Source organism: Yinghuangia aomiensis, assembly GCF_039542225.1.
Taxonomy (GTDB): domain Bacteria; phylum Actinomycetota; class Actinomycetes; order Streptomycetales; family Streptomycetaceae; genus Yinghuangia; species Yinghuangia aomiensis.
Genome location: NZ_BAABHS010000018.1, coordinates 57,672 through 114,806 on the forward strand (window position 1 = coordinate 57,672; position 57,135 = coordinate 114,806).

The following is a 57,135-nucleotide window of genomic DNA, read 5'->3' on the forward strand; positions in this document are numbered from 1 at the left end:
CCGCCGACGCGCGCACTCCCGTCGTGATCAACCCCGGCGCGTTCACGCACTACTCGTACGGCCTGCGCGACGCCATCGCGCAACGCACCGCGCCGCTCATCGAGGTGCACATCTCCAACCCGTACGCCCGCGAGGAGTTCCGGCACACCAGCGTCGTCGCCGCCGTCGCCACCGGCACGATCGCCGGCTTCGGTATCGGCTCGTACCAACTGGCGTTGCGCGCCCTCGCCGACCAACTCGCGCAATCCTGAGGCAACTTCCGTCGCCGCACCGGTAGGGGGGCGTCGGGCCGCATGTCGTCGAGCACGCGCTGTTATTGACGACATGTAGCCCGAACCCCTACGGTGCGAACGACATCGCGATGCTGTGGGGAAGCCGGTGGGAATCCGGCGCGGACGCGCCACTGTGATCGGTATGGCACGAGCCCCGGCAACGCGGGCACCGTGACCAGCCGTCAGTCAGACCCTCCACGTCGCGCACCACCAGCGGGCGCGTGCCCCGAAGGAGGAACCATGGCCACGGCTGCCATCCCCACTCCCCATGCCGAACCCGTCCCCGTGCGCATTCCGGTGCGCGAAGTGCTGCCCTGGGCGGCCTTCATGGGGGCTGTGATGCTCTTCCTCATCTACTTCGTCGGCGCCGAGCAGGGCGCACTGGCGATCTTCTCCGGAAACGGCGTGCACGAGTTCGTGCACGACGGCCGGCACCTGCTCGCGTTCCCCTGCCACTGACGGCCCCGGGGAACCGCCTGATGATGCGCAACCTGCTGGTCCGCGGCATGCTCACCGGTGTCGCGGCCGGCCTCCTCGCCTGGGTGTTCGCGTGGGTCTTCGGAGAACCCGAAGTCCGCCACGCCATCGCTTTCGAAGAGCACCAGTCCGCCCACGACCACGCCGCCCAGGGGCATGCGGGCGGACACGACGAATCCGAACCGGTCAGCCGCGCCGTGCAAAGCACCGCCGGCCTGCTCACCGGGGTCACCGTGTACGGGATCGCGATCGGCGGGCTCTTCGCCCTCGTGTTCGCGCTCGCCTACGGCCGACTCGGACCCTACGGCGCCCGCGCCACCGCCGGGATCGTCGCCGCCGTCGGCTTCGTCGCCGTCGTCCTCGTGCCCTTCCTGAAGTACCCCGCGCAACCGCCCGCGGTCGGCGACCCCGACACGCTCACGGAACGCACGGTCTCCTACTTCGGGATCATCGCGATCAGCATCGCCGTCGCCGTCGGCGCGGCTTATCTGGCACGGCAGTTCGCGCCGCGGTGGGGGACGGGCAACGCCGTCCTCGCGGCGATCGCGGCCTACGTCGTCGCCATGGCGTTGATCGCCCTCGCCCTGCCCGCCGCGGACGCCGTCCCGGAGGGCTTCTCCGCCAGTGTGCTGTGGCGGTTCCGCATGGCCGCCCTGGGCGTCCAGGCGGTGCTGTGGACCACGTTCGGCGTCCTGTTCGGCGTTCTCGCGGGCAAGGTCGTCGAACGGCCGCGGGTGGCGCTGGCTGCCTGACAGCGGTCGTGCGAGGGGCGCCAGGCAGCCGGCCTGGCGCCCCTCGGGCGTTCAGTGAACGCTCCGTGGGCCTTCAACGGGGTGTGAGCCCCAGCAACGCGGCGATGGCACCCGCGACTTCGGGCTGCGACAAGTAGGCGTCGATGTCGTGCGCCCGGTCGCGGGGATTGTCCACCGAGCATTCCGTGCTCAGCCCGGTCCACGTGCCGCGTAACGGGCAGCCGATCGCGACGCCGTCGGCGGGCGCCCAACCGTTGAACCACCGCGGCACACGGGACGGCAGGTGCGGCCCCGCGGTCGCCAGCCGCGCGTACACGGTGTCCAGGCCCAGCGGCGCGCCCACCGTCACCAGGCCGGTCACCGTCGGTCCGCCGCCGAGGCCCGCGAGGAGGTCCATGCCGACCACGGTGCCCAGGCTGTGCGCCACCAGGACGATGCCGCCGGAGGCGGGCACGGTGTCGCGTACGCAGGCCAGGACTTCGTCGCGGACGCGGGCGTCGTCCAGGAACACCGCGACGTCGCGGAACGCGGCGGCGACCACCAGGCGGTCGACGCCGGAGTGGCGGGCCAGCCAGTCCAGGGGCTTGCGGGTCACCCGGACGACCGTGCCGAGCGCGAAGCCCTCGTCCTCCTGGGCGGCGCTCTCCACGGGCATGCCCGCCTGCTCGGCGGCCTGGCCGAGCATGCGCTCGTAGAGGTCGCGCGCCGACGGCGACGCGGGGGCGGCCGCGGCCGCGGGGTCGTCGGCGACCAGGTCGAAACCGGCCGGGACCGACTCCTGCGTGCGCAGCGCGGCGGCCAGGAGGTCGCCGTAGAAGGGGAAGAAGACGTCGGCCGGGTCGACGGTGGGGAAGCCGAGGCGCGTCAGCCCGGCATTCAGGCCCGCGGTCCACTCGCGGCGCAGGTCTTCCGGCCGGTGGCCTTGCTGGCTGCGGCCATGCAGGAACACCAGTTGCCGGTCGGGGCCGAACGCGGCGGGGCGGCCGGGGATGCCGGAGAGGACCGGGGCGGCTTCGGAGGCACGGGGCGAGGGGAGCGTGGGCGGCGCGAGCGGCGGCGGGACCGCCGGCGCGGACGGGGCGGCCGGGGGCGCGCCGTCGGGGGGTGTGCCGGGGTCGGCCGCCGGAGCCGCCGGAGCCGCCGGAGCCGCCGGAGCCGGCGGGGGAGCGGCCGCGGCCGGGCCCAGTTCGGCGAGGATCGCGCGGGCGGCGTCGGTGGACGCCTGGGCGGCCAGATGGCGGACCACGACGCTGATGCGGGCGCCTTCGTTCGCGACCCAGGAGACCGCGGCGTCGCCCTGCGCCGCCGTCCAGACGCCGCCGTCGACGTTGAGCGTGCGGCCCTGGTCGTCACTGTTCGGTACGCCGCGGTGGTGCAGCGCGACGACCTCCCACTGGTCGTTGAACACCGGGGATCCGGAGTTCCCCGGCTCGGTGTCGGTCTGGTACTGCAGGAACTCGTCGAGGCGCAGCAGCAGCCGGTTGTCGCGGATGGCGATTTCCTTCAGCCGCCCGGACGGGTGGCCGACGATGTTCACCGGGTCGCCGACGACGAGCTTGCCTTCGGACGCGTCGAGCCGGTTCCAGCCGAACACGTCGCCGGCCGCGCGGCCGTCCGGGCCGGGGGCGACCGCGACCAGCGCGTAGTCGAGGTTCTCGTCCGCGGTGAAGAACACGTCGGCGGCGAAGGAGAACCGGGTGCCGGCCAGCGGCATGCCGTCCAGGCCGGTGTCGGCACCGAATTCGACGAACGCTTCGCGGGCCGTGGCGGCGTCCGGGAAGACGTGGTGGTTGGTGAGGAGGAGCCGTGGGGCGACCAGGAACCCGGTCGCGCAGGCTTGGGTGCGCCCGTCCGCGGTGGACCAGATCCGGCCCACGGTGGCGGCGGCACGCACCCCGCGCGGCAGGAACGCCGAGGACTGCAGGTCGTTGGACGCACCGATGATGCGCTCGTCGGCGACCGTCGGATTCGGTTCGGCCGCTATGGCCGAGAGGCTCTCGTCGGGCACCGCGCCCGCTTGGACCAGCCGCCGGGCGCGCCGGGCGAGGCGGTCCGGATCGTCCGGAAACCGCATGCCGTCGCGGCGGCGCTGCTCGATGCGTTCGAGCAGGCCCTGCGCCGCGCGGTAGCGCGCTCCGGCGGCGGCGGTCTGTCGTGCCAGGCGCTCGGACCAGCCTGCGCCCGCGTCGTCGTCGATGTGCATGCCGGCCACCCCCGACGTTGTCCGGATTCGGTGCTTCGCTGGGCAGTTTAGAACCGCGAGTGCCCGAAATGCCCTCGGTGAGCTGGGATTTCATTCGGACGAGTGTGGGGTCTGTGGACAGGCGCCGGGTTGTCCACAGGCCGGGCTTTTTGCGCTCGACGAGGGAAGTCGAGAGTCGCAAGACTCACGGCGTCGGAGTGATCCGACGGCGGCGGGGGTGGGGGAGGGCACCCGCAAGCTCCGGCCACGAGGCGGCGGGAGAGGGAGGGCCCGACAAGGGTGGCTGAAACTCGGCGAAGTCTCCTGCCCCCAGCGCCTGTTGCTTGACTTCTCACCCCCCACCCCAGAACCTATGCCCGACCGGTCGGTCATTCATCAACGCACGCGCACATCCCTTGAGGCCCGCCAACCCCGGGCCGACGACCACGAGGAATCCGCCTGTGAAACGCACCCTCGCCGCGTCCGCCGCCGCGATAGCCATGGCGGTCGGCGCCATTGCGACCGCGCTCGTCGGATCGCCCGCCGCCTTCGCCGACGACAACCCGCCCGCCGCCAAGCCGGTGCTGGCGAACGGCTTCGGGCTGACGCAGCTCCCGACCGCCCCGCGGCCGAACGAAGTCGCCGACACACCCTTCGACTTCACGATCACGGTGTCGACCTCCGAGGTCGCCGGCACGGCCATGAACGACGGCGGCCACCACATCCGCATCGTGCTGCCGTCCGACTACTACAGCAACCCGACCAAGCACTATCCGACGCTGTATCTCCTCAACGGCGCCAGCACCACGTCCGACCCCGCCACGTACTTCAACTACTACTCGTCGACGATCAACAGCAACGCCGGGATGATCTTCGTGATGCCCGACGGCGGCACCCGCGGCTGGTACACCAACTGGCTGAACCAGAACAGCGCGGCCGGTGCCCAGCGCTGGGAGAACTTCCACATCAACCAGGTCATCCCGTTCATCGACGCGAACCTGCGCACCACCGCCGACAAGGCGCACCGCGCGATCGCCGGGATCTCCATGGGCGGCTTCGGCGCCGTCCGCTACGCCGAGCGCCACCCCGAGCTGTTCTCCCAGACCGCGTCGTTCTCCGGCGACCTGGACCTGTCGCGCATGTCGATGGACCTGCGCATGGTCGCGGTCGTCGGCTCCGAGCTGACCTTCCCGCCCGCGGTCGGCAGCGACGACATCTTCGGCACGCCGTACCCGTTCTCGGTCAACTACCCGTTCTCCGACGTGCTGTGGAACGACGCGAGCCCGGGCGCGCACGCCGACCAGCTCAGCGGTATCGGCGTCTCGTTCTACGTCGGCAACGGCGGCGGCGGCGCGACCCCGCCGGTTCCGGGCGTCAACGACCCGTACAACCTGGCTCTCGAATGGTGGCTGCCCGGCGCCGCCGAGCACTTCAAGAACGCCCTCAACGCGGCCGGCGTGCCCTACCACTACGTGAACTACGGCGACGGCACCGGCACCGCCTGGGAAAGCTGCAAGGGCGGCCACAACGGCCTGTGCTGGAACCAAGACCTCATCGACTACATCCCGCGCCTCCAGCAGTCCTTCGGCATCTAGCGCATCCAGCGCGGCAAGAGCGTCCGGCCCCGGCCTCCCCGGCCCGGGGCCGGACGCGTCCGGTCCGACACCCCCGACCCGTCGCCTCCGCTCCTCCCCCCACGCCCGGGGTTACCCTGACGTCATGCCCGAGGCCCACGCCGTCCGTCGTGATCGGCTGCGTGCCCGTGTGGCCGCTGCCGGGGCGGACGCCGCACTGATCACGAACCTCGTCAACGTGCGGTACCTGACCGGCTTCACCGGTTCCAACGCCGCCCTCCTCGTCCACGCCCCCGTCGCCGACGGGGCCCAAGGCCGCCCCGGCACGGTCCTGTGCACGGACGGCCGCTACACCACGCAGGCGGCCGAGGAAGCCCCGGACGTCGAGGTCCTCGTCGACCGCCAAGCCGCCCCCGCGCTCGCGAAGCGGGCGGTGCGGGACGGCGCCCGGCGGCTCGCACTCGAAGAGCACGCGGTCACCGTCGAGCTGTACCGGACGCTCGGCGAGGCCGCGGAAGGCGCCGAGCGCGTCACCCTGGGCCGCGCCGTCGAAGAGCTTCGCCGGGTCAAGGACGCCGACGAGATCGCCACGCTGCGTATCGCGTGTGAGATCGGCGACCAGGCGATCGCCGAGATGATCGAGTCGATCCTGGTCGGCCGCACCGAGCGGCACATCGCGCTCGAGCTGGAACGCCGCATGGCCGACCACGGCGCCGACTCTCCCGCGTTCCCGACGATCGTCGCGTCCGGCCCGCATTCCGCGATCCCGCACCACAGCCCGGGGGACCGGCGGGTCGAGGACGGCGACTTCCTGAAGATCGACTTCGGGGCGTGCTACCGCGGCTACCACGCGGACATGACGCGCACTTTCGTGATCGGCAACGAGCCCGCCGACTGGCAGGTGGAGATCTACGACATCGTCTTCGCCGCGCAGAAAGCCGGGCGGGAAGCCCTTGCCCCGGGGGCCGAGACGTCCGCGGTGCACCGGGCCGCGCAGGCCGTCATCGAGGCCTCCGGTTACGGAGAGTACTTCCCTCATGGCGTAGGGCACGGGGTCGGGCTGGAGATCCACGAGGACCCGCGCATGGGGCCGACGACGGACGGTAAGCTGGACGCTTGCATGCCGGTCACCGTCGAGCCGGGGATCTACCTCCCGGGGCGCGGCGGTGTCCGCATCGAAGACACTCTCGTGGTCCGTCCGCCCGAGGACGGCGGGCCAGAGCTACTCACCATCACGACCAAGGAGCTGCTCGTCCTGTAGCGCTGTGCGCGATCAGGGTGGGGAGCCGGTCCGAAGCAACGCAGGAGATCCCGCACCCGTGGCCACGACCAACGACCTGAAGAACGGCATGGTGCTCAAGCTCGACGGTGGACAGCTGTGGTCCGTCGTGGAGTTCCAGCACGTCAAGCCGGGCAAGGGCCCCGCCTTCGTCCGTACCAAGCTCAAGAACGTGCTCTCCGGCAAGGTCGTGGACAAGACCTTCAACGCGGGCATCAAGGTCGACACGGCCAACGTGGACCGGCGCGGCATGCAGTTCTCGTACAAGGACGGCGAGGACTTCGTGTTCATGGACACGGAGACCTACGAGCAGCTGCCGGTCACCCCGGCCGTCGTCGGCGACGCCGCGCGCTTCCTGCTCGAGGGCTTCGAGGCCACCGTCGCGATGTACGAGGGTTCGGCGCTGTACGTCGAGCTTCCGGCGTCCGTCGAGCTGGTCATCGAGTACACCGAGCCGGGCGTGCAGGGCGACCGCTCCACCGGCGGCACCAAGCCGGCGAAGCTGGAGACCGGCTACGAGATCGGCGTCCCGCTGTTCATCACGACGGGTGAGAAGGTCAAGGTCGACACCCGTTCCGGCGACTACCTGGGCCGCGTGAACAACTAGTGGCCGGTGCCCGTACCAAGACCCGCCGCCGGGCGCTGCAGATCCTCTTCGAGGCGGATCAGCGCGGCGGCGACCCGGTCACGGTTCTGGCCGACTGGGTGGGCCGTTCGCGGACCGACCCGGACATGCCGCCGGTCGCCGAGTACACGATGCAGCTCGTCGAGGGCGTGCAGGGGCACCGGGCGCGGATCGACGACCTGATCGCGACGTACGCGGTCGGGTGGACGATGGACCGCATGCCGACGGTGGACCGCAACGTGCTGCGCCTCGGCGTGTACGAGCTGCTGTGGGAAGACGACGTGCCGGACGCGGTCGCGATCGACGAGGCCGTCGAACTCGCCAAGGAGTTCTCGACCGACGATTCGCCGCAGTTCGTGAACGGTCTGCTGGCGCGGCTGAAGGACCTCAAGCCGACCCTGCACCGCTGACCTCCGGGTCACCCGGACCGCCCCGAAGGGCGGAGACGGCTTCCGGCGCCCGCCGGGCTTCGTGCCCGGCGGGCGCCGCCGTGTTTCCGGGGCTGCAAAACGTAGTGGCAGGCGTGCCGAGGCAATACGTTCGGGGCATGGTTCCCGCCGAGGGCACCGGCGCGACGACGTCGGCCCCCGACTCCTCCGACACATCCGGCCAAACGGTCCGAATATCCGCCGATGCGCAGCCCGAGGCGCCCCCCGACGGCGCGCCGTCCGCGCTGCCCGGCGTGGTGCGGATCGGCTACGGGCTCGGTTCGTTCGGCACCGGGATCTTCGGTGCGGTGCCGGGGCTGCTGCTCCTGTACTACCTGACCGATGTGCTCGGCGTGACGCCGCTTGTCGCGGGTGTCGTGGTGTTCCTGCCGAAGGCGTGGGACGCGGTGGCCAACCCGTACACGGGCAGCCTGTCCGACCGCACCGACCACCGCTGGGGGCCGCGCCGTCCGTGGATGCTCGGCGGCGCGCTCACGCTGCCGTTCTTCTTCGCGGCGATGTTCGCGGGGCCGCCGCTGACGGGCAACTGGGCGGCGCTGTACGTGGGGTGCATGTACCTGCTGGCGGCGACCGCGTTCGCCGCGTTCCAGGTGCCGTACATCGCGATGCCCGCGGAGATCACCACCGACCACCACGAGCGGACCCGCATGATGGCGTGGCGGGTCGCGTTCCTCAGCTTCGCGATCATGCTGTCCGGCGGGATCGCGCCGCTCATCGCCGGGCACTCCGGGGACGACGACCCGGGCACCCTCGACGGGTACCGCGTCATGGGCGTCGCGCTCGGCGTGCTGCTGATGGCGGGGATGCTCGCCGCGTTCTTCACCACCGCGCGCGCCCGCACCGTCGTGCGGGCGGAAGCGGGAGAGCGTTCGATCCTCAAGCAGCTTGCGGTGGCCCGGACGAACCGTTCCTTCATGAACCTGTTCGGCATGTACGTGATCCAGGCCGTCGGCGCCGGCTCGATGCTCGCGGGCGTGCAGTACTTCTCCACCTACGTCCTCGACGACCCTTCCGCGACCACCTGGCTCTTCGCCGCGCTCGTCCTGCCGTCGATCGTCGTCATGCCGCTGTGGTCGCGTGCCGCGCTGCGGTTCGGCAAGCGCGCCGCCGCGTTCGCCGCCTCCTGCTGCTTCCTGGTCGCCGCCCTGCTGATGACGTCCGCGGACCACGTGCCCGCGGGCGTCGTCTACGGCATCACCGGCATCGCCGGAATCGGCTACGCGGGCATGCAGATGCTGCCCATGTCGATGATCGGCGACGCCGTCGCCGCCGACGCGATGGTCACCGGCAAACGCCGCGCGGGCGTCTTCACCGGCGTGTGGACGGCCGGCGAAATGCTCGGCCTGGCCCTCGGCGCCGGGATCTTCGCGCTCGTCCTGCAGGTCACCGGCTTCGTCTCGTCGGACGCCGACCACCGCGTGCCCCAGCCCGACGCGGCCCTGTCCGGCGTCCTGTTCGGCTTCACCCTGCTGCCCGCGGTCCTGCTCGTGCTGAGCATGCCGTTCATCCTGCGCTACGACCTGACCGAGGAGAAGCTCGCCGAACTGCGCGAGCGCCACACGCCCGTGCCCGCCCCGCGGGCCACCGGGGAGGACACGCCGTGACCGCACCGCCCCCCGAGACCCGCTCGGACAACGACGCCGACGCCAAGGCCTCCGCCGCCGGGATCCTCGCCGACCTCGACGCGCTGCGCGGCGCCGACCTGCCGGTCTACGGCGGCCGCACGCTCGCGTACGTCTACGACGCCGGCCTCGGCCCGGAGACCGCCGACCTCGCCGAACGCGCCTACGCCGCCATGGCCGGCGTCAACGGCCTCGACATGACCGCGTTCCCGAGCGTCGTCGCCTTGGAGAACGACGTCGTCGGGACCACCGCCCGCCTCCTCGGCGGCGGCCCGGACACCGCGGGCACATTCACCTCCGGCGGCACCGAGAGCTGCCTCCTCGCCGTCCTCACCGCCCGCGAACACGCCCGCGCCACCCGCGGGGTGACGGACCCTCAGCTGGTCCTGCCGGTCACCGCGCACGCCGCGTTCCGCAAGGCCGCGCACCTCTTCGGCCTGGACGTCGTCGACATCCCCGTCGACCCGGAGACCTTCACCCCCGACCCGGACGCGATGGCCGCCGCGATCACCGACCGCACCGCGCTGGTCGTCGTCTCCGCGCCGTCCTACCCGCACGGCGTCCTCGACCCGGTCGCCGCCGTCGCCGGGCACGCCGCCGCGCGCGGCGTCCTGTGCCACGTCGACGCGTGCATCGGCGGCTGGCTCCTCGGCCACGCCCGCCGGCTGCCCGGCAGCGCGATCCCGGACTTCGGGCTCGCGGTGCCCGGCGTGACGTCGCTGTCCGTCGACCTGCACAAGTACGCGTACACCCCGAAGGGCGCCTCCGTCGTGCTGTTCCGCGACGCCGAGCTGCGCCGCCACGGCTACTTCGCCTCCGCGTCCTGGCCCGGCTACCCCGTCGTCAACGCGACCCTGCAAGGCACCAAGTCCGCCGGGCCGCTGGCCGCCGCCTGGGCGGTCCTGCGGCACATCGGCGACGCGGGCTACGCCGACCTCGCCGACCGCACCCTGCGCACCGCGGCCGAACTCCGCGCCGGCATCGCCGCGATCCCGGGACTGCGCATCCTCGGGGAACCCGTCGGCTCGCTCCTCGCGGTGGCGAGCGCCGATCCGGCCGTGGACGTGTTCGTCGTCGCCGACTGCCTGCGCGCGCACGGCTGGTACATCCAGCCGCAGCCCGGCGTCGGCGGCCTCCCGCGCACCGTCCACCTGACGGTCACCGCGGCCGCCGCGGGCAAGACCGCCGGACTGCTCGACGCCCTCGCCGCGGCCGTCGCCGAAGCCCGCACCCTGGGCCCCGCCGAGGCCGACCCGGGCCTGGTCGAAGCGGCCGCGCTGATCGACCCGGCGGCGCTCACCGCGGCCGAGTCCGCGGCGATCCTCGAACTCGCCGGACTCGGCGGGGGAGGGGCGATGCCGGAGCGCATGGCCCCGGTCCTCGCCCTCCTCGAACAACTGCCCGCGGCCCTGGCCGAACGGCTCCTCCCGGACGTGATCGGCGGCCTGTTCCGGCTGCCCTGACGCCCCGAACGGGCGCCGCGCGTCCGACGCGCCCACCCGGGAGGAGCGCACCCGCACCCCACCCGGCACAATCGTGACCATGACCTCGGATCGGCGCCGTCCCCGGCTCAAGGACATCGGGGACGAGCCCGATTACCGCTTCACCCTGGCCAACGAACGCACGTTCCTGGCCTGGATCCGCACCGCGCTGTCGCTCCTCGCGGGCGGCGTCGCGGTCGTGCAGTTCCTGTCCGACCTCGGCTCGCGCGCGCACCGCATGGTGCTCGGCTTCGTCCTGGTCGGGATTGCGCTCGTGCTGGCCGCGACCGCGTACCGGCGCTGGTTCCAGGTCGAGCGGGCGATGCGCCTCGGGCAGCCGCTGCCGGGCACGCCCATGCCGCTGGTGCTGTCCGCGGGGCTGACCGCGGTGATCGTCATCAGCATCGTCCTGCTGGCGCTGGGATGACCTCATCCGCCGAGACCGCGTCCGGGCCGCCGCGCGACCCGGGGCTGCAGCCCGAGCGGACCCGGCTCGCGTGGTCGCGCACGTCCATGGCGTTCTTCGCCAACGGTGCCCTGATGCTGCACGCCGGACACCAACTCGACCACTGGGCCTGGACGATTCCCGGTGTGCTGATCCTGGTGGTGGGGGCCGGGGTCTATGCCACGGGGATCCTGCGGCACCGCCGGGTCGAGGCGGCACTGCGCGCCGGGGCACCCGTGGCCGGGACGGTGCCGATCCAGGTCACCGCGGCGGCGTCGATCGTGGTCGGGATCGCCGGCGTCGTGATCATGCTGTTCCACCCGTGACCGCCGCCCGCCCTGCGCACCGGGCGGGGGCCCGTCAGGCGTACCACCACCAGGCCTGCCGCATGCCGTCCGGGATCTGCCCGCCGTCGCGCAGTGTGCGGAGTCCTTCGCGCAGGCCGGCGACCAGGTCGCCGAGGCCGTCGGGGCCGACGGCGCCTTCCCAGGCGCCCTGGATGTCGGCGAGTTCGGTCCAGATGATCTCCACGCATTCGCGGCCGCGGGTGGTGAGGGTGATGCGGCGGGCGCGGCGGTCTTCCGGGTCGGGCTTGCGCTCGACGTAGCCCTGGCGGGCGAGGTGGGTGACGACCTCGCCGGCGGACTGCTTGGTCATGCCGAGGCGGCGGCCCAGCTCGGTCGCGGTGGTGCCGTTCTCGGCCACCAGGGTGAGCGCGAAGCCGTGGGTGGGCCGGATGTCCTCGAAGCCGGCGGCCGTCATCCGGTCGGTGAAGACCTGACTGATGCCGCGCACCGCGCCGACGAGCAGGGTGACGAGTTCCGAGCCAGGGCGGATGCCGCCGAGCGAGTCCTGATACACGCGGTAAGAGTACCTGTCTATCTTGTCCGGGAAAGGCGGAGGGGCCGACTGCTTCACCAATCGGCCCCTCCAGGTTCCCCCGTCCGCCGGGTACGCGCCGTGGTTGCGGCGGCGCGGGCCCGGCGGCGTTCCGGACTAGACGTGTACGGGCACCGCGCCCTCGCGGCGCTCGCCTGTCCGGACGAGCAAGGCCAGCGAGATCGCGCAGGTGAACGCGATCGCGCCGATCAGGAACGACAGGTGCATGCCGTCCAGGAACGAGGCGTGTGCGGCCTCGGAGATCTTCGATGCGACATCGGGAGCCGTGCCCTGCGGGATCGGCGCGATGCCTTGCGAGACCGGGTCCTTCAGGGTGTCGACCTGGGAGCCGGACAGCGTGCCGAGGCCCGCGTCCGACCAGTGGCCGGGCAGCGTCGAGTTGACCTTCGCGGCCATCACGGCGCCGAGGATCGCGGTGCCGAGCGCGCCGCCGACCTGCATGGCGGCCTGCTGGATGCCGGACGCGACACCGGCCAGCTCGACGGGCGCGCTGCCGACGATGACGTCGGTGGCGCCGATCATGATCGGGCTGATGCCGAGGCCCAGGAGGGCGAAGCACGGCGCGGTGGCGGCGAGCGACGCGTCCGCGTCGAACTGCGTCATCCAGAACATCGCACCCGCGCTGACCACCAGGCCCCCGACCATCGGCATGCGCGGCCCGAACCGGCCGACCAGCGCGCCCGCCAGCGCGGAGCCGACGACCATCATCACGGTCAGCGGCAGCATCCGGACCCCGGCCTGCACGGGGCTGAGCCCGCCGACGCCGATGAGGTAGAAGGTCAGGAAGAACAGCGACCCGAACATGCCGAACGCCATGAAGATCATGAGCACGACACCGGACGAGAACGACCGGTTGCGGAACAGCCGCAGCGGCATGAGCGGTTCGGCGGCGCGTGCCTGCCACGCCACGAACAGCAGCAGGAGGACGGCGAACGCGGCCAGGAAGCCGAGCGTGTAGGCGCTGCCCCAGCCGTGCTCGGACGACTTGATGACGCCCCACACCAGGCAGAACATCGCCGCGGACAGCAGCGCGACGCCGGGGATGTCGATCCGGCCGCCGACGCCCGGGGTGCGGGTGTCGGCGAGCACGAGCAGGCCGACGACGATCGCGATCACGCCGAGCGGCGCGTTGACGAAGAAGACCGACTCCCAGCCGATGTGCTGGACCAGCAGGCCGCCGACGATCGGGCCGGCCGCGGACGCCGCCGAGATGGCCGCGCCCCAGATGCCGATGGCCATGTTGAGCTTGCCGGGCGGGAAGCTGGCGCGCAGCAGGCCCAGCGCGGTCGGCTGCAGCATTGCGCCGAACAGGCCCTGCAGCACCCGGAATCCGATGAGCGCGGTGATGTTGCCGGCCACGCCGATGGCCACCGACGTGGCGACGAAGCCGACCGCGCCGGTGAGGAAGATCGTGCGGTGCCCGAACTTGTCGCCGAGCTTGCCCGCCGGGATGAGGAACACCGCGAGTGCGAGCAGGTAGCCGTTGGTGACCCACTGCAGGTCGCCCAGCGAGGCGCCGAGGTCGTCGGCGATCTCCGGGTTGGCGATGGCGACCACGGTGCCGTCGAGCGACACCATCATGACGCCGAGCGCGACCGCGATCAGCGTGAGCCAAGGGTTGCCGCGCAGTCCGGCGCGTGTGCCGGATCGTGGCGAGGAATCGGAGGAGCCGGGCGGTCGTGCGCCCTTCTCCAGGGTCGTGGCGTTCGGCATGGGGAGACCCCCCGGGTGGGACTTGAAAATTCGTGGAACGCTCGTAGATTAGTGGCACTGGGTGACATTTGGCAAAGAGAGACAAATTACACCGGGGGCCAGGTGGCATACTCGCGCCCAATTCGGCAGGCCCATTCGGCAGGAGGGAGTCGATCGTGGAGCACGGCGCACCGGCAACGGGGCTGCGCGAACGCAAGAAGGAGCGCACCCGGGAAGCGCTCATCGACGCGGCGCTCGACCTGTTCTGGCGCAAGGGGTACGACGCCACGACGATCGACGAGATCGCCGCGGCCGTGGACGTGTCGCGCCGGACGTTCTTCCGCTACTTCGCGGGCAAGGAGGACGTCGCGCTCGCCCGGGCCTCCGAAGTCGAGCGCGCCTTCGTGGACGCGGTCGCCGAGCGCCCCGCCGGTGAGCCGCCGGTCGTCGCGATGCGCACCGCGACCTTCACGGTCATGGCCGCGCTGGCCGACGACCCCAAGCGCGGCTCCTCCGAGGCGTTCGTGCGCACCCGCCGCCTCATCGAGGAGAACCCGCACCTGATGGCCGCGAGCCTGCGGCACGCGATGGAGACCGAGCGGCTCATGACCGCGGTCATCGCCCGCCGCCAAGGCGTCGACCTGCACGCCGACCTGCGTGCGGCCCTCACGGTGGCCTGCTTCAACGCGGTGAGCCGGGTGGCGATGGACGAGTGGAACGAGCGCGGCGCCCTCGGCACCCCCGAACTGGCCGCGGTGCTGGAGGACGCCTGGGGGGCGATGGGCGATCTTGTGGACTCCGGGTGGCTCGACACCGGATGGAAGTCCGAATAATCCCGGTAAATCCCTGGGCGAGAACCCCCTGATCGAGTCAAAGAAACAGTAGGGTTTCTTCGGCATACCGAAAGGTGGCGCAGATCACGCCGCGACCCGCGGCGGACCTCCGGCACGCACGGCATGCCGAGCACCATCGAGCGCCACCCGTACCGCCTGCACTGCCCGCACTGCTTGCACCACGCGCACCACCCGCACCACGCATGCCGTCCTGCCCCGGCAGGACTCGTGTCCGCGGCACCAGCGCGGCAAGACAAGACCCGCACAGGACCCAACTGCACAACGGGGGTGTTCGCCATGGGGTTCCGCCCGACCCCGCAGGACACGCCGCGACCGGCCCGCCCGACGGGCCGCACCGAGGGGAGTCGGCGATGAACATGTCCGAGTCCGCGGCCAAGCCGCCGACCAGCGCCGACGTCGCCCGGCTCGCCGGCGTATCCCGCTCCACCGTCTCCTATGTCCTCAACTCGCCGCCCGGCGCCCGGGTCAGTGCCGAGACCCGCGAACGCGTCCTCAAGGCGGTCCGCGAACTCGGCTACGCGCCCAGCGCCCCCGCACGGTCGCTGCGCTCCGGCAACAGCGACGTCGTGCTGTTCCCGCTGCCCCTCCAGCCGATGGGCCAGCTCCTCGAGACCTTCATCGACGAACTCACCGAAGCGCTCCGCCGCCAGGAGCTGAGCCTCCTGATCCACGCGGACCGCTACGCCCGCGGCGCCGACGCCGCCCGCGCCTGGGCGGCCCTCCGCCCGCTAGCGGTCCTCGCCGAATCCGCCCGCCTCACCGACGGCGCCGTGCAGGTGCTCCGCCGGGCCGGCGTCCGCGCGATCTTCGCGTGGGGCCGCGAGGAGCACCCGGGCGTGCCGACGGCGATCTTCGACAACCGGGACAGCGGCGCGGTCGCCATCCGGCACCTCATCGGCAACGGGCACCGCCGCATCGCCTGCCTGGTGCCCGCCGGACCGCTCGCCGCGCTCGGCGCCGACCGCTGGGAAGGCGCCAAGGGCGCCGCCGACGAGGCCGGCATCCAGCTGCGCCGCGTCGACGTCGGCTATGTGCGCGAGGACATCCTCCAGGTCGTGCGCGGCTGGCAGCGCGAAACGGACCCGCCCACCGCGGTGTTCGCCAACAACGACGACTTCGCCCTGATGATCATCTCGGCGCTGCGCGAATGCGGCTGGTCGGTACCGGACGACATGGCCGTCGTCGGCGCCGACGACCTGCCGTTCTGCGACCTGGTCTGGCCGCGCCTGACCAGTGTCGCCATGCACACCCGCACCATGGGCGGCGGCGCGGCGGACGCGCTGACCGCCCTCATGGAGAACAAGCCGTACAAGCACCGCGACCACATGGTGGTGCACCCGCGGGTCGTCGTCCGCGAATCCGGCTGAGCCGGCGGAACGAACCGCGCCGATGAGCGGGGCCGGCCGAGTCAGGCCGGCGCGCCCAGGCGGCCCGCCGCGCGGCGGGCCGCCCGCAGCGCTTCCTCGCGTCCGGTTCCGGCGAGACCGAGCACCACGCGCGTGCTGAGTCCCTCCAGCAGCGCCAGCAGGTCCGACGCGGCGGTGGCGACATCCTCGGCCGCCCAGGCCCCGCGCTCCGCGCCCGACCGCAGGACCGTCTCCAGGTCGGCCTGCCAGCCGCGGTCGATCTCCTCCTGCGCATGCCGCAGTTCGTCGTTGCCCGCGGTCCGGGCCCACAGTTCCAGCCACAGCATCCAGCGCGGGTCGCGCGGGCCGTCGGGGAGATAGAGGGCGAAGAACAGATCGAGCTTGCGCGGCGCGCGCACGCGGCGGGCGAGCAGCTCCGCGCGTTCCGCGGCGAGGCGCTCCTCGCTCCAGCGCAGGGCGGCCAGCAGCAGCTGGTCCTTGCTGCCGAAGTAGTACAGGATGTGCCCGCCGCTGGTGCCGAGCCGCTCGGCCAGTCCGGCCATGGTGAGTGCGGCGAGGCCGTCCTCGGCGATCGCCGCGACCGCCTCCGCGAGCATGCGGTCCTGCGCGATCCGGCCGTCCTTGCGCCGTGCTGCCACCGGTTCTCCCCGCCTTCCGCGGCCTTCTGCCGTCCTGTGCGGACCCTATCGCGGCGGCAGGATTTCTTGAACGCCGATCAAATTTCCGGCGAACCCTTGACAGCGGTGCCGTGCGTCGACGACCTTGAGTGCCGTTCAAGATTCTTGAGCGTCATTCAAACTCTGCGCAAGCGGCCACCCTCCGGTCGCCCGCTTCCGCCCTGCGAGAGGGGAGGCCCGGTGACCCTGCCCAACGTGGACTCCGCGCCCGTACCAGCGGCCGGCGCCGCACCGGCCGGCCCGGCGAGCGACGAGTTGTTCCAGGTCGAGGCCCACGGCATCGACCCGATCCCGGACGCCGAACGGCACGGCGGCGCCAAAGACCTGTTCTGGCTCTGGTTCGGCTCCAACCTGACCTTCACCTACGTCATCAACGGCACCCTCGCCGTCGCCTTCGGCCTGTCCTTCTGGGCCGCCACCGCCGTGGTCGTCCTCGGCGGCCTGGCCTTCTTCGTGGTCAGCGCTCTCGGCCTGGCCGGAATCCGCACCGGCACCGCGACGCTCGTCATCTCCCGCGCGGCCTTCGGCATCCACGGCAACTTCCCGGCCGGACTCCTCAACTGGATCGTCGGCATCGGCTACACGATCCTCAACACCGTCGTCGGTACCATGGCGCTCGACGCGCTGTTCGCCGAACTCGGCTGGCACGGCGGAGACTTCGCCCGGGCCGTGGCGCTCGCCGGGACACTCGCGATGACGTTCGCCGTCGCCATGTGGGGGCACGCGACCGTCCAGGCCGCCGAGCGGTGGTCCGCGTACATCCTCGCCGTCGGCTTCGCGATCCTCATCGTGCTGGTCCTGCCCGACACCGACACCTCGGCCGGCTCCGGCGGCACCACCTTCCACGCCTGGACGCTCGCCCTCGTCGTCATGATCGCCGGCCCGGTCTCGTACCTGCCGATGCCGTCGGACTACACCCGCTACCTCCCGCGCACTACGACGCTGCGCTCGATCACCTGGTGGGGCGCGATCGGCGGCATGCTGTCGTCCGTCCTCCTGGGCGTCGTCGGCGTCGCCGCGGCCACCCAAGCCGACATGACCGACCCCGTCGCCGGCGTCGCCGACCTGCTGCCCGGCTGGTTCCAAGGCCTGTTCCTGTTCCTCGTGGTCGGCGGCTCGGTCACCAACTCGATCCTCACGCTCTACTCGTCGAGCCTGAACCTCCAGGTCCTCGGCATCCCGTGGTCCCGCGCCCGCGGCATCGTCGTCAGCACCGCCGTCATCGCCGCCGGGTCCCTCGCCACCCTGTTCTGGGTCGACTTCACCGAGTCCCTCACGAGCTTCCTGTCCGTGCTGCTGGTGGTCTTCGCCCCTTGGGGCGGCGTGTTCGTCGCCGACACCCTCATGCGCCGCTGCCGCTACGACGCCGACGCCCTCCACGACGCCACCCCCGGCAGCACCTACTGGTACACCCGCGGCGTCCACGCCGCCGGGCTCGCCGCCCTCGCCGCGGGCATCGCCGTCGCCGCGCTCTGCGCCGAATCCGCGCTGTGGACCGGCCCCCTCGTCGCCCCGCTCGACGGCGACTACACCCTCGCCGGAGCCGTCGTCGCCGGCCTCCTGTACTGGGTGCTCGCCCGCCGCGAACCCCAATTCCGCCGGCCGCGGCCGCGCGGCTGACCCGCCACGCCGCACGGCCCGACCGCACCGCACCCCGCACCACCACCGGAGTACACCGTGTCCCAGACCGCCGACCTGGTCCTGCGCAACGCCCGCATCCACACCGTCGACCCCGACCTGCCCGCGGCGGAAGCGCTCGCCGTCGTCGCCGGACGCCTCGCCTGGCTCGGACCCGACACCGGCGCCGACGCCTGGATCGGGCCCGGCACCCGCGTCCTCGACGGTGCCGGACGCCGCGTCCTGCCGGGCTTCGTCGACGCCCACAACCACGTCCGCCTGGGCTCCGACAGCGCATGCGTGCAACTCGCCGGCGCCCGCACCCTCGACGCGATCCACGCCCGCATCCGCACCTGGCACGCCGCGAACCCGGGCGCGGCGTGGATCGAAGCCGAAGCCTTCGACTACTCCGCGATCCCCGGCGGCCGCATGCCCACCGCCGCCGACCTCGACCCGGCCACCGGCGACGTCCCCGCCATCGTGTTCTCCTACGACGTGCACACGGCGTGGCTCAACACCGCGGCGATGCGCACCCTCGGCATCACCCGGGACAGCGACGAACTCCCGTACGGACGCGTCCACAAAGACGAGGCCACAGGCGAACCCACGGGCTTCGTCAGAGACTTCGCGGTCCGCGGCCTGTCCCGCGACGGCCATCGGGCACTGCAGGCCCTCGGCGTGCCGTGGGCGAGCGCCGACCGCCAGTACGGCCGTCTCGCGCGCAGCCTCGACGACGCGATCCGCTTCGGCATCACCACGGTCGTCGAACCGCAGAACTCCCTCGACGACCTGGCCTTGTTCACCCGCGCCCGCGCGGAAGGCCGGCTCCGCTCCCGCATCGTCGCAGCGCTGTTCCACCCGCGCGGCACCACCGACGCGGACCTCGACGACTTCGCCGCCGCCGCCCGCGAATTCGCCGACGACCGGCTGACCGTCGGCCCGCTGAAGCTCTACATCGACGACGTCGTCGAACCGCGCACCGCCGCCCTGCTGGAGCCTTACCACGGCTGCGCGCACCACCGCGGCGACACCTTCTACCCGGCCGACGAATTCGCCGGCCTGCTCGCCAAGCTCGACGCGCGCGGATTCCAGTGCTTCGTCCACGCGACCGGCGACCGCGGCATCCGCACCGTCCTCGATGCCGTGGCGCACGCCCGCACCGCCAACGGGCCGCGCGACGCCCGCCACCAGGTCGTGCACGTCGAATGCCTCGACCCCGACGACGTCCCCCGCTTCCGCGACCTCGGCGTCGTCGCCTGCATGCAGCCGCGGCACTGCGCCCCGGAGATCGCCGGCCCCGGCCAGGACTGGGCGGAGAACGTCGGCGAAGGCCGCTGGCACAAGGCGTGGCCGATGCGCTCCCTGGACGAGGCGGGCGCGGTGCTGGCGTTCTCCAGCGACTGGAACGTCGCCGAAATGGACCCGATGATCGGGATCTACACGGCGGTCACCCGCAAACCGCTCGGCGGCGGCGAAGCGTGGATGCCCAGCGAGACGGTGGACGTCACGACCGCCGTGCACGGCTACACGATGGGCTCGGCCTATGCCAACTTCCTCGAACACGAACGCGGTTCGCTGACCGTGGGGAAGGCCGCGGACTTCGTCGTGCTGTCGCGCGACATCTTCGCGGTCGAGCCGGAGGAGATCCCCGGCACGGTGTGCGAACTGGTGGCGGTGGCGGGGGAGATCGTGCACGAAGCGTCGTGATGGCGTGTGAGGGGCGTGAGGAGGCGTGACGACGGCGGCGCATATGCCGGTCCGATCATCAGCGCCGGGGGATCCCCTAAACACCAGCATGGCACCGCCGCGGGGTGGGACGGCTCCGGCCGTCCACAGCCCGCAACCCGTCCCCACCACGTCAAGGCCCCGCCCGCACCACCCGGTGCGGACGGGGCCTTCCGTGCTGACCGTGCCCGAAGGCGCGCCGCTCACACGCTCTTCAGCGCCTCCGTGACCGCCCCGGACAGCGTCGTGGTCGGACGCCCGATCAGCGACCGCAGGTCCGCGCTCACCAGCGCCAGCGCGCCGCCGCGGGTGTGCACCTCGGCGTCCGTCAGCATGTCCACCAGCCCGGCGGGCAGGCCCGCGCCGGTGAGGACCGCGGCGTAGTCCTCGGCCGGCAGGTCGGTGTAGGCGAACGGCTTGCCGGTCTGCTTCGCGACCTCCGCGGCGAGCTCGCCGAGCGTCCACGAGGCGTCCCCGGTCAGCTCGTACGCCTTCCCATCGTGCCCGGTGCCCGCCGCCACGACCGCCGCGGCCTCCGCGAAGTCCGCGATCGACGCGGCCGCGATCCGGCCCTCCGCCGCCGTGCCGACCAGGCCGCCGCGGCCGAGCGCGTCCGGGATCCCCGCCGTGTAGTTCTCGAAGTACCAGCTGTTGCGCAGGAACACGAACGGGATGCCGGTCGCGCGGATCAGCTCCTCCGTCGCCTTGTGCACCGTCGCCAGCGACAGCGGGTTGGTGTCCGCCTCGGCGATGGACGTGTAGACGATCCGCCCCACGCGCGCCTGCTGCGCCGCGGCGACGGCCGCACGGTGCTGCCCGATCCGCAGCGCGTTGTCCGGCGCGTTCGCCGACACCAGCACCAGGGTGTCCGCGCCCGCGAAGGCCGCGGCCAGCGTGTCGGGACGGTCGTAGTCGCCCTCGCGGACGGCCACGCCGCGCGCCGCGAGATCCGCGGCCCGCTCGGGACCGCGCACCGCGACGGCGATCTCCGCGGCCGCCACGCCGCGTGCGAGCAGGCTCTCGACGGTGAGGTGGCCGAGACGTCCGGTGGCTCCGGTAACGACGATCACAGGGTTCTCCTCCGGGAAAGGAACGCGGCGCCGAGCGGCGCAGCACTGGCCACAACGTTGGCACTAACTTTTGGAAAGTGCAACCTTGAGAGCAGTGCACTCGTGATTGCAGTGCGGTGGAGGTACCGTGAACACCATGACGACCGCGAAGACCACCCCGACCGCTGAGGACGACGGCCTCGAAGAGGTCGTCTTCGACGTATTCGCCCGCGGCTGCCCGTCGCGCCCGACCATGGAGCACGTCACCGGCCGCTGGGGCGGCCTCGTGCTCGTCGCGCTCGCCGACGGCGACCTGCGCTTCAACGCGCTGCGCCGCCGTGTCGACGGGATCAGCGAAAAGATGCTCGCCCAAGCCCTGCACGCGCTGGAGCGCGACGGCCTGGTCGTCCGCGAGGTCAAGCAGGCGATCCCGCCGAACGTCGAATACCGGCTCACCGAGTTCGGCTCCGGCGTCGTCGAACGCCTCCAGGAGCTGATCGGGTTCGTCGAGGGCAATATGGCCGGCGTGCTGGCTGCCCAGCAGCGCTACGACACGGCGAAGGCGAACGCCGAAGCGGGCGCGTAGCGCATCGGACCGTCCCCCGGTCCGCGTCGTCCGTTATGCGGACGGTCGGCTACACGCCCTGTGAACAACTGCCGTGGGGCCCGGAGAGTTCGCGAACTCTCCGGGCCCCACGGTTTTGTGACGCTGCGTCAGCTGTGTGGTCAGGCGCCCGCGGTGGTGTCCACGGCGCGGCGGGCCTCGGGGTTGAGGACGCCCCAGCTGATGAGCTGCTCGGTGAGCACACTCGGCGACTGGTCGTAGATCACGGCCAGCGTGCGCAGGTCGTCCTGGCGGATCGACAGCACCTTGCCGTTGTAGTCGCCGCGCTGGCTCTGGATCGTCGCGGCGTAGCGCTGCAGCGGGCCCGCCTTGTCGGACGGGACCTGCGAGAGGCGCTCGAGGTCGAGGACGAGGCGCGGCGGCGGCTCGGCGGCGCCGTTCGGTGTGCCGCCGGGCAGCAGTTCCTGCACCGGAACGCCGTAGAAGTCGGCGAGTTCGGCGAGGCGCTGGACCGTGACGGCGCGGTCGCCGCGCTCGTACGACCCGACGACGACGGCCTTCCAGCGCCCTTGGGACTTCTCTTCGACGCCGTGCAGGGAAAGGCCCTGCTGGGTACGGATGGCGCGGAGTTTCGCCCCGAGCTGCTTGGCGTAGTCGCTGGACATCTGGCTCCCAAAACAGGTGACTGACCGTGAAGGCCCACCGGTTCCCTGTCGAGCCGATGGGGGAGGGCCACCGCCGCGCTCCGCGATTCCCGCTCGGACCCGGCCGCGGATTCCGCTGCCGACCCGGATGCCGGCCCGCTTCGGGGGTCGACAGGTCGCGAGTGTCGCGTTTCGCCCGGTGGTCACTCATTGTGAGGTTACGCAGAGTGATTTGGGGCCGTCAAGCCGAACGGCCTAACCGGTACGTCCGGCCCTCGTCCACGGGCCTTTCGGCAGCGCTGCGTACAGGCCGTCCGGTTGGAAGAACCGTGCAAATGGGAGAGATCATCGTCCTGGTAGTCTGAGGGGCGTTACCCGACGTCCTTTAAAGCCCGTCCCGTGAGACGGGGAAGGAGGTCTGCTTCCGCATGACCAACGCAGTACCCACTCCGGGGCTCCCGCCGAGCCCCCGCCCCGGCGACCTGGACCCGGCGTCCGCCCGGGCGGTCCTGGAGGCCCCCGATATCGCCCGGGTGCTCACCCGCGTCGCCCACGAGATCGTCGAACGCGCCAAGGGCGCCGACGACGTGGTCCTCCTCGGCATCCCGACCCGCGGCGTCGCGCTCGCCCGGCGCCTCGCCGCCCGCCTCGAATCCATCGAAGGCATCACGATCCCGGTCGGCGCCCTCGACATCACGATGTACCGCGACGACCTGCGGCTGCGGCCCGCCCGCGCGCTCGAGCGCACCGAGATCCCCGCGGACGGCATCGACGGCAAGCTCGTCGTCCTCGTCGACGACGTGCTGTTCTCCGGCCGCACCATCCGCGCCGCGCTCGACGCGCTGAACGACATCGGACGGCCGCGCGCCGTGCAGCTCGCCGTCCTCGTCGACCGCGGCCACCGCGAACTCCCCATCCGCGCCGACTACGTGGGCAAGAACCTGCCCACCTCGCAGCGCGAAAAGGTGCAGGTGCTCCTCGAAGAGCACGACGGCCGCGACGCGGTCCTCCTCGGCACCCGCGGAGACACCGCCCAGGCCGGTCCGCCAGGCGACCCGGCATCCACCCCGGAAGCGAAGTAGCAGCGTGAAGCGTCACCTCATCTCGGCCGCCGACCTGACCCGCGACGACGCGCTCCTGATCCTCGACACCGCCGAGGAACTCGCGCACATCGCGGAACGCCCCATCAAGAAGCTCCCCACCCTGCGCGGGCGCACCGTCGTCAACCTGTTCTTCGAGGACTCCACCCGCACCCGGATCTCCTTCGAAGCGGCCGCCAAGCGGCTCTCCGCGGACGTCATCAACTTCTCCGCCAAGGGCTCCTCGGTCTCCAAAGGCGAAAGCCTCAAGGACACCGCACTGACCCTCCAGGCGATGGGCGCCGACGCGGTCGTCATCCGGCACCACGCCTCCGGCGCGCCGCACACCCTCGCCAACTCCGGCTGGCTGCGCGGCTCCGTCGTCAACGCCGGCGACGGCACCCACGAGCACCCCACCCAGGCCCTCCTCGACGCGTTCACCATGCGCCGCCACCTCAACGCGGGCAAGGGAGACCTGGACGGGCGCAAGATCACCGTCGTCGGCGACGTGCTGCACAGCCGCGTCGCACGCTCCAACGTGCTGCTGCTCGCCACCCTCGGCGCCGAGGTCACCCTGGTCGCCCCGCCGACGCTGCTGCCGATCGGCATCGAGACCTGGCCGTGCCGGGTGTCCTACGACCTGGACGCGGTCCTGGCCAAGTCCGACGCGGTCATGATGCTGCGCGTCCAGCGCGAACGCATGAACGCCTCCTACTTCCCGACCGAGCGCGAGTACTCCCGCCGCTACGGCCTGGACCGCAAGCGCATGGACGCGCTCCCCGAGCACGCCATCGTCATGCACCCCGGCCCGATGAACCGCGGCATGGAAATCGCCGCCGAGGTCGCCGACTCGACCCGCTCGACCATCGTCGAGCAGGTCACCAACGGCGTCAGCGTCCGCATGGCCGTCCTGTACCTGCTGCTCGGCGGATCCGAGCCCGCCATCACCACGACCGAGGAGTCCGCGAAGTGAGCACGTACCTGATCAAGAACGCCAAGGTCCTTGGCGGCGCCGCACAGGACGTGCTCATCTCCGACGGCCGTATTGCCGAGATCGCCGAAACCGGGCACGGCCTCGAGCCCGCCGACGCCGTGCAGATCATCGACGCCGAAGGCCACATCCTGCTGCCCGGCCTCGTCGACCTGCACACGCACCTGCGCGAGCCCGGCCGCGAAGACGCCGAGACCGTCGAGACCGGCACCCGCGCCGCCGCCCTCGGCGGCTACACCGCCGTGCACGCCATGGCCAACACCGACCCGGTCGCCGACACCGCCGGCGTCGTCGAGCAGGTCTGGCGCCTCGGTCAGGAAGCCGGCCGCTGCGACGTCCACCCCGTCGGCGCCGTCACCGTCGGCCTCAACGGCGAACGCCTCGCCGAACTCGGCGCCATGCACGACTCCGCCGCCAACGTGAAGGTCTTCTCCGACGACGGCAAGTGCGTCCACGACGCCGTCATCATGCGCCGCGCCCTCGAATACGTGAAGGCCTTCGACGGCGTCGTCGCCCAGCACGCCCAGGAGCCCCGCCTCACCGAAGGCGCCCAGATGAACGAGGGCACCGTCTCCGGCGTCCTCGGCCTCCGCGGCTGGCCCGCCGTCGCCGAAGAAGCGATCATCGCCCGCGACGTCCTCCTCACCGCACACGTCGGCTCCCGCCTGCACGTCTGCCACGTCTCCACGGCCGGCTCCGTCGAGATCATCCGCTGGGCCAAGTCCAAGGGCTGGGACGTCACCGCCGAGGTCACCCCGCACCACCTCCTCCTCACCGACGAGCTGGTCCGCTCCTACGACCCCGTCTACAAGGTCAACCCGCCGCTGCGCACCGCCGCCGACGTCGCCGCGCTCCGCGAAGGCCTCGCCGACGGCACCATCGACGCCGTCGCCACCGACCACGCCCCGCACCCGTCCGAGGACAAGGACTGCGAGTGGGCCGTCGCGGCCATGGGCATGCTCGGCCTCGAGACCGCCCTCGGCATCGTGCAGCAGACCATGGTCGACACCGGCCTGATGGACTGGGCCGGCGTCGCCGACCGCATGTCCGCACGCCCCGCACGCATCGGCCGCCTCGACGGCCACGGCCGCCCCATCGCCGTCGGCGAGCCCGCCAACCTGGTTCTCGTCGACCCCGCGGCACGGCGTACCGTCGAACCGTCAGAACTCGCCTCGCGGAGCGCGAACACCCCCTACGCCGGCATGGAACTCCCCGGCCGCGTGGTGGCGACCTTCCTGCGCGGCGTACCGACGGTGATCGACGGGAAGCTCGCGTGAACACTCGCATCCTGGCCGCTGCGGAAGACGCGGTCGAGAAGAAGTCCGCGAACGTGTCCGACTGGAGCGGTTACCTGCTCTGGGTCGGCATCTTCGCGGTGCTCATCCTCGGCCTGTACTTCCTGATGTGGCGCGCCTGGCAGAAGCGGGCCCGCCGCCAGGCGGACCTGCCCGCGCCCGCCGAGGCCCCCGCCGAAACGGGGACGCCCCTGCTGCCGGAGCTGGCCGGCCGCTACTTCGGCAGCACCGTCGCCGGGCAGTGGCTGAACCGGATCGTCGCGCACGGCCTCGGCACGCGCAGCGCCGCGGACCTCACCCTCACCGAAAAAGGCTTGCGGGTGGACCGCCCCGCCGCGGCAGGATTCTTCATCCCCGCCGGGGACCTGGTCGAGGCCCGCTTCGAGAAGGCCATGGCCGGCAAGGTGCTGCCCGAAGGCGGCCTGCTGGTCGTGACCTGGAAGCTCGGCGACGCGCAGCTGGACTCCGGCTTCCGCAGCGACCACGCCGCGGAACACGACGCATGGGTCGACGCCGTCAACCGCCTCGTGGCGGGCGACGTACCGGCCCCGAACGGCACGAACAAGGAAGGCACCGCACAGTGACCGCACAGAACGCCCAGGCCGCGGGCCCAGCCGTCCTCGTCTTGGAGGACGGCCGCACCTTCCGCGGCAGCGCGTACGGCGCGGTGGGGGAGACCTTCGGAGAAGCGGTGTTCTCCACCGGCATGTCCGGCTACCAGGAGACCCTCACCGACCCGTCGTACCACCGCCAGGTCGTCGTCATGACGGCCCCGCACGTCGGCAACACCGGCGTCAACGACGAGGACCCCGAGTCCTCGCGCATCTGGGTGTCCGGGTACGTCGTCCGCGACCCCGCGCGCCGCTCCTCGAACTGGCGTGCGCAGCGCAGCCTCGACGAGGAACTCGTCACGTACGGCGTGGTGGGCATCTCCGGCATCGACACCCGGGCCCTCACCCGCCACCTGCGCGAACGCGGTGCGATGCGGGTCGGCATCTTCTCCGGCGCGGCCATCGCCGACGACGCCACGCTGCTCGCCAAGGTCCGCAACGCGCCCGAGATGACCGGCGCCGACCTGGCCGGCGAGGTCGCCACCAAGGAGCCCTACGTGGTTCCGGCGATCGGCCCCGACGGCGAAGCCGTCCCGATCGGCACGGCGAAGTTCACCGTCGCCGCGCTCGACCTCGGCATCAAGGGCATGACCCCGCACCGCATGGCCGAACGCGGCATCGAGGTGCACGTGCTGCCCGCCAACGCCACCGCCGACGACGTCTACGCCGTCGACCCGGACGGCGTGTTCTTCTCCAACGGCCCCGGCGACCCCGCCACCGCCGACCACCAGGTCGCCGTCGCCCGCGCCGTCCTGGACCGCGGCACGCCGTTCTTCGGCATCTGCTTCGGCAACCAGATCCTCGGCCGCGCGCTCGGCTTCGGCACCTACAAGCTGAAGTACGGCCACCGCGGCATCAACCAGCCCGTGCAGGACCGCACCACCGGAAAGGTCGAGGTCACCGCGCACAACCACGGCTTCGCCGTCGACGCGCCCCTCGACAAGGTGAGCGACACCCCGTACGGCCGCGTGGAGGTCACGCACGTGTGCCTGAACGACAACGTCGTCGAAGGCCTCGGCCTGCTCGACAAGCCCGCGTTCAGCGTGCAGTACCACCCCGAGGCGGCAGCCGGCCCGCACGACGCCGCCTACCTGTTCGACCGCTTCGTCGAACTCATGACCGCCACCACCGAGAACACCGCAACGCCGAAGAACAAGAAGTCGGAGACCAAGAGTGCCTAAGCGCAGCGACCTGAAGTCCGTCCTGGTCGTCGGCTCGGGCCCGATCGTCATCGGCCAGGCCGCCGAGTTCGACTACTCCGGCACCCAGGCGTGCCGGGTCCTCAAGGCCGAAGGCCTGCGGGTCATCCTGGTCAACTCCAACCCGGCCACGATCATGACCGACCCGGAGGTGGCCGACGCGACGTACGTCGAGCCGATCACCCCCGAGTACGTCGAGAAGATCATCGCCAAGGAGCGCCCCGACGCCCTCCTGCCGACCCTCGGCGGCCAGACCGCGCTCAACACCGCGGTCGCGCTCAGCGAGAACGGCGTCCTGGAGAAGTACAACGTCGAACTCATCGGCGCGAACATCGACTCCATCCAGAAGGGCGAGGACCGCGACCTGTTCAAGGGCGTCGTCGAACGCGTCCGGGAGAAGATCGGGCACGGCGAGTCCGCCCGCTCGGTCATCTGCCACACGATGGACGAGGTCCTCGCCGGCGTCGACACCCTCGGCGGCTACCCCGTCGTCGTCCGACCCTCGTTCACCATGGGCGGCGCCGGCTCCGGCTTCGCGCACGACGAGGAAGACCTGCGCCGCATCGCCGGCCAGGGCCTCGCGCTCTCCCCGACCACCGAGGTGCTCCTCGAGGAGTCCATCCTCGGCTGGAAGGAGTACGAGCTGGAGCTGATGCGCGACAAGCACGACAACGTCGTGGTCGTCTGCTCCATCGAGAACTTCGACCCGATGGGCGTGCACACCGGCGACTCGATCACCGTCGCCCCCGCCATGACCCTCACCGACCGCGAATACCAGCGGCTCCGCGACATCGGCATCGCGGTCATCCGCGAGGTCGGCGTCGACACCGGCGGCTGCAACATCCAGTTCGCGGTCAACCCCGACGACGGCCGCATCATCGTCATCGAGATGAACCCGCGCGTGTCCCGCTCGTCGGCGCTCGCGTCCAAGGCCACCGGCTTCCCGATCGCCAAGATCGCCGCGCGCCTCGCCGTCGGCTACACCCTCGACGAGATCCCCAACGACATCACGCAGGAGACCCCCGCGTCGTTCGAGCCCACGCTCGACTACGTCGTCGTCAAGGTCCCCCGCTTCGCGTTCGAGAAGTTCCCGGCCGCCGACTCCAGCCTCACCACCACGATGAAGTCGGTCGGCGAGGCCATGGCCATCGGCCGCAACTTCACCGAGGCCCTGCAGAAGGCCCTCCGGTCGCTGGAGAAGAAGGGCTCGCAGTTCGCCTTCCACGGCGCGCCCGGCGACAAGGCCACCCTCCTCGACCTCGCCAAGACGCCCACCGACGGCCGCATCAACACCGTCATGGACGCCATCCGCGCGGGCGCCACCCCCGACGAACTCTTCGAGTCGACCCGCATCGACCCGTGGTTCCTCGACCAGCTCTACCTGGTCCACGAGGTCGCCGGCGAGATCGAAGCCGCCACCGAACTCACCCCCGAGGTCCTGCGCCTCGCCAAGCGGCACGGCTTCTCCGACGCCCAGATCGCGGGCATCCGCGGACTCCGCGAAGACGTCGTCCGCGAGGTCCGGCACGCCCTCGGCATCCGCCCGGTCTACAAGACGGTCGACACCTGCGCCGCCGAGTTCGCCGCGAAGACGCCCTACCACTACTCGTCCTACGACGAGGAAACCGAAGTGGCGCAGCGGTCGCGTCCGGCCGTGATCATCCTCGGCTCCGGGCCGAACCGCATCGGGCAGGGCATCGAGTTCGACTACTCGTGCGTGCACGCCGCGTTCGCCCTCGCCGACGCCGGCTACGAGACCGTCATGGTCAACTGCAACCCCGAGACCGTCTCGACCGACTACGACACGTCGGACCGGCTCTACTTCGAGCCGCTCACCCTCGAAGACGTCCTCGAGATCGTGCACGCCGAGCAGCAGGCCGGCCCCGTCGCGGGCGTCCTCGTCCAGCTCGGCGGCCAGACCCCGCTCGGCCTCGCCCAGGCCCTCAAGGACAACGGCGTGCCCATCGCGGGCACCTCGCCCGAGGCCATCCACCTCGCCGAGGAACGCGGCGCCTTCGGCCGCGTCCTGCACGAGGCCGGACTGACGGCGCCCAAGCACGGCACCGCGTTCTCCTTCGACGAGGCCAAGGCCATCGCCGACGAGATCGGCTACCCGGTCCTGGTCCGCCCGTCGTACGTCCTCGGCGGCCGCGGCATGGAGATCGTCTACGACGAGGAATCCCTCGCCACCTACCTCGAGCAGAACGCCGGGCTGGTGTCCGACCACCCGGTCCTCGTCGACCGGTTCCTCGACGACGCCATCGAGATCGACGTCGACGCCCTCTACGACGGCGAAGACCTGTACCTCGGCGGCGTCATGGAGCACATCGAGGAAGCCGGCATCCACTCCGGCGACTCCGCGTGCGCCCTCCCGCCGATCACCCTCGGCGGCTTCGACATCAAGCGGCTCCGCGCCGCCACCCGCGGCATCGCCGAAGGCGTCGGCGTCCGCGGCCTGATCAACATCCAGTTCGCGCTGGCCGGGGACATCCTCTACGTCCTCGAAGCCAACCCGCGCGCCTCCCGCACGGTGCCGTTCGTCTCCAAGGCGACCGCGGTACCGCTCGCCAAGGCCGCCGCGCGCGTCTCCCTCGGCGCCACCATCGCCGAACTCCGCGCCGAAGGCCTCCTCCCGGCCGAAGGCGACGGCGGCACCCTGCCGATGGACGCGCCGATCGCCGTCAAGGAAGCCGTCCTCCCGTGGAACCGCTTCCGCGACGAGCACGGCCGCGGCGTCGACACCGTGCTCTCCCCGGAGATGCGCTCGACCGGCGAGGTCATGGGCATCGACGCGTTCTTCGGCACCGCCTACGCCAAGTCGCAGGCCGGCGCCTACGGCGCCCTGCCGACCAAGGGCCGCGCGTTCGTCTCGGTCGCCAACCGCGACAAGCGCTCCATGGTCTTCCCGGTCAAGGCGCTCGTCGACCTCGGCTTCGAGATCCTCGCCACCCAGGGCACCGCCGAGGTGCTGCGCCGCAACGGCGTCACCGCCACGATCGTGCGCAAGCACAGCGAGGGCACCGGCCCGAACGGCGAGCCGACCATCGTCCAGCTGATCCACGACGGCGCGGTCGACCTCATCGTCAACACCCCGTTCGGCACCGGCGGCCGCCTCGACGGCTACGAGATCCGCACCGCGGCCGTCACCCGCGGAGTCCCGAGCATCACCACCGTGCAGGGCTTCGCCGCGGCCGTCCAGGGCATCGGCGCGCTCGTCGCGGGCGACATCGGCGTCCGCTCCCTCCAGGAGCACGCCGAACACCTCATCGCGGCACGCGAGAGCTGACATGACCGGCAAGGGGTCCCCCGGAAGCACCGGGGGACCCCTTGGCATGCCCCGCCGCATGCGCTGCCGCACGCCGGGCCGGACGCCCGGCCCCCGCCGCCCCCCGCCCGCCCGCCTCGCCGAGAGAGCCGACCACCGATGAGCTACCCGCTGTTCTTCAAGTACGTCCTGCGCAACCTCGACCCCGAGCAGGCCCACCACCTCGCCTTCGGCGCCATCCGCGCGGTCGGCCGCGTCCCCGGCGGCCGCACCGCTCTCGCCAAGGTCCTCGCCCCGCGCGACCCCGCCCTGGCCGTCCGCGCCTTCGGCATCGACTTCCCCGGCCCGTTCGGCCTCGCCGCCGGCTTCGACAAGAACGCCGTCGGGATCGACGAACTCGGCGCCCTCGGCTTCGACTTCGTGGAAATCGGCACGGTCACCGCACAGGCCCAGCCGGGCAACCCCAAGAAGCGCCTGTTCCGGCTCGTCGAGGACCGCGCCGTCGTCAACCGGATGGGCTTCAACAACGACGGCGCCACCGCCGTCGCCGCCCGCCTGCACGCCCGCGGCCCGCGCCGCCCGAAGCACCCGACCGTGCTCGGCGTCAACATCGGCAAGACCAAGGCCGTCCCCGAGGCCGAAGCCGCCGCGGACTACGTCGCCTCCACCGAGAAGCTCGCGCGGCACGCCGACTACCTCGTCGTCAACGTCTCCTCGCCCAACACCCCCGGCCTGCGAAACCTGCAGGCCGTCGAGCACCTGCGGCCACTGCTCGCCGCGGTCCGCGACGCCGCCGACCGCACCGTCACCGCACGCCGCGTCCCGCTGCTCGTCAAGATCGCCCCCGACCTCGCCGACGACGACATCGACGCGGTCGCCGACCTCGCCCTCGAACTCGGCCTGGACGGCATCATCGCCACCAACACCACCATCGGCCGCGACGGCCTGCGGTCCTCCGGCGCCGAGGTCGAGGCGTGCGGCGCGGGCGGACTGTCCGGCGCCCCCCTCAAGGCCCGCTCCCTGGAGGTCCTGCGCCGTCTGCGTGCCCGTGTGGGCGGCCGGATCGTGCTGGTCGGGGTCGGCGGCGTGGAGAACGCCGCGGACGTCTGGGAGCGCCTGGAAGCCGGTGCCACCCTCGTCCAGGGCTACACCGGGTTCATCTACGAAGGCCCGTTCTGGTGCCGCAAGATCCACCGCGAGCTGAGCGACCGCCTCCGCACGTCCACGTACACCTCCCTCGCCGAACTCACGGCCGTGACGAGCGCCGACCGCGCTCGCGGCACAAACGACGAGTAACCGGGCAAAACCCGCCCGTTCATCAACCTCAACCCGAGAGTGAGACTCCCGATGGTGCAGCCGTTCGGCGCCCGCCTCCGCGCCGCGATGGACGAACGCGGCCCCCTCTGCGTCGGCATCGACCCGCACGCCGCCCTCCTGCGGGCCTGGGGCCTCGGCGACGACGTCGCCGGGCTGGAAACCTTCACCCGCACCGTGGTCGAGGCGCTCGCCGACCGGGTCGCCGTCCTGAAGCCGCAGAGCGCGTTCTTCGAGCGGTTCGGCAGCAAGGGCGTCGCGGTCCTCGAACAGGCCGTCGCGGACGCCCGCGCGGCCGGTGCCCTCGTGATCATGGACGCCAAGCGCGGCGACATCGGCTCGACGATGGCCGGATATGCCGCCGCCTACGTCGACAAGAACAGCCCGCTCGCCTCCGACGCGGTCACCGTCAGCCCGTACCTCGGCTTCGGCTCGCTGCGGCCGGTTCTCGACCTTGCCGCCGAGCACGGCGCGGGCGTCTTCGTCCTCGCGCTCACCTCGAACCCCGAGGGCGCCGAGGTCCAGCGCGCGGTCACCGCCGAAGGGGCCGAGGTCGCCGCCGCGATGCTCCGGCACATCGCGGTCGAGAACGCGGGCGCCGCGCCGCTCGGCTCGGTCGGCGCGGTGGTCGGTGCGACGCTCGGCGACACCGGCGTCGACCTCGCCGTCAACGGGCCGCTGCTGGCGCCCGGCATCGGGGCCCAGGGTGCGACCCCCGCGGACATCCCGCGGGTCTTCGGCGCCGCTGCCCGCAACGTCGTCCCGAGTGTCAGCCGGGAGATCCTGCGGCACGGGCCGTCCGTCGACGCGCTCCGCGAGTCGGCGGCGCGCTACGCGGGCGAATGCCGCGACGCGGTCGCGGGCTGACCGCGTCGGGGACGCCGGGGAACGCGACGAAAACCGCGACCGGAACCGCGACCGAAACCCCCTGTCCCAATAGTCGCTTTCGTTACGCAGAAACCCTTCTGGCTGGTCGGCCAGTCCGGCCGATCGTCAGGCAAAGTCCCCCTGGGGTTGACTTTTCGGCGGTTTCGGGCGACGCGGCGCGTTCCGCCGACTAGGCTCCCTGACAAGCTCACTCGGTCGAGCGTTTCGCGTTGCCGCGGGCGCTGTGACCAGCTAGGTTCCACAGTTGCGGTCGCCCGAAGGGGGGCGGCCGAGGACAGCAACCATCCGGTGTATCGAAGTCCGAGGTGACACGGCGTGGCTCTTCCGCCCCTGACCCCCGAACAGCGCGCAGCCGCGCTCGCGAAGGCCGCTGAGGCTCGGCGGGAGCGTGCCGCGGTCAAGAACCGCCTCAAGCACTCCAACGCCTCCTTGCACGAGGTGATCAAGGAGGGCCAGACCAACGACGTCATCGGCAAGATGAAGGTCTCGGCTCTGCTCGAATCGCTGCCCGGCGTCGGCAAGGTCCGCGCCAAGCAGCTCATGGAGAAGCTCAACATTTCCGAGACGCGGCGCGTCCGCGGCCTCGGGTCGAACCAGATCGCGTCGCTGGAGCGCGAGTTCGGCGGCAAGTAATCCCGACCGGGCCGTCCCCGGCCCCGGCAGAAGGCACTGAAAAAAGCACCATGCACGACGCGAAGCAGCATCGCCGGCTCACCGTGCTCTCCGGCCCCTCGGGGGTCGGCAAGAGCACGGTGGTCGCGCATCTCCGCAGCACCCACCCCGATGTGTGGCTGTCGGTGTCCGCGACCACCCGCACTCCCCGCCCGGGCGAGGTCGACGGGGTCCAGTACCACTTCGTCGACGGCGGGCAATTCGACAAGCTCGTCGCGTCCGACGAGCTGCTCGAATGGGCCGAATTCGCGGGCAACCGCTACGGCACCCCGCGCCAGCCGGTCCTCGACCGCCAGGCGGACGGCGTGCCGACGCTGCTGGAAATCGAACTCGAGGGCGCCCGCCAGGTCCGCCGGGCCATGCCCGACGCGCTTCTGGTCTTCCTCGCCCCGCCTTCCTGGGACGAACTGGTCCGCCGCCTGGTCGGCCGCGGCACCGAATCGCCCGAGGTCATCGAGCGCCGTTTGGCACAGGCCAAGGTGGAATTGGCGGCGGAATCGGAATTCGACGTGACGCTGGTGAACACGTCCGTCGAGGATGTGTCGCGGGAACTGCTAGCCTTGATGAACGTTTCCTGAATCGAATGAGATCCTGACCGCCGTGTGTCCCATCCCGGCAGTCGAGGGTCGTTAGGGAAGGCCCCCGCATTGTCCGTCTCTTCCTCCGCGCCCGAGGGAATCATCAACCCGCCGATCGACCAGCTTCTGGAGATCGCCGACTCGAAGTACAGCCTGGTGATCTACGCGGCGAAGCGGGCTCGGCAGATCAACGCCTACTACTCGCAGCTCGGCGAGGGCCTGCTCGAGTACGTCGGCCCGCTGGTGGACACCCACGTCCACGAGAAGCCGCTGTCGATCGCGATGCGTGAGATCAACTCCGGCATGCTGACCGCGGAGCCCCTCGAAGGCTGACGCGCCACAGACGCCGATCGGGCCCGGCCGCACCCCGTTGGGGTGCGGCCGGGCCCGAGGCGTTTGTGCGGCAATCGGCCTTGCTCGCACGGGAGTTCCTCGTCCGCACGATCCGGCGTCCGCCACCGATGCCGCGCCGGTTCGCCCGCGCTGTCGCGGCGTCGCTACGCTCGAAGGCCGTGAGGCAGACCGCCCGCCCAGGCAGGGAGACGTACCGATGACCAGTCAGCCCCGTCCCCGCGTGGTGCTCGGCGTGTCCGGCGGCATCGCCGCCTACAAGGCGTGCGACGTGCTGCGCCGGTTCACCGAGTCCGGGCACGAGGTGCGCGTGGTGCCGACCGCGGCCGCGCTCAAGTTCGTCGGCGCCCCGACGTGGGCCGCGCTGTCCGGGCAGCCGGTCGCCACCGAGGTGTGGAACGACGTCCACGAAGTCCCGCACGTCCGCATCGGGCAGAACGCCGACCTGGTGATCGTCGCGCCAGCCACGGCCGACGTCCTCGCCAAGGCCGCGCACGGCATCGCCGACGACCTGCTGACCAACACGCTCCTGACCGCCCGCTGCCCCGTCGTGTTCGCGCCCGCGATGCACACCGAGATGTGGGAGCACCCCGCGACCCGCGAGAACGTCGCCACGCTGCGCCGCCGCGGCGCGATCGTCCTCGAACCCGCGGTCGGGCGGCTCACCGGCAAGGACACCGGCAAGGGCCGGCTGCCCGACCCCGAGGAGATCTTCCTCGCCGCACGCCGCGCCCTCGTCCGCGGCACCGCGGAACCCGACCTGGCCGGGCGGCACATCGTCGTGTCGGCGGGCGGCACGCGGGAACCCCTCGACCCGGTGCGGTTCCTCGGCAACCGCTCGTCCGGCAAGCAGGGGTACGCGCTGGCCCGCACCGCGGTCGCCCGCGGCGCCCGGGTCACGCTGGTGTCCGCGAACGTGTCGCTCGCCGACCCCGCGGGCGCCGACGTCGTGCGGGTCGGCACTGCCGTCGAACTCCGCGAAGCCGTGCTGAAGGCCGCCGCCGACGCCGATTGCGTCGTGATGGCCGCGGCGGTCGCCGACTTCCGGCCGGTCGCCTACGCGGGCGGCAAGATCAAGAAGACCGACGCCGAGCCCGACCCGATCGCGCTGGTGAAGAACCCCGACGTCCTCGCCGAGATCTCCCGCGACCGGGTGCGCGCCGGACAGGTCGTCGTCGGATTCGCCGCGGAGACCGACGACGTGCTGGCCAACGGGCGCGCCAAGCTCGCGCGCAAGGGATGCGACCTGCTGGTCGTGAACGAGGTGGGGGAGACCCGCACGTTCGGCGCGGACGGCAACGAAGCCGTGCTCCTCGGTGCGGACGGCGCCGAGACGCCCGTCCCGTTCGGGCCCAAGGACGAACTCGCGGACGCCGTATGGGACCGGGTCGTGGGACTGCTTCCGGAGCCGCCGACCGACCGGTAGGCCGGACGGGCGCGTGAGCAACGCCACGTCGTCTCCCGATGCGGGCACCCGCTCCGGATTCGCAGGTCGTAGGGCTACACTCGGGCCAGAATCCGGCTCGACGCGCCTGCCGCGGACGCGCCGACCAGCCAGCAGCCGCTGCAACACCAGGGAGCGATGTGTCCCGTCGACTGTTCACCTCGGAGTCCGTGACCGAAGGTCACCCGGACAAGATCGCCGACCAGATCAGCGACTCGATCCTGGATGCGCTCCTCAAGGAAGACCCCCGGTCGCGGGTCGCCGTCGAGACGCTCATCACCACCGGCCAGGTCCACGTCGCCGGCGAGGTGACGACCAAGGGCTACGCGGACATCCCCACCATCGTCCGCGACCGCGTCCTGGAAATCGGCTACGACAGCTCGAAGAAGGGCTTCGACGGCGCGTCCTGCGGCGTCTCGGTGTCCATCGGCTCGCAGTCGCCCGACATCGCCCAGGGCGTCGACGACGCCTACGAGGCGCGCGTCGAAGGCGACGACGACGAACTCGACCGCCAGGGTGCCGGCGACCAGGGCCTCATGTTCGGCTACGCGTGCGACGACACGCCCGAGCTGATGCCGCTGCCGATCACGCTGGCGCACCGCCTCTCGCACCGCCTGTCCGAGGTGCGCAAGAACGGGACCATCCCCTACCTGCGCCCGGACGGCAAGACCCAGGTCACCATCGAGTACGACGGCGACCGCCCGGTCCGCCTCGACACCGTCGTCGTGTCCACGCAGCACGCCGCCGACATCGACCTCGACTCGCTGCTCGCCCCGGACATCCGCGAGTACGTCGTCGAGCCCGAGCTCGCCGCGCTCGACATCGACACCGAGGGCTACCGCCTGCTGGTCAACCCGACCGGGCGCTTCGAGATCGGCGGCCCGATGGGCGACGCCGGCCTCACCGGCCGCAAGATCATCATCGACACGTACGGCGGCATGGCCCGCCACGGCGGCGGCGCGTTCTCCGGCAAGGACCCGTCCAAGGTGGACCGTTCGGCCGCGTACGCGATGCGCTGGGTCGCCAAGAACGTCGTCGCCGCGGGCCTCGCGCGCCGCTGCGAGGTGCAGGTCGCGTACGCGATCGGCAAGGCCGCCCCGGTCGGCCTCTTCGTCGAGACGTTCGGCACCGAGACCCTCCCGGTCGAGAAGATCCAGACCGCGATCGCCCAGGTCTTCGACCTGCGCCCGGCCGCGATCATCCGCGACCTGGACCTGCTGCGCCCGATCTACGCGCAGACCGCGGCGTACGGCCACTTCGGCCGCGACCTCCCGGACTTCACCTGGGAGCGCACCGACCGCGTGGAAGCCCTCAAGGCGGCCGTGGGCTCCTGACCCACCGGTCCGGTCTCCGCACCGGACCGCGCGACACCGGACCATCCGACGGCCCGGCGACTCCGACGAGTCGCCGGGCCGTCCGGATCTCCGGGGCGATCGGGACCGTGGGGGCGCTCGCGGTGGTCATGGTCAAGCACGTGAAATAGGTGGCCTTGTCAGTCATATTGTCGTACAAATAACGGGCCTGAGCGCCGCGCCTGCATCCCACCCGGGACCTCCTCGCCGGAGACGCGGCGCTCAACCGCGTTCCGCGGTACCCCGGTTGCGTGGTCGCGTGGTGAAGAGTGGGGCTAGCCCCATCCCCACGGGGCCGCGGAATCCCTACCGTCGATGACATGCTGACCCGACCCGGAATGCGCGCGTCCGACGTCGACAGGGAAGCCGCGGTCGCGCTGCTGAAGGACCACCACGCCGAGGGACGCCTGACCCTCGACGAGTTCGACGAGCGCATCGGGGCCGCCTACGCCGCCGTCACGCTCGGCGAACTCGCCCGCCTCATCAGCGACTTGCCGCCGCCGGTACGCCTCGAATACGACGTCGCCCTGCTGCGCGGCCAGCCGGTCCCCGCCACACCGCCGCCCGCGCCGTCCCCGGCGCGCCCCGCAGACCCGGCACCCTGGCCGGCCGAGGCCTTCCAGCCCCCGGCCCGCAGCCGACCGCGTCGCGACCCGGTGAACGGCCGCGCCGTCCTGCACGGCTTGTGGACGGCACTGTTCGCGGTGACCGGCGTGAACACCGCGATCTGGTTCCTGGTCCTGATCACCCACGGCCCGGTCTACTTCTGGCCGATCTGGGTCTTCGGCCCGGCGGGAGCGGTCCTGGGGGCGGCCGAGCTGTGCGTGCGGCGGCACGGGGAGGTCGAGCGCTGAGGGCGGAGCTTGAGGGGCTGGCCGGCTGACCCGGCGCGGCACGTGAGCATCCGGGCCTGCCCGGGCCGCGCGTCGGCGTTCGGACCGGGCCGACGCCGAGACCGCCACCGGCCATGCGCCCCGTCCGCCCCCGTCCCCGTCCCTGCGTGCCCCGCCGTCGACTGTCCCCCTGGTCTGGGAAAATGCGGGTGTGGGTGAGCACACGGCGGGGGAGGACGGCGGGCGGTCTCCGGCTCCGGGGGAGCAGATGGAGATCGCGGTTGCCGCTGCGCGGAAGGCCGCGAAGAAGGCCAAGCCGAAGAAGGCGCCGGTGCTCGCCGCCGAGTTGCCGGTGGCGCGGGTGGCCGTGGACAAGGGGCTGTCCCACCTCGACCAGTTCTACGACTATGCGGTGCCGGAGACGATGGCGGACACCGCCAAGCCCGGCGTGCGGGTGCGCGTCCGGTTCGGCGGGCACGCGTCCGGCGACCGGCGGCGCGGTGGCGGGCTGGTCGACGGGATCGTCGTCGACCGGTTGGCCGCGTCGGACTACAGCGGTCCGCTGGCGCGGATCGAGCGGGTCCTGTCGCCCGAGCCCGTGCTGCCCGCCCGCATGCTCGATCTCGCCCGCGCGGTTGCCGACCGTTACGCGGGCACCCTCGCGGACGTCCTGTCCCTCGCGCTCCCGCCCCGGCACACCCGCGCCGAAGCCGAGCCCGCCGCGGATCCGCTGCCCGACCTGCCCGTGCCGGCCCCCGCGACCTGGGTCCGCTACACCGGCGGCGAGGCGCTGCTGGCCGCGCTGGCCGACGGCGGCGTGCCGCGCACGGTGTGGACGGCACTGCCCGGCCCCGATTGGCCCGACGAGGTCGCCCGGGCGATGGCCGCGACGTTGTCCGGCGGCCGCGGTGCGCTCGTGGTGCTGCCGGACGGCAAGCTCGTCGCGCGCGTCGACGAGGCCCTCGAACGGCTCCTCGGCCGCGGCCGGCACATCGCCCTGACCGCCGACGCGGGTCCGGAGGAGCGCTACCGGCGCTGGCTCGCGGTGAGCCGCGGCACCGTCAAAGCGGTCGTGGGGACGCGCGCGGCGATGTTCGCGCCGGTCGCCGATCTCGGGCTGGCGGCGTTGTGGGACGACGGGGATTCCGCGCATTCCGAGCCGCGTGCCCCGCAGCCGCACGTGCGGGAGGTCCTGGTGATGCGGGCGCTGCGCGAGCAGGCGGCGTTCCTGGTCGGCGGGAACACGGCGTCCGTCGACGCGGCGCAGTTGGTGCGTTCGGGCTGGGCGCAGCCGGTGGATGCGCCGCGGGCGGAGGTGCGGGCGGCGGCGCCGCTGATCCGTACGGTGGGCGATTTCGATCTGGCGCGGGACGAGGCGGCGCGGACGGCGCGGCTGCCGTCGATGGCATGGGATGCGGCGCGGCGGGGGCTGGAGTCGGGGCCGGTTCTGGTGCAGGTGCCGCGGCGGGGCTATGTGCCGCATGCGGCGTGCCAGCGGTGCCGGACGGCGGCGCGGTGCGAGTCGTGTGCGGGTCCGCTCGGACTGACGGGGGCCGAGGGGGCGCTGCTGTGCGCGTGGTGCGGGCGGCACGAGGTCGGGTGGCGGTGTCCGCGGTGCGGCGGGGGGCGGCTGCGGGCGAGTGTGGTGGGGGCGCGGCGTACCGCGGAGGAGTTGGGGCGGGCGTTTCCGCGGGTGCCGGTGCGGACGTCGGGGCGGGACGCGGTGCTGGCGTCGGTGCCGGATGTTCCGGCGCTGGTGGTGGCGACGCCGGGCGCGGAGCCGGTGGCGGCGGAGGGTTATGCGGCGGCGTTGCTGCTGGACGGCTGGCTGTTGCTGAGCCGTCCGGATCTGCGGGCGGGCGAGGAGGCGTTGCGGCGGTGGCTGGCCGCGGCGTCGCTCGTCCGGCCGGCGTCGTCGGGCGGCACGGTGGTGATGGTGGGGGAGCCGACGCTGCGGCCGGTGCAGGCGTTGGTGCGGTGGGATCCGCAGGGGTTCGCACGGACCGAGTTGGAGGAGCGCGCGGAGCTGGGGTTCCCGCCGGTGTCGCGGATGGCGTCGGTGACCGGGTCGCCGGCCGCGGTCGCGGACTTGCTGGCGATGGTGCGGCTGCCGGACGGGACGGATGTGCTGGGCCCGGTTCCGGCGCCGCTGCCGGTGCGGCAGGCGCCGCAGGCCGAGTCGCGGCGGCCGGGGAAGGCGGCGGCGGCGCGGGCCGCGATAGACCGTTCCGCGGCGCAGGCCGCGGCGGGTCTCGCGTTGTGGAGTGAGCGCCCGGCCTCGGACGGCGGTGCCGCGCCGTCCGAGGACCGGCGCGAGCGGGTGCTGCTGCGGGTCTCGCCGGGCCGCGGCGCGGAGTTGGCGGCGGCGCTCAAGGCCGCGCAGGCACAGCGGATGGCGCGCGGACCGGGGGAGCCGGTGTGGGTGCGGATGGATCCGCTGGACATCGGCTGAGGCCGCCGCCGCGGGTGGGCGGGGTGGCCGGTCTGGGGTCGGTCTTGCCGGGTCAGGCCTGCTTGGCGTAGTCGCCGATCTTGCCGGCGAAGTCCAGGACGACCGCGGCTTCGCTGCCGACGACCCAGGCGTCGTGTCCCGGGTCGCAGACGAACGCGTCGCCGGGCCCGGCTTCCGCTTCGGTGCCGTCGTCCATGCGGATGTGGAGCCTGCCTTGGACGACGTAGCCGTAGTGGTGGAACTGGCAGCTCGCCGTGCCGGCGATGGGTCCGACGGATTCCGACCACTTCCAGCCCGGTTCGAAGCGGGCGCGGCCGAAGGTCAGGCCGGGCAGTTCGAGGACGTCGAGGCGGCCCTTCGGGAAATCGCGGGTCTCGTCGGCTTTGTCGGGGGAGCGTACTTCGAGCATGGTGCTTTCGCCTCCGTTCCCATGGTCTCCCGGCAGCGCGCCCAAGTGAAGATCACCGGCCGGATCGGCGGGCGCGCCGTCGGTAGACTGGGCGGATTGCGGGGGGTGGCGGCGGCTCGCCGGCCCCGGTCTCTTTTTCCGGTCGAACGGGAGTTCTTCTGTGGCAGTTCAGCCGATCCGCCTCTTCGGTGATCCGGTGTTGCGTACCGCGGCGGATCCGGTGACCGTCTTCGACAAAGAGCTGCGGGTCCTGGTCAAGGACCTGACCGACACGATGACGGATGCGCCCGGTGCCGGTCTGGCGGCGCCGCAGATCGGTGTCTCGCTGCGGGTGTTCACCTACAACGTCGACGGCGAGATAGGGCACTTGATCAATCCCGACCTCGATCTGTCGGACGACGAGCAGGAAGGCCCGGAGGGCTGCCTGTCGCTGCCCGGCCTCGCTTACGACACCAAGCGTGCGTTCGGCGTCGTCGCCAAGGGCTTCAACATGTTCGGCGACCCGGTGACCATCGAAGGCACCCAGCTGCTGTCCCGGTGCATCCAGCACGAGACCGACCACCTCGACGGCATCCTCTTCATCGACCGGCTCGACCGCGAGCAGCGGAAGCTGGCGCTCAAGGCGATCCGCGACGCCGAGTGGTCGGGTCAGGCCCCGCCGACCGTGAAGGTGTCGCCGCACGGGACGTTCGGAAAGGCGCTCTGATCCCCATGCGTCTGGTGTTCGCCGGGACCCCCGAGGTGGCGGTCCCCTCCCTCGAAGCACTCATCGCGTCGCGGCACGACGTCGTCGCGGTCGTCACCCGCCCCGACGCGCCCGCCGGCCGCGGCCGCAAGCTCCGCCCGTCGCCGGTCGCCGAATGCGCCCTCGACCACGGCATCGAGGTGCTGCGCCCCGGGAAGCCGCGCGAGCCGGAGTTCCTGGCCCGGCTGACCGAGATCGCGCCCGACTGCTGCCCCGTCGTCGCGTATGGTGCGCTGCTGCCGAAGGCCGCCCTCGACATTCCGGCGCGCGGCTGGGTGAACCTGCACTTCTCGCTGCTGCCCGCATGGCGCGGCGCGGCGCCCGTGCAGCACGCCGTCCTCGCGGGCGACGACGTGACCGGCGCCTGCACCTTCCTCATCGAGGAAGGCCTCGACTCCGGGCCGGTGTTCGGCTGCGTGACCGACGAAGTCCGGCCCGGCGACACCAGCGGCGACCTGCTGGAGCGGCTGTCCCGGTCCGGCGCGCGGCTCCTCACCGCGACGATGGACGGCATCGACGACGGCTCCCTCGTCGCGGTGCCCCAGCCGCCGGACGGCATCTCGCTCGCCCCGAAGATCACCGTGACCGACGCCCGCGTCGACTGGGCCACACCCGCCATGCGCGTGGACCGCGTCGCCCGCGGCTGCACCCCCGCGCCCGGCGCCTGGACCACGTTCCGCGGCGAACGCGTCAAGCTCGCCCCGGTCCGGCTGCGCGCCGGCGACAACGCGCTCGCGCCCGGCCAGATCGCCGTCGAACGCAAGGTCGTCCGCGTCGGCACCGGCAGCCACGCCGTCGAACTCACCGACGTCCAGCCGCAGGGCAAGCGCATGATGGCCGCCGTCGACTGGGCGCGCGGCGTGCGGCCCGAGGACGGCGAAACGTTCGACGCCGCCGCGGATACCGAGGAGTCCTCGTGACCCGTCCCGTCACCCCCGGCCGCACACCCGGGTCACCGGACACCGGGGCACGCGGCAAAGCCGCCCGCACCTACCGCCGCCCCAAGCCGGACGCCGCGCGGCGGGCCGCGTTCGACGTCCTGCGGCAGGTCGACGAACGCGACGCCTACGCGAACCTCGTCCTGCCCGGCCTCCTGCGCGACCGGCGCATGACCGGCCGCGACGCCGCGCTCGCCACCGAACTCGTGCACGGCACGCTGCGTCGCCAGGGCACCTACGACGCGATCCTCGACCGGTGCGTCGACCGGCCCATCAACGAGGTCGACCCGCCGGTCCTCGACGTGCTGTGCCTGGGCGCGCACCAGCTGCTGTCCACCCGCATCCCCACGCACGCCGCGGTGTCCGCCACCGTCGAACTCGCTCGCGGCGTCCTCGGCGACGGCCGCGCCAAGTTCGTCAACGCGGTGCTCCGCAAGGTCGCCGCGAAGGACCTCGACACGTGGCTCGACGAGGTCGCGCCGCCGTACGACGAGGACCCCGAAGGGTTCCTGTCCGTCGTCCACTCCCACCCCCGGTGGGTCGTGGGCGCGCTGTGGGACGCCCTCGGCGGCGGACGCGAAGGCATCGAAGCGCTCCTCGCGGCCGACAACGCCCCGCCCGCGGTCACCCTGGTCGCCCGGCCGGGCCGCGCCACCCTCGAGGAGCTGTTCGAGGCGGGCGCGGCGCCCGGCCGCTGGTCGCCGCTCGCCGCGGTCCTGCCCGAAGGCGACCCGGGTGCGCTGGCCGCCGTCCGCGACGGCCGCGCGGGCGTCCAGGACGAAGGCAGCCAGCTCGTCGCCCAGGCCCTCGCCAACGCCGACGTCGCCGGGACGGAGACCCGCTGGCTCGACCTGTGCGCGGGCCCCGGCGGCAAGGCAGGGCTCCTCGCCGCCATCGCCACCCAGCGCGACGTGGCCCTGCTCGCCGTCGAGCGCCGCCACCACCGCGCCCGCCTGGTCCGCAACGCCATCGGCTGGAACACCCGCCACCAGGTCGTCACCGCGGACGGCACCCGCCCCGCGTGGGCGCCCGGGTCGTTCGACCGGGTCATCGCCGACGTGCCGTGCAGCGGCCTCGGCGCGCTGCGCCGCCGCCCCGAGTCCCGGTGGCGGCGCCGCCCCGAGGACATCGCCGAGCTGGGCCCGCTGCAGCGCGAACTGCTGGCGTCGGCCCTCGCCGCGGTACGCCCGGGCGGCGTCGTCGCCTACGTGACCTGCTCCCCGCACCGGGCCGAGACGCGGGCGGTCGTCGACGACGTGCTCGGGTCGGCGGCGGGGAAGGGCTTCGTCCTGGCGGACGCGCGGCCGTACTTCCCCGGCGTGACCGAGCTGGGCGACGGGCCGGACGTGCAGCTGTGGCCGCACCTGCACGGCACGGACGCGATGTACACGGCGCTGCTGCGGCGCAGCGAAGGCTGAGCCCGGCGGGGTGGGCCGTCCGAGTGGAAGATGCCCCTCGGACGGGTGGTCGTGCGGCGGCCCGCGGGTCGCCCGTGCGGCCCGAGTCGTACGCCTCCCGAGGGAACCGCACCCCGCCTTGGTCACTCGTTGTGATGATCCTGGGCCGCGCGGGTCGGGAAATCCGCCCTTGACGGGATAGTTGCCGGAAAGAGGGCATAGGTCGTTAGTCGCCTTGATCGCCACAAGGTGACGCACGACCCAGGAGCACGACCCGATGCCCGTTGCGCCAGCCCCCGTACTCGACCGCCGCAGCCCCCCGTTCCGGCGCGGACCGGTGCGCGGGTCCGCCGCACGCCTGGGCGGGGAGCTTCGCGACGAGTGGCTGCGGCTGACGGCTTCGCCGCTCGCCCAGCTGCGGCGCAGGGGCCTGCGGGCGGTTCCGCTGGCGGTGGGGGCGACGCTGCTGGTCGCGTTCTTCCATCTGGTGCAGCACGTTCCGTGGGGTGCCGCGGTGACCCACGACCTGGGCGGGGTGCGGGCCGACCAGCCGGTGTGGCTGGCGCTGCTGCGGACCCCCGTGTCGCTGTTCGTGCCCGCGCCGGATCTGCCGGTGTGGGGCGCGCTGGCGCAGGTGCTGATCGTGTTCGGTCTCGGTGAACTGACGTTCGGGATCCGGCGGACCTTGTTCGTGGCCTATTTGGCGACGCTCGCCGGGACGCTCGCGGCGCGCGGGATGGTCGCGCTCGGGCCGGACCGGATCCTCGGCATCGAACCGCGGCTGGCGCACGTGTTCGACACGGGGCCGTCGGCGGCGGTCGTCGGCCTGGTCGTGGCGATCGCCTGGGCCGACCGGGCGTGGACGCTCATGGCCGTGGTGTGGGGGCTGATGATCGCCGAGGTGGCGTGGAAGCCGAACCTCGCCGGGCGGGAGCACCTGATCGGGATGGCCGTCGTGCTGGGCTACGCGGTGGCGTCCGAGGCGTGGCGGCGCGGGCGCGAAGTACGCGCGATCGTCGAGTGGACCGATCGGCGCGGCGTCGAGGTGAAGGCCGCCCGATAGCCGGAAGCGGGTGCCGTCGGAGATTCCGGCGGCACCCGCTTCGCGGTGTTCCGGGTCAGTGGGCGCAGGCCCAGGCGGCCTTCGTGGTGGCGTCGTTCGCGAGCGCGCGGAGCTTGTCGACCGCGGCGCCCGGGTCGCGGCCGTCGTACACCGCGGACCCGGCGACGAACACGTCGGCGCCGGCTTCCGCGCAGCGCTCGATCGTCTCCGCGGACACCCCGCCGTCGACCTGGAGCCACATGTCCAGGCCGTGCTTGCCGATGAGTTCCCGGGTGCGGCGGATCTTCGGGAGCATGATGTCGAGGAACTTCTGGCCGCCGAAGCCCGGTTCGACGGTCATCACGAGGATCATGTCGAGTTCCGGCAGCAGGTCCTCGAAGGGCTCGATCGGGGTGGCCGGCTTGAGCGCCATCGACGCGCGGGCGCCGGCCGCGCGGATCGAGCGGGCGAGGCGGACCGGCGCGGCGGCGGCTTCGACGTGGAAGGTGACACTGCCCGCGCCGGCCTCGGCGTAGGCGGGCGCCCAGCGGTCCGGGTCCGCGATCATCAGGTGCGCGTCGACGGGGGTGTCCGCGGCCTTGAGGATGGATTCCACGACGGGCAGGCCCAGCGTGAGGTTGGGGACGAAGTGGTTGTCCATCACGTCGACATGGAGCCAGTCGGCGTTGGCGACCTTGGCGGTCTCGTCGGCGAGACGCGCGAAGTCCGCGGACAGGATGCTGGGCGAGATCTGAACGGGGGCCATGGGGACAGGGTGCCATCCCCGCGCCCGATGGCTGGAATCGGATGGGCCGATATTCCGACTGCCGGACATCCCGCCGGACACCCCGGATCCTGACGGTGCGTCAGGTGTTCGGCCGACTGCACTGAGTGTGCGTGATGGAACACACAGAAGCGGCAAGGTCAAGTCCGCAGGCAGGCGTGGCACACTTCGAGGTGTACGAATGTCACGTACGCGCGCTCCGGGGTCGGTGAAAATCCGAACCGGCGGTAAAAGTCCGCGACCCGGTCAGCGTCCTCCATCCCGGAGGCGCCGATCGGCTGAACCGGTGGAATTCCGGTACCGACGGTGAAAGTCCGGATGGGAGGCAGCGCGCGGCGGCCGACTTCGCCATGCGGGCTACCCTGCCCCATGCCGAGGTTTGCGTCGTCCTGCCTTCCCGCGGCATGCCCGCAAACCCCGCCCCGGTCCACGCGTCGCGAGATGCGGAGGAGTCCGGGTGTCCGGCGAGGCGGGTCCCACCCCCGAAGGGGTCGACGCGGCGATCGACGTCGCGGCGCACATGCGCCGCGCGATCGACCTGGCCGCACGCGGCCTCGGCACCACCAGCCCCAACCCCGTCGTGGGCAGCGTCGTTCTCGACGCGCACGGCGACATCGCCGGCGAGGGCTTCCACGAAGTCGCCGGCGGCCCGCACGCCGAAGTCGCCGCGCTCCGCGCCGCGGGCGACCGGGCCCGGGGCGGCACCGCGATCGTCACCCTCGAACCGTGCGCCCACACCGGCCGCACCGGGCCCTGCGCCCAAGCGCTCATCGACGCCGGAATCGCGCGCGTCTTCTACGCCGTCTCCGACCCCACCCCCAACGCCTCCGGCGGCGCCGCCATGCTGCGCGCGGCCGGGGTCGAGGTGCACAGCGGCGTCCTCGCCGCCGAAGCCGCGCGCGGCAACGAAGCCTGGCTGACCGCCGCCCGCCTCGGCCGCCCCTTCACCACCTGGAAGTACGCCGCCACTCTCGACGGCCGCATCGCCGCCGCCGACGGCACCAGCCGCTGGATCAGCTCCGCCGCATCCCGCGCCGACGTCCACCGGCTCCGCGCCCGGGTCGACGCGGTCGTCGCCGGATCCGGCACCCTCCTCGCCGACGACCCCCACCTCGCCGTCCGCGGCACCGACGGCCCGGTCCGCCAGCCGCTGCGCGTCGTCGTCGACACCCACGCCCGCATCCCGGCCGGCGCCCGCGTCCTCGACGACGCCGCACCGACCCTCGTCGCGGTCGCCGACGACCTGCCCGCCGCCACCGCCCGGGCCCTCGCAGACCGGATCGCCGGCCGCGCCGAGATCCTGCCGCTGCCGCGCGCCGCCGCGGGCGGACTCGACCTCGACGCCCTCAACAAAGCGCTCTACGCCCGCGGCGTCCGCTCCGTCCTCCTCGAAGGCGGCCCCACCCTCGCCGGCGCCTACGCCGCGGCCGGGCTCGTCGACAAGGTCGTCGCCTACCTCGCCCCCGTCCTCCTCGGCGCCGGCCCCACCGCCCTCGGCCCCGCCGGAATCTCCACCATCGCCGACGCGTTGCGCCTCACCGTCGACGACACGGAAACCGACCGCTTCGGCGGCGACATCCGCATCACCGCACGCCCCGCCCGGCCCCCGTCCGACGAGCCCGTCGCGAACCAGCCCGCAGCCCAGCCCGTGAAGGAGTCCTAGCGTGTTCACCGGAATCGTGGAGGAACTCGGCGAGATCGTCTCCGTCGAGCAGCTCGGAGACTCCGCCCGCCTGACCGTGCACGGCCCCGTCGTCACCGCCGGCGCCCGGCACGGCGACTCCATCGCGGTCAACGGCGTCTGCCTGACCGTCGTCGACGAGAAGATCGACCCCGCCGACGCCACCTTCACCGCCGACGTCATGGCCGAAACGCTCAAGCGCTCCAGCCTCGGCGCCCTCGAACCCGGTTCGCGCGTCAACCTCGAACGCCCGATGGAACTCGGCGGACGCCTCGGCGGCCACCTCGTCCAAGGCCACGTCGACGGCATGGGCACCGTCCTCTCCCGCACCCCAGGCGAGCACTGGGAGATCGTCGAGATCTCGCTGCCCGCCGAACTCGCCCGCTACGTCGTCGACAAGGGCTCCATCACCGTCGACGGCATCAGCCTCACCGTCGTCGAAGCCGGCCCCGACCGGTTCACCGTCAGCCTCATCCCCACCACCCTCGACCTCACCACCCTCGGCGTGAAGAAGGCCGGCGACCCGGTCAACCTCGAGGTCGACGTCATCGCCAAGTACGTCGAACGCCTCCACGCCTACGGCGACCGCACCGCCCCGGCCGCCGGAGCCGAGCCCGCCGGGGACCGGGCATGAACGCCTACCACGCGGTGATGGACTGGCTCCGCGAACCCGCCTTCACCGTCTTCGGGCAGAACGTGGTCCGAGGCGACTTCCTCGGCAACATCTTCGCCCTCGCCACCGTCGCCCTCGCCATGCGCCGCACCATCTGGGCGTGGCCCGTGCAGATCGCCGGATCCCTGCTGCTCATGGGCGTCTACTGGTCGTACCAGCTCGGCGGCAGCTTCTCCCGGCAGATCCTCATCATCGCCATGGCGTCCTACGGCTGGACCCGATGGGCCCGCGGCAAGCGCGCCACCGGCGACATCGAAGTCCGCTTCGCCACCGGCCGCGAACGCGCCGCCCTCGCCGCCGCCATCGTCCTCGGCACCGCCGCCTTCGCCGCGATGCTCGCCGAATGGGGCGTCGTCTGGGACCACCGCTGGTGGATGATCGCCGCCGACGCCTACATCTTCGTCGGAACCGCCGTCGCCACCGTCGCCCAGGCGCGCGGCCTCGTCGAATTCTGGGCGGTGTGGATCGCCGTCGACCTCGTCGGCGTCCCGCTGACCTTCTACAACGGCCTGGTCTTCTCCGGGCTCGTGTACGGGATCTTCCTGGCCATGGTGCTGGCCGGGCTGCGCGACTGGTGGCGCCGCTCCACCGCAGCCCGCCCCGCCGCCACCCGCCAGGAGCACGAATCAACCGCCGCCGCGCGGCACTTGGAAGGAGCACGGGCGTGACCGACAGAAACCCCAGCACCGAGGACACCACCGTGCTCGCATTCCCCGCCCCCGGCAGCCCCGCCGACGCCGCCCCCGACCTCACCCTCGACACCATCGAGGACGCCATCAAGGCCATGGCGGACGGCCAGGCCGTCGTCGTCGTCGACGACGAAGACCGGGAGAACGAAGGCGACCTCATCTTCGCCGCATCGCTCGCGACCCCCGAGCTGATGGGCTTCATGATCCGCTACAGCTCCGGCGTCGTCTGCGTCCCCATGACCGGGCCCGACCTCGACCGCCTCAAGCTCCCCCCGATGACCCAGGTCAACGAGGACAAGAAGGGCACCGCCTACAGCGTCTCCGTGGACGCCAAGGACGGCATACACACAGGCATCTCGGCCGCCGACCGCACCCGCACCGTGCAGCTGCTGTCCGCCGCCGACACCACCGCCGACGACCTCAGCCGCCCCGGGCACATCTTCCCGCTCCGCGCCGTCGAAGGCGGCGTCCTCGTCCGCCCCGGCCACACCGAAGCCGCCGTCGACCTCGCCCGCCTCGCCGGACTCCCGCCCGCCGGCGTCATCTGCGAGGTCGTCCACGACGACGGCTCGATGATGCGGCTGCCCGACCTCGTCCCCTTCGCCCGGCAGCACGGCCTCAAGATCGTCTCCATCGCCGACCTCATCGCCTACCGCCGCCGCACCGAACAGACCGTCGAACGCGCCGCCGAAACCCGCCTGCCCACCGCCTACGGCGACTTCCGCGCCATCGGCTACCGCAGCGCCCTCGACGGCGTCGAGCACATCGCCCTCGTCACCGGCGACATCGGCCCCGGCGAAGACGTCCTCGTCCGCGTCCACTCCGAATGCCTCACCGGCGACGTCTTCGGCTCGCTGCGCTGCGACTGCGGCCCCCAGCTCGCCGCCGCCCTGCGCACCGTCGCCGACGAAGGCCGCGGCGTCGTCCTCTACATGCGCGGACACGAAGGCCGCGGCATCGGCCTCCTCCACAAGCTCCAGGCCTACCAGCTCCAGGACGACGGCCACGACACCGTCGACGCGAACCTCGAACTCGGCCTGCCCGCCGACGCCCGCGACTACGGCACCGGCGCCCAGATCCTCTCCGATCTCGGCGTCCGCTCCATGCGCCTGCTCACCAACAACCCGGCCAAGCGCGCCGGCCTGGAAGGCTACGGCCTGGAAATCCTCGAACGCGTCCCGCTGCCCGTCCACGCCACCGCCGACAACCTGCGCTACCTGCAGACCAAGCGCGACCGCATGGGCCACGACCTGCCCTGGCTCGAACCGGTCGAGCCCGCCGACGCCACCCCGCACGCCGTCAGCTGACGCGCCGCCCGCACCACGGCACCACCCCGCCCGACCCGGTCGCCGGCCTCCGCCCGGCGGCCCGGGCAGCGGACCCCGCCAGACCCACACCCGCCCTCATCCACACCCCGCCCTCATCCCCACCCCAAGAACGGGACACCAAGCGAACATGAGCGGTAACGGAGCCCCCCAGCTCACCGTCGAAGGCTGCCAGGACCTCCGCGTCGGCATCATCGCCGCCCAATGGCACGCCCCCGTCATGGACGGGCTCCTGGCCGGCGCCCGCACCGCCCTCACCGACCTCGGCATCACCGAACCCACCGTGGTCCGCGTCCCCGGCGCCTTCGAACTCCCCGTCGCCGCCAAAGCCCTCGCCGAACGCGGCTACGACGCCGTCGTCGCCCTCGGCGTCGTCATCCGCGGCGGCACCCCGCACTTCGAATACGTGTGCGCCGCCGCCACCGACGGCCTCACCCGCGTCGCCCTCGACACCGGCGTCCCCGTCGGCTTCGGCCTCCTCACCTGCGACAACGAACAGCAAGCCCTCGACCGCGCGGGCATCGAAGGGTCCAAGGAAGACAAGGGCCACGAGGCCGCCACCGCGGCCGTCGCCACCGTCGTCGCGTTGCGTACAGTGGCGGAGCCGACGCGCTGACCACCGGACACACCCCGGGTCGCGCCGCGCATCCGACCGCCGAAAGTGAGAAGTCGATCCCCGCGATGAAGACGTTTGACCAGCTCTTCACCGAGCTCCAGACCAAGGCCGCCGCCGGCGAAACCGGCTCCCGCACCGCCGAACTCGTCCAGCAAGGCGTGCACGCCATCGGCAAGAAGGTCGTCGAAGAAGCCGCCGAAGTCTGGATGGCCGCCGAACACGAAGGCGCCGACCGCTGCGCCGAAGAAATCTCGCAGCTGCTCTACCACCTGCAGGTGATGATGGTCGCGCGCGGCCTCACCCTCGAGGACGTATACGCTCACCTGTGACATCGTCGGCGTCCCCGGCGCCCCGCACCCACCCCGCGCCTGCCCGCACGGGGACGCGGCCGCCGGGGACCCACCCGTGAGAAGGGTCCCCCCATGCTGCGCATCGCCGTCCCGAACAAGGGTTCGCTCTCGGAGCCTGCGTCGGCGATGCTCCATGAGGCCGGCTACCGGCAGCGCAGCCACAGCAAGGAACTCGTCCTCGTCGACCCCGACAACAGCGTCGAGTTCTTCTTCCTGCGCCCCCGCGACATCGCCGTCTACGTCGGCTCCGGCCGCCTCGACGCGGGCATCACCGGCCGCGACCTCCTCCTCGACTCCGGCGCCGACGCCGAGGAGATCCTGCAACTCGGCCTCGCCCCGGCCACGTTCCGCTGGGCCGCACCCGTCGGCGGCTACACCTCCGCCAAGGAACTCGCCGGCGCCCGCATCGCGTCCTCCTACGTCGGCCTCGTGCAGCGCCACCTCGCCGACCAGGGCGTCGAAGCCGCCGCCGTCGTCAAGCTCGACGGCGCCGTCGAAACCGCCATCCAGCTCGGCGTCGCCGACGTCATCGCCGACGTCGTGGAAACCGGCACCACGCTGCGCCAGGCCGGCCTGGAGATCTTCGGCGAGCCGATCCTGCACTCCGAAGCGGTGCTGATCCGCCGCACCGGCGCCGAACCGTCCCGCGAGGTCGACCAGCTCGTCCGCCGCCTCCAGGGCGTCCTGGTGGCCCGCCGCTACGTGATGATGGACTACGACATCCGCGCGGAGCGCGTCGAGGAAGCCGTCGCGCTCACCCCCGGCCTCGAGTCGCCGACGGTGTCGCCGCTGCACAACGAAGGCTGGGTCGCCGTCCGTTCGATGGTGCCGCGCCGCGACGCCCAGCGGATCATGGACGACCTGTGGGACATCGGCGCCCGCGCCATCCTGGTCACCGGCATCCACGCCTGCCGTATCTGACGCCCCATCCGTGCCCGGTCGCCCGCGTGTCGCGCGGGGGGCCGGGCACGGTGCGTTCGGCCGGTGCGGGACACTGTGGCGATACGTTTCGCCGACACCGGCGGCCGCCGATTCCGGCATCGGCTCGTCCGCTGCCCTTGCCGTCGTCGTCGCCGGCCGCTCTTCCATCGACTTTCCACCACCGAACACCCTCGGGACACCGCGCATGACGGAGCACACCATCGGCACCGAACCGGACCGGCACACGCGCGCCGACCTGCCCCGCACCTGGTATCCGAAGCGCAGCCGCCTGGTCACCCGCATCGTCGGTCTCGTCATCCTCGGCGGCCTCGTCGCCCTCGCCGTAGCCCTGCCCGAAGACGGCGGCTGGAACATCGGCTCCAAGCTCGGCGTCGTCGCCACCGGCGTCTTCGGCCTCTGCTTCATGCTCATGCTCGGCCGCCCGAAGGTCGTCGCCACCGAACACGGCGTCCGCGTGGTCAACCTGCTGCGCGTCGTCGAACTCCAGTGGGCGCAGATCATCCGCGTCCAGCTCAGGCAAGGCGACCCGTGGGTGTTCCTCGACCTCTCCGACGGCGAGACGCTCGCGGTCATGGGCATCCAGGTGTCCAACGGACGCGCCGACGCCATCCGGGCGGCCGGGGAACTGCGGGATCTCGTGGAGCACTTCGGCGGGACCGAACCGGCGGACCGGTAGGGACGACCCGTCCTGCCTCGTCGCGGGGGCGGGCGAGTACGGGCGCGCGGTGAAGCGGAGCGCCACGTTCGAGGGAAATCCGAGGGCGTCCGCTTCACTCGTTCCGGCGAAATCGGGGGCGGCAGCGGGCGCAGGGGCGCGCGAAGGGCGCACGAGAGCGGAGCCGCACGCCGCGCGCCGGTGGCCGGCCTGGTCTCAGCCGGCCAACTCGCGTTCCAGCGCGGTCCGGAAACGCGGTGTCACCCGCACGTCCCCTATCCACGCGGCGAGCCGCTCGGCTTCGACCGCCACGGCCTTCTCGGCGTCGGTGCCGACGTCGGCGAGCAGCCGCCAGACCACGTCGCCGTCCGCACGCTGCGCCCAGCCGCCGACCACCCGGCCCTGCCACCACACCGTCGGTCCGACATTGCCCGACCGGTCGAACAGCGCGGCCTTCGCATCGTCGGGGAAGTACCAGCCGCGGCCCTGCCAGCCCATCGGCGTCGGGTCCAACGCGGGCAGCAGCGCGGCCCGGTCCGGCGCCGCACCGGGCGCGTCCACGTCGTCCGGCAGCACGAACCCCGCACCCTCGTCCAACGTCACCGGAACCGCGGCGACGGCCTTCAGCGCGGCGCGGACCTGGGTGAGCGTCCAGCCCGTCCACCACTTCAGATCCGCCTCGGTGCCCGGGCCGTAGGACGCCAGCCAGGCGCGTACCAGCGCGGCCCGTGCGTCACCTGCGGGGAGATCGGGCAGCGGCTCCGGGGCGATCTGCCAGCGGTACTGGCTGCTCGTCCACGAGCCCTTCGGGCGTCCCCGCACGATCCGGCCGTCCATCGCGAGCTTGCGCATGATGCGCGTGCCCGCGGTCTGCTCGGTCTCCCACTTGGTCCCCGGGGCGTAGACGACCGGTTCGCGCAACCGGGGTTCCAGCGCCGACAGTTCCGTGCTGGTGGCCTCCGGGAGGCCGGACAGGTGGGCGACGATGGAGTCCTCGACCTCCGCCACCCAAGCCGCGTCGAGCGTGCCGCCGCGGAAGCCTAGCTTGAGCATGTCGCGCAGCGCCTTCTCGGCCATCGGCGCCGTGGTGGACGAGTGGACGACCGCGGCCATCGGGTCGGTCACGACGAAGACGGTGCGGCGCATGCCGGCCATCCGGACAAGCGTCCGGTCGTCGTAGAGCGCCCGCTCCACATCCGCGGCCCCGACACGGCTGCGTGCCGCCACGGACAGGAACACGCTCGCCGGGTCGGTCGAATGCAACGCGACGAGAGACTCCGTCACCTGCTCCGCGGACTGCGCCGCCGGCTCCGGGAGTTGGCGCCGGACCAGCCGAGCGCGCCGTTCCGCGGCATCGATGTGCCTGGTCTTCGCCATCCCCGTTGATCCCCTCGCCGACGTACGCCGTGCCCGCTCGCCGGCCCGGGGTGCGGGGCCGGTCCCGCGCGTAGCCTCGCATGGCGCACCGACACGGCGGCCGGTGCACACGCCGGTGGGGTGCGGCGCGCCGGGTGGGTCTTCCGCCGGGTGCCGACGGGTCCTGAACGTGCCTATGTGTCAGGTGCGGCCGCCGGCTGTTTCGCCGTAGGCCTGGAGCAGGTCGGGCAGCCGCAGTGTGGTCAGCTCTTCGTGGTCGGGCTCGCCGGGGAGGCCGACCAGACGCAGGTCTCGGTAGGCGCACGACTTCTCGTACAGCGTCCGGACGAACCGGGCGTTCCCCAACTCGTCTATCCACTCCCGCTCGCACACATGTCCGGTGATGCTGCGCATCTCCGCGACACAGTCCTCGTCCCAGACGTCCCCGCCGACCGCCGCGAGATGCTCGGCTATGCGCGCCAAGTCGTCGGCGCCGTAGCTGGGGAAGTCCACGCGCGAGGTGAAGCGCGAGGTCAGGCCGGGATTGACGGTCAGCAGCCGGTCCATGCCCTCCGGGTAGCCCGCCAGGATGACCACCAAGCGGTCCCGGTCGTCCTCGGCGCGCTTGAGCAGGACCTGGATGGCCTCGTCGCCGTACGCGTCGCCCTTCGCGTAACCCGATCCGGCGAGCGCGTACGCCTCGTCCACGAACAGCACCCCGCCGAGCGCCGAATCGATCAGCTCGTTCGTCTTCACCGCGGTCTGGCCCAGGAACTCGCCGACCAGATCGGCGCGCTGCGCCTCGACGAGCCGGTCCGATTCGAGCAGTCCGAGCGCATGGAACACCCGGCCCAGCAGGCGTGCCACGGTCGTCTTGCCGGTGCCGGACGGCCCGGAGAACACGAAGTGCCGCTTCGGCGCCCCCGCGGGCATCCCGCGGGCCTGCCGCAGCCGCCCCATGCGCATCTGCGCGGACAGGGCGCGGACTTGGCGCTTGACCGGTTCGAGGCCGACCATGCGTTCGAGTTCGTCCAGCGCGGCGGCGAGGTCCTCGGCGGCCGCGGCGGCGGGAGCGGCGGGGACGCTGCCGGTGGAGGTGGGGGAAGGCGCGGCGGCGGAGGGGGCGGTGCTGCGGGTGTCTTCGTGGGGCAGGGTGCTGTCGGGGTCGTCGGTGTCCGGGGATTCCGGGCTGCCCGGGGTTGTGGGCGTGCTCGGGGTGTCGGCATCGGCGCCGCCGGTGTCGGGGCCGGGCGGGAGGTCCGCCGGCCCGGTCGCCGTGTCGGTGGGCAGGACGGGGCCGGCCAGGCGGGCGGTGGCGTCGTAGGTGCCGGACGGCGGGGCGTTGTGCAGCATGGCGGTGGTGTCGGCCGAGCGGGAGCCGCCGACGACGTCCAGCGCGTCCACGGCGTCGAGGGTGTCCAGCGGATCGGCGGCGTCCGCGAGTTCGGCGGTGAGCGCGGCGAGACGCACGGCCGTGTCCATGAACGCCGGATCGGCATGGTGCACGGCCCGGTACAGGGGGAGCGCGGCCGGGGCGCGGCCCGTCTCCTCGTACGCGCGGGCCAGCCAGTACCGGAGCTCCTTGCGCTGCGGATGCTCGGACCGGCAGCGTGCCAGCGCCGTCGCCAGCACCTGCTCGGCCTTGTCGTACAGCCCGAGCCGGACCCGCGCCATGCCCGCGAACAGGCCCGCCTCCACGCCCAGCAGGGGATCGTCTTCCAAACCGCCCGTGTGGCGCAGCAGTTGCTGCCAGTCCTTGCCGAGGTAGGCGCGGCAGGCGAGGAGGAACCGGGTCGACGCGTCGCCGTCCGGCGGCGGGCAGTGCGCGAGCGCGGTGTCGAGTTCCGGCAGGTGGCGTCCGTCGAGCCAGTGCGAGGCGTGCGCAAGTGCCAGGTCGCGCGGCGTCTCCAGCACGAGCTGCACCCACCAGCCCAGCCAGTACCAGGAGTTGAGCGGACGGCGGTACTTGGTGCGCTGCTCGCCGAACCGGTCGCGGTGCGCATGCATCGCGACGACCGCGCCCGCGACGTCGACCTTCAACGCGTGCAGGCCCAGCCAGGCGTCGGCCATGCCCGGGTCGAGTTCGACGGCATTGCGGAACTCGAGTTCGGCGTGGCCGTACTCGCCGCACACGTAGGCGTCCATGCCGCGCAGCCACGCGCGTTCGGCCGCGCTCGCGGCGCGCCCCCCACGCTCGATGTGCGCCATCCAGGCTCCCTCCCCCGACGCTCACCAGCCCGGTCCGGCATACGCGGGCGGCCCCCACAGCCGCCGGCCGCGCGGCCGTCCCGTTCGGGTATTGCCCCGTGGGCGGCCCGGGCAACACACACGGGCCTGCCCCGGACACGACCTGGGCCGGACACGACAGCGCGGCGGACCGTCGGTCACCCGTGGTGCCCGGTCCGCCACGCACGCGCACCCGCATCGTACCCGCGCAACGCGGAGAAAACGGGTCCCTTGCCGCGATCTCCGGCCCGCGGACACGGCGGATGACCGCGATCAGGTGAGCGCGTGCGCCGGGCGCACTCCGGTGGCGCGCTGCCTGCGCGCTCCCGGGAAAGCTGTCCTGAGCGTGTTCGCGCCGATACGGTCGGTACATGGGCATCGGCGGCGACTCGGGAATCCCGGCGCACGGGGGACCCTCCCCGGCACGGCGCGGCGACGGCACGGGGATGGGCACGGGCAGAGGCGTGGGCGCGGGCTTGGGCGCGGAGTCGAGCGCGAAGTCGACTGCGGGCCCGGGCGCGAGAGCATCCGGCGCGGAATCGGCGGCGGGGCCGGCTCCGGCGGCTCCGCCGGCCGGCGGGGGCCGGGTGGGCAGCGCCGGGAGATCCCGGCGGGCGGCCGGCGCCACGGGGACGCTTGGCGCGCCCACGAGTACCCGGGCCGGGAAGAAAGCCGCCGCGACGGGGACTTCGGGGGGCGCGGGGGCGACCTCCGGCGTGGTGACCGCGCGTTTGG

Annotated in this window: 53 protein-coding genes and 2 riboswitches (1 of these 55 cut by a window edge); of the genes, 43 read left to right on the top strand and 10 right to left on the bottom strand. The window is 72.4% G+C overall.

Features of this window, described 5'->3' with window-relative positions; genetic code table 11:
* The 3 genes from aroQ to ABEA93_RS24505 all read left to right on the top strand — a co-directional run.
* On the top strand, positions 1–251 hold the 3' portion of the coding sequence (gene aroQ, locus ABEA93_RS24495; RefSeq protein WP_345677892.1) for a type II 3-dehydroquinate dehydratase. Its footprint begins 199 nt before the window's first position; the window shows 251 of its 450 coding nt (coding positions 200–450); its start codon lies off the left edge, out of view; the stop codon is at positions 249–251.
* Positions 252–325: 74 nt separating this feature from the next.
* Positions 326–470: riboswitch (cobalamin riboswitch) on the top strand.
* A 42-nt stretch (positions 471–512) separates the two neighbouring features.
* Positions 513–731 carry a CbtB domain-containing protein gene (locus ABEA93_RS24500; protein WP_345677893.1) on the top strand — a complete coding sequence of 73 codons (219 nt, stop codon included), beginning with the start codon at positions 513–515 and terminating at the stop codon, positions 729–731.
* Positions 732–751: 20 nt separating this feature from the next.
* The gene (locus ABEA93_RS24505; protein ID WP_345677894.1) at positions 752–1,501 is read left to right on the top strand and encodes a CbtA family protein; all 750 of its coding nucleotides are present in this window, start codon (positions 752–754) and stop codon (positions 1,499–1,501) included.
* Between the two features lie 73 nt (positions 1,502–1,574).
* Here the strand turns inward: ABEA93_RS24505 and ABEA93_RS24510 are convergent, their stop codons facing one another.
* The gene (locus tag ABEA93_RS24510; protein WP_345677895.1) at positions 1,575–3,704 is read right to left on the bottom strand and encodes a trypsin-like peptidase domain-containing protein; all 2,130 of its coding nucleotides are present in this window, start codon (positions 3,702–3,704) and stop codon (positions 1,575–1,577) included.
* A gap of 440 nt (positions 3,705–4,144) precedes the next feature.
* Here ABEA93_RS24510 and ABEA93_RS24515 point away from each other — a divergent pair, with 440 nt between their 5' ends.
* From ABEA93_RS24515 to ABEA93_RS24550, 8 genes are all read left to right on the top strand, one after another.
* Positions 4,145–5,278 carry an alpha/beta hydrolase gene (locus tag ABEA93_RS24515; protein WP_345677896.1) on the top strand — a complete coding sequence of 378 codons (1,134 nt, stop codon included), beginning with the start codon at positions 4,145–4,147 and terminating at the stop codon, positions 5,276–5,278.
* A gap of 124 nt (positions 5,279–5,402) precedes the next feature.
* Entirely contained in the window at positions 5,403–6,518 is a 1,116-nt protein-coding gene (locus tag ABEA93_RS24520) for an aminopeptidase P family protein (protein ID WP_345677897.1), read from the top strand.
* Positions 6,519–6,576: 58 nt separating this feature from the next.
* A complete protein-coding gene (gene efp / locus ABEA93_RS24525; RefSeq protein ID WP_345677898.1) occupies positions 6,577–7,143 on the top strand; it encodes an elongation factor P in 567 nt (188 codons plus the stop codon).
* A complete protein-coding gene (nusB, locus tag ABEA93_RS24530) occupies positions 7,143–7,571 on the top strand; it encodes a transcription antitermination factor NusB (RefSeq protein WP_345677899.1) in 429 nt (142 codons plus the stop codon). Before efp ends, nusB begins: the two co-directional genes overlap by 1 nt.
* Before the next feature lie 137 nt (positions 7,572–7,708).
* Positions 7,709–9,214, top strand: coding sequence for an MFS transporter (locus ABEA93_RS24535; RefSeq protein WP_345677900.1), 1,506 nt, complete (start codon positions 7,709–7,711; stop codon positions 9,212–9,214).
* On the top strand, positions 9,211–10,695 hold the full coding sequence (locus ABEA93_RS24540) for a pyridoxal phosphate-dependent decarboxylase family protein (RefSeq protein WP_425585073.1): 1,485 nt from the start codon (positions 9,211–9,213) through the stop codon (positions 10,693–10,695). Before ABEA93_RS24535 ends, ABEA93_RS24540 begins: the two co-directional genes overlap by 4 nt.
* A gap of 79 nt (positions 10,696–10,774) precedes the next feature.
* Entirely contained in the window at positions 10,775–11,140 is a 366-nt protein-coding gene (locus ABEA93_RS24545) for a YidH family protein (RefSeq protein ID WP_345677902.1), read from the top strand.
* A complete protein-coding gene (locus ABEA93_RS24550; RefSeq protein ID WP_345677903.1) occupies positions 11,137–11,484 on the top strand; it encodes a YidH family protein in 348 nt (115 codons plus the stop codon). The genes ABEA93_RS24545 and ABEA93_RS24550 overlap by 4 nt, the downstream gene beginning before the upstream one ends.
* Before the next feature lie 34 nt (positions 11,485–11,518).
* Here ABEA93_RS24550 and ABEA93_RS24555 read toward each other — a convergent pair whose 3' ends face one another.
* A complete protein-coding gene (locus tag ABEA93_RS24555) occupies positions 11,519–12,019 on the bottom strand; it encodes a MarR family winged helix-turn-helix transcriptional regulator (RefSeq protein ID WP_345677904.1) in 501 nt (166 codons plus the stop codon).
* Positions 12,020–12,154: 135 nt separating this feature from the next.
* Positions 12,155–13,639 (bottom strand): MFS transporter, encoded by a 1,485-nt coding sequence (locus ABEA93_RS24560; protein WP_425585083.1) that lies wholly within the window; start codon positions 13,637–13,639, stop codon positions 12,155–12,157.
* Between the two features lie 287 nt (positions 13,640–13,926).
* Here ABEA93_RS24560 and ABEA93_RS24565 point away from each other — a divergent pair, with 287 nt between their 5' ends.
* Together ABEA93_RS24565 and ABEA93_RS24570 are read left to right on the top strand one after the other, a co-directional pair.
* Positions 13,927–14,583 (top strand): TetR/AcrR family transcriptional regulator, encoded by a 657-nt coding sequence (locus ABEA93_RS24565; RefSeq protein ID WP_345677906.1) that lies wholly within the window; start codon positions 13,927–13,929, stop codon positions 14,581–14,583.
* 371 nt (positions 14,584–14,954) lie between these two features.
* Complete coding sequence (locus ABEA93_RS24570; RefSeq protein WP_345677907.1) at positions 14,955–15,971, top strand: LacI family DNA-binding transcriptional regulator; 1,017 nt, start codon at positions 14,955–14,957, stop codon at positions 15,969–15,971.
* A gap of 41 nt (positions 15,972–16,012) precedes the next feature.
* Here ABEA93_RS24570 and ABEA93_RS24575 read toward each other — a convergent pair whose 3' ends face one another.
* Positions 16,013–16,567: a TetR/AcrR family transcriptional regulator gene (locus tag ABEA93_RS24575; RefSeq protein WP_345678007.1), complete on the bottom strand. Its 555-nt coding sequence runs from the start codon at positions 16,565–16,567 to the stop codon at positions 16,013–16,015.
* A gap of 261 nt (positions 16,568–16,828) precedes the next feature.
* On the opposite strand from ABEA93_RS24575, the gene ABEA93_RS24580 reads away from it, so the two are divergent.
* Together ABEA93_RS24580 and ABEA93_RS24585 are read left to right on the top strand one after the other, a co-directional pair.
* Positions 16,829–18,268, top strand: coding sequence for a purine-cytosine permease family protein (locus ABEA93_RS24580; protein ID WP_425585074.1), 1,440 nt, complete (start codon positions 16,829–16,831; stop codon positions 18,266–18,268).
* A 57-nt stretch (positions 18,269–18,325) separates the two neighbouring features.
* On the top strand, positions 18,326–19,972 hold the full coding sequence (locus tag ABEA93_RS24585; protein ID WP_345677908.1) for an amidohydrolase: 1,647 nt from the start codon (positions 18,326–18,328) through the stop codon (positions 19,970–19,972).
* Positions 19,973–20,193: 221 nt separating this feature from the next.
* Here the strand turns inward: ABEA93_RS24585 and ABEA93_RS24590 are convergent, their stop codons facing one another.
* On the bottom strand, positions 20,194–21,060 hold the full coding sequence (locus ABEA93_RS24590; protein ID WP_345677909.1) for an NAD(P)H-binding protein: 867 nt from the start codon (positions 21,058–21,060) through the stop codon (positions 20,194–20,196).
* Between the two features lie 136 nt (positions 21,061–21,196).
* Here ABEA93_RS24590 and ABEA93_RS24595 point away from each other — a divergent pair, with 136 nt between their 5' ends.
* On the top strand, positions 21,197–21,625 hold the full coding sequence (locus tag ABEA93_RS24595; RefSeq protein WP_345677910.1) for a winged helix-turn-helix transcriptional regulator: 429 nt from the start codon (positions 21,197–21,199) through the stop codon (positions 21,623–21,625).
* A gap of 140 nt (positions 21,626–21,765) precedes the next feature.
* On the opposite strand, the gene bldD is transcribed toward ABEA93_RS24595, so the two are convergent.
* On the bottom strand, positions 21,766–22,269 hold the full coding sequence (gene bldD, locus ABEA93_RS24600) for a transcriptional regulator BldD (protein ID WP_345677911.1): 504 nt from the start codon (positions 22,267–22,269) through the stop codon (positions 21,766–21,768).
* A 407-nt stretch (positions 22,270–22,676) separates the two neighbouring features.
* Between bldD and pyrR the strand changes: the two genes are divergently transcribed.
* From pyrR to ABEA93_RS24675, 15 genes are all read left to right on the top strand, one after another.
* On the top strand, positions 22,677–23,330 hold the full coding sequence (gene pyrR / locus ABEA93_RS24605; RefSeq protein ID WP_345677912.1) for a bifunctional pyr operon transcriptional regulator/uracil phosphoribosyltransferase PyrR: 654 nt from the start codon (positions 22,677–22,679) through the stop codon (positions 23,328–23,330).
* Between the two features lie 4 nt (positions 23,331–23,334).
* Positions 23,335–24,300 (top strand): aspartate carbamoyltransferase catalytic subunit, encoded by a 966-nt coding sequence (locus tag ABEA93_RS24610; RefSeq protein ID WP_345677913.1) that lies wholly within the window; start codon positions 23,335–23,337, stop codon positions 24,298–24,300.
* A complete protein-coding gene (locus ABEA93_RS24615; RefSeq protein ID WP_345677914.1) occupies positions 24,297–25,595 on the top strand; it encodes a dihydroorotase in 1,299 nt (432 codons plus the stop codon). Before ABEA93_RS24610 ends, ABEA93_RS24615 begins: the two co-directional genes overlap by 4 nt.
* On the top strand, positions 25,592–26,197 hold the full coding sequence (locus ABEA93_RS24620) for a PH-like domain-containing protein (protein ID WP_345677915.1): 606 nt from the start codon (positions 25,592–25,594) through the stop codon (positions 26,195–26,197). Before ABEA93_RS24615 ends, ABEA93_RS24620 begins: the two co-directional genes overlap by 4 nt.
* A complete protein-coding gene (carA, locus tag ABEA93_RS24625; protein WP_345677916.1) occupies positions 26,194–27,405 on the top strand; it encodes a glutamine-hydrolyzing carbamoyl-phosphate synthase small subunit in 1,212 nt (403 codons plus the stop codon). Before ABEA93_RS24620 ends, carA begins: the two co-directional genes overlap by 4 nt.
* Positions 27,398–30,709 (top strand): carbamoyl-phosphate synthase large subunit, encoded by a 3,312-nt coding sequence (gene carB / locus ABEA93_RS24630; protein ID WP_345677918.1) that lies wholly within the window; start codon positions 27,398–27,400, stop codon positions 30,707–30,709. Before carA ends, carB begins: the two co-directional genes overlap by 8 nt.
* A gap of 138 nt (positions 30,710–30,847) precedes the next feature.
* Entirely contained in the window at positions 30,848–31,984 is a 1,137-nt protein-coding gene (locus tag ABEA93_RS24635) for a quinone-dependent dihydroorotate dehydrogenase (RefSeq protein ID WP_345677920.1), read from the top strand.
* Between the two features lie 51 nt (positions 31,985–32,035).
* The gene (gene pyrF / locus ABEA93_RS24640; RefSeq protein ID WP_345677921.1) at positions 32,036–32,869 is read left to right on the top strand and encodes an orotidine-5'-phosphate decarboxylase; all 834 of its coding nucleotides are present in this window, start codon (positions 32,036–32,038) and stop codon (positions 32,867–32,869) included.
* Between the two features lie 336 nt (positions 32,870–33,205).
* Positions 33,206–33,523 (top strand): integration host factor, actinobacterial type, encoded by a 318-nt coding sequence (mihF, locus tag ABEA93_RS24645; RefSeq protein ID WP_345677922.1) that lies wholly within the window; start codon positions 33,206–33,208, stop codon positions 33,521–33,523.
* 50 nt (positions 33,524–33,573) lie between these two features.
* Positions 33,574–34,140 carry a guanylate kinase gene (gene gmk, locus ABEA93_RS24650; protein ID WP_345677923.1) on the top strand — a complete coding sequence of 189 codons (567 nt, stop codon included), beginning with the start codon at positions 33,574–33,576 and terminating at the stop codon, positions 34,138–34,140.
* Between the two features lie 69 nt (positions 34,141–34,209).
* A complete protein-coding gene (gene rpoZ / locus ABEA93_RS24655; RefSeq protein WP_345677924.1) occupies positions 34,210–34,473 on the top strand; it encodes a DNA-directed RNA polymerase subunit omega in 264 nt (87 codons plus the stop codon).
* A 217-nt stretch (positions 34,474–34,690) separates the two neighbouring features.
* Complete coding sequence (gene coaBC, locus ABEA93_RS24660) at positions 34,691–35,917, top strand: bifunctional phosphopantothenoylcysteine decarboxylase/phosphopantothenate--cysteine ligase CoaBC (protein WP_345677925.1); 1,227 nt, start codon at positions 34,691–34,693, stop codon at positions 35,915–35,917.
* 158 nt (positions 35,918–36,075) lie between these two features.
* A complete protein-coding gene (gene metK, locus ABEA93_RS24665) occupies positions 36,076–37,269 on the top strand; it encodes a methionine adenosyltransferase (protein ID WP_345677926.1) in 1,194 nt (397 codons plus the stop codon).
* Between the two features lie 338 nt (positions 37,270–37,607).
* A complete protein-coding gene (locus ABEA93_RS24670; RefSeq protein WP_345677927.1) occupies positions 37,608–38,141 on the top strand; it encodes a DUF1707 SHOCT-like domain-containing protein in 534 nt (177 codons plus the stop codon).
* Between the two features lie 190 nt (positions 38,142–38,331).
* A complete protein-coding gene (locus ABEA93_RS24675; RefSeq protein ID WP_425585076.1) occupies positions 38,332–40,572 on the top strand; it encodes a primosomal protein N' in 2,241 nt (746 codons plus the stop codon).
* A 52-nt stretch (positions 40,573–40,624) separates the two neighbouring features.
* On the opposite strand, the gene ABEA93_RS24680 is transcribed toward ABEA93_RS24675, so the two are convergent.
* The gene (locus ABEA93_RS24680; protein ID WP_345677928.1) at positions 40,625–40,981 is read right to left on the bottom strand and encodes a cupin domain-containing protein; all 357 of its coding nucleotides are present in this window, start codon (positions 40,979–40,981) and stop codon (positions 40,625–40,627) included.
* A 160-nt stretch (positions 40,982–41,141) separates the two neighbouring features.
* On the opposite strand from ABEA93_RS24680, the gene def reads away from it, so the two are divergent.
* The 4 genes from def (at position 41,142) to ABEA93_RS24700 (ending at position 45,124) form a co-directional block, all read left to right on the top strand.
* On the top strand, positions 41,142–41,687 hold the full coding sequence (gene def, locus ABEA93_RS24685) for a peptide deformylase (RefSeq protein ID WP_345677929.1): 546 nt from the start codon (positions 41,142–41,144) through the stop codon (positions 41,685–41,687).
* A gap of 5 nt (positions 41,688–41,692) precedes the next feature.
* Complete coding sequence (gene fmt / locus ABEA93_RS24690) at positions 41,693–42,646, top strand: methionyl-tRNA formyltransferase (protein ID WP_345677931.1); 954 nt, start codon at positions 41,693–41,695, stop codon at positions 42,644–42,646.
* The gene (locus ABEA93_RS24695) at positions 42,643–44,082 is read left to right on the top strand and encodes an RsmB/NOP family class I SAM-dependent RNA methyltransferase (RefSeq protein ID WP_345677933.1); all 1,440 of its coding nucleotides are present in this window, start codon (positions 42,643–42,645) and stop codon (positions 44,080–44,082) included. The genes fmt and ABEA93_RS24695 overlap by 4 nt, the downstream gene beginning before the upstream one ends.
* A gap of 256 nt (positions 44,083–44,338) precedes the next feature.
* On the top strand, positions 44,339–45,124 hold the full coding sequence (locus ABEA93_RS24700) for a hypothetical protein (protein WP_345677934.1): 786 nt from the start codon (positions 44,339–44,341) through the stop codon (positions 45,122–45,124).
* 55 nt (positions 45,125–45,179) lie between these two features.
* On the opposite strand, the gene rpe is transcribed toward ABEA93_RS24700, so the two are convergent.
* The gene (gene rpe, locus ABEA93_RS24705; RefSeq protein WP_345677935.1) at positions 45,180–45,869 is read right to left on the bottom strand and encodes a ribulose-phosphate 3-epimerase; all 690 of its coding nucleotides are present in this window, start codon (positions 45,867–45,869) and stop codon (positions 45,180–45,182) included.
* 208 nt (positions 45,870–46,077) lie between these two features.
* Positions 46,078–46,223, top strand: a riboswitch (FMN riboswitch).
* 184 nt (positions 46,224–46,407) lie between these two features.
* On the opposite strand from rpe, the gene ribD reads away from it, so the two are divergent.
* The 8 genes from ribD to ABEA93_RS24745 all read left to right on the top strand — a co-directional run bounded on the left by ribD (position 46,408) and on the right by ABEA93_RS24745 (position 52,839).
* Positions 46,408–47,550, top strand: coding sequence for a bifunctional diaminohydroxyphosphoribosylaminopyrimidine deaminase/5-amino-6-(5-phosphoribosylamino)uracil reductase RibD (ribD, locus tag ABEA93_RS24710; RefSeq protein WP_345678011.1), 1,143 nt, complete (start codon positions 46,408–46,410; stop codon positions 47,548–47,550).
* A gap of 1 nt (position 47,551) precedes the next feature.
* Positions 47,552–48,202, top strand: a complete 651-nt coding sequence (locus ABEA93_RS24715; RefSeq protein ID WP_345677936.1) for a riboflavin synthase — start codon at positions 47,552–47,554, stop codon at positions 48,200–48,202.
* On the top strand, positions 48,199–48,909 hold the full coding sequence (locus ABEA93_RS24720) for a nicotinamide mononucleotide transporter family protein (RefSeq protein WP_345677938.1): 711 nt from the start codon (positions 48,199–48,201) through the stop codon (positions 48,907–48,909). Before ABEA93_RS24715 ends, ABEA93_RS24720 begins: the two co-directional genes overlap by 4 nt.
* Positions 48,910–48,941: 32 nt before the next feature.
* Positions 48,942–50,237, top strand: a complete 1,296-nt coding sequence (locus tag ABEA93_RS24725; protein WP_345678012.1) for a bifunctional 3,4-dihydroxy-2-butanone-4-phosphate synthase/GTP cyclohydrolase II — start codon at positions 48,942–48,944, stop codon at positions 50,235–50,237.
* Positions 50,238–50,385: 148 nt separating this feature from the next.
* Entirely contained in the window at positions 50,386–50,871 is a 486-nt protein-coding gene (ribH, locus tag ABEA93_RS24730; RefSeq protein ID WP_345677939.1) for a 6,7-dimethyl-8-ribityllumazine synthase, read from the top strand.
* A gap of 65 nt (positions 50,872–50,936) precedes the next feature.
* Positions 50,937–51,200, top strand: coding sequence for a phosphoribosyl-ATP diphosphatase (locus ABEA93_RS24735; protein ID WP_345677940.1), 264 nt, complete (start codon positions 50,937–50,939; stop codon positions 51,198–51,200).
* 93 nt (positions 51,201–51,293) lie between these two features.
* Entirely contained in the window at positions 51,294–52,142 is an 849-nt protein-coding gene (gene hisG / locus ABEA93_RS24740) for an ATP phosphoribosyltransferase (RefSeq protein ID WP_345677942.1), read from the top strand.
* Positions 52,143–52,347: 205 nt separating this feature from the next.
* Positions 52,348–52,839, top strand: coding sequence for a PH domain-containing protein (locus ABEA93_RS24745; RefSeq protein WP_345677943.1), 492 nt, complete (start codon positions 52,348–52,350; stop codon positions 52,837–52,839).
* Positions 52,840–53,034: 195 nt separating this feature from the next.
* Here the strand turns inward: ABEA93_RS24745 and ABEA93_RS24750 are convergent, their stop codons facing one another.
* Positions 53,035–54,195 carry a winged helix DNA-binding domain-containing protein gene (locus ABEA93_RS24750; RefSeq protein ID WP_345677944.1) on the bottom strand — a complete coding sequence of 387 codons (1,161 nt, stop codon included), beginning with the start codon at positions 54,193–54,195 and terminating at the stop codon, positions 53,035–53,037.
* 180 nt (positions 54,196–54,375) lie between these two features.
* A complete protein-coding gene (locus ABEA93_RS24755) occupies positions 54,376–56,382 on the bottom strand; it encodes an AAA family ATPase (protein WP_345677945.1) in 2,007 nt (668 codons plus the stop codon).
* Between the last annotated feature and the right edge of the window lie 753 nt (positions 56,383–57,135).

Excerpts from the sequence above, each read along its gene's own strand:
- pyrR (WP_345677912.1), top strand. The coding sequence starts at position 22,677 with ATGACCAACGCAGTACCCACTCCGGGGCTCCCGCCGAGCCCCCGCCCC.
- ABEA93_RS24545 (WP_345677902.1), top strand. The coding sequence starts at position 10,775 with ATGACCTCGGATCGGCGCCGTCCCCGGCTCAAGGACATCGGGGACGAG.
- ABEA93_RS24510 (WP_345677895.1), bottom strand. The coding sequence starts at position 3,704 with ATGCACATCGACGACGACGCGGGCGCAGGCTGGTCCGAGCGCCTGGCA.
- ABEA93_RS24500 (WP_345677893.1), top strand. The coding sequence starts at position 513 with ATGGCCACGGCTGCCATCCCCACTCCCCATGCCGAACCCGTCCCCGTG.
- ABEA93_RS24670 (WP_345677927.1), top strand. The coding sequence starts at position 37,608 with ATGCTGACCCGACCCGGAATGCGCGCGTCCGACGTCGACAGGGAAGCC.
- ABEA93_RS24570 (WP_345677907.1), top strand. The coding sequence starts at position 14,955 with ATGAACATGTCCGAGTCCGCGGCCAAGCCGCCGACCAGCGCCGACGTC.
- gmk (WP_345677923.1), top strand. The coding sequence starts at position 33,574 with ATGCACGACGCGAAGCAGCATCGCCGGCTCACCGTGCTCTCCGGCCCC.
- ABEA93_RS24680 (WP_345677928.1), bottom strand. The coding sequence starts at position 40,981 with ATGCTCGAAGTACGCTCCCCCGACAAAGCCGACGAGACCCGCGATTTC.
- ABEA93_RS24560 (WP_425585083.1), bottom strand. The coding sequence starts at position 13,639 with ATGATGGTGTCGCTCGACGGCACCGTGGTCGCCATCGCCAACCCGGAG.
- ABEA93_RS24755 (WP_345677945.1), bottom strand. The coding sequence starts at position 56,382 with ATGGCGCACATCGAGCGTGGGGGGCGCGCCGCGAGCGCGGCCGAACGC.
- ABEA93_RS24745 (WP_345677943.1), top strand. The coding sequence starts at position 52,348 with ATGACGGAGCACACCATCGGCACCGAACCGGACCGGCACACGCGCGCC.
- ABEA93_RS24520 (WP_345677897.1), top strand. The coding sequence starts at position 5,403 with ATGCCCGAGGCCCACGCCGTCCGTCGTGATCGGCTGCGTGCCCGTGTG.
- ABEA93_RS24735 (WP_345677940.1), top strand. The coding sequence starts at position 50,937 with ATGAAGACGTTTGACCAGCTCTTCACCGAGCTCCAGACCAAGGCCGCC.
- ABEA93_RS24575 (WP_345678007.1), bottom strand. The coding sequence starts at position 16,567 with ATGCTCGCGGAGGCGGTCGCGGCGATCGCCGAGGACGGCCTCGCCGCA.
- ABEA93_RS24750 (WP_345677944.1), bottom strand. The coding sequence starts at position 54,195 with ATGGCGAAGACCAGGCACATCGATGCCGCGGAACGGCGCGCTCGGCTG.
- ABEA93_RS24550 (WP_345677903.1), top strand. The coding sequence starts at position 11,137 with ATGACCTCATCCGCCGAGACCGCGTCCGGGCCGCCGCGCGACCCGGGG.
- ABEA93_RS24635 (WP_345677920.1), top strand. The coding sequence starts at position 30,848 with ATGAGCTACCCGCTGTTCTTCAAGTACGTCCTGCGCAACCTCGACCCC.
- ABEA93_RS24505 (WP_345677894.1), top strand. The coding sequence starts at position 752 with ATGATGCGCAACCTGCTGGTCCGCGGCATGCTCACCGGTGTCGCGGCC.
- ribD (WP_345678011.1), top strand. The coding sequence starts at position 46,408 with ATGCGCCGCGCGATCGACCTGGCCGCACGCGGCCTCGGCACCACCAGC.
- hisG (WP_345677942.1), top strand. The coding sequence starts at position 51,294 with ATGCTGCGCATCGCCGTCCCGAACAAGGGTTCGCTCTCGGAGCCTGCG.
- ribH (WP_345677939.1), top strand. The coding sequence starts at position 50,386 with ATGAGCGGTAACGGAGCCCCCCAGCTCACCGTCGAAGGCTGCCAGGAC.
- ABEA93_RS24535 (WP_345677900.1), top strand. The coding sequence starts at position 7,709 with ATGGTTCCCGCCGAGGGCACCGGCGCGACGACGTCGGCCCCCGACTCC.
- coaBC (WP_345677925.1), top strand. The coding sequence starts at position 34,691 with ATGACCAGTCAGCCCCGTCCCCGCGTGGTGCTCGGCGTGTCCGGCGGC.
- rpe (WP_345677935.1), bottom strand. The coding sequence starts at position 45,869 with ATGGCCCCCGTTCAGATCTCGCCCAGCATCCTGTCCGCGGACTTCGCG.
- ABEA93_RS24595 (WP_345677910.1), top strand. The coding sequence starts at position 21,197 with ATGACGACCGCGAAGACCACCCCGACCGCTGAGGACGACGGCCTCGAA.
- ABEA93_RS24700 (WP_345677934.1), top strand. The coding sequence starts at position 44,339 with ATGCCCGTTGCGCCAGCCCCCGTACTCGACCGCCGCAGCCCCCCGTTC.
- bldD (WP_345677911.1), bottom strand. The coding sequence starts at position 22,269 with ATGTCCAGCGACTACGCCAAGCAGCTCGGGGCGAAACTCCGCGCCATC.
- fmt (WP_345677931.1), top strand. The coding sequence starts at position 41,693 with ATGCGTCTGGTGTTCGCCGGGACCCCCGAGGTGGCGGTCCCCTCCCTC.
- pyrF (WP_345677921.1), top strand. The coding sequence starts at position 32,036 with ATGGTGCAGCCGTTCGGCGCCCGCCTCCGCGCCGCGATGGACGAACGC.
- ABEA93_RS24720 (WP_345677938.1), top strand. The coding sequence starts at position 48,199 with ATGAACGCCTACCACGCGGTGATGGACTGGCTCCGCGAACCCGCCTTC.